At 41.6% G+C, this 57,671-nt stretch carries 44 protein-coding genes and 6 pseudogenes (1 of these 50 running past the window's edge); 18 read left to right on the top strand and 32 right to left on the bottom strand.

The window, feature by feature from the left end; genetic code table 11:
- From DXA05_RS14945 to tet(X), 3 genes and pseudogenes are all read left to right on the top strand, one after another.
- A pseudogene (locus DXA05_RS14945) lies at window positions 1–548 on the top strand (tetracycline resistance ribosomal protection protein); the annotation flags it as partial.
- Between the two features lie 293 nt (window positions 549–841).
- Window positions 842–1,822: an IS30-like element IS4351 family transposase gene (locus DXA05_RS14950; protein WP_005794072.1), complete on the top strand. Its 981-nt coding sequence runs from the start codon at window positions 842–844 to the stop codon at window positions 1,820–1,822.
- 595 nt (window positions 1,823–2,417) lie between these two features.
- Window positions 2,418–3,584 (top strand): tetracycline-inactivating monooxygenase Tet(X), encoded by a 1,167-nt coding sequence (tet(X), locus tag DXA05_RS14955; protein WP_005783159.1) that lies wholly within the window; start codon window positions 2,418–2,420, stop codon window positions 3,582–3,584.
- A gap of 212 nt (window positions 3,585–3,796) precedes the next feature.
- On the opposite strand, the gene erm(F) is transcribed toward tet(X), so the two are convergent.
- Entirely contained in the window at window positions 3,797–4,597 is an 801-nt protein-coding gene (gene erm(F) / locus DXA05_RS14960) for a 23S rRNA (adenine(2058)-N(6))-methyltransferase Erm(F) (RefSeq protein WP_002682030.1), read from the bottom strand.
- A 138-nt stretch (window positions 4,598–4,735) separates the two neighbouring features.
- On the opposite strand from erm(F), the pseudogene DXA05_RS27720 reads away from it, so the two are divergent.
- From DXA05_RS27720 to dnaG, 6 genes and pseudogenes are all read left to right on the top strand, one after another.
- Window positions 4,736–5,562: pseudogene (locus tag DXA05_RS27720) on the top strand (IS1380-like element ISBf11 family transposase); the annotation flags it as partial.
- Window positions 5,554–6,294: pseudogene (locus DXA05_RS27725) on the top strand (prephenate dehydratase domain-containing protein); the annotation flags it as partial. The pseudogenes DXA05_RS27720 and DXA05_RS27725, both read left to right, overlap by 9 nt.
- A complete protein-coding gene (locus DXA05_RS14970; protein WP_128859326.1) occupies window positions 6,269–7,447 on the top strand; it encodes an aminotransferase class I/II-fold pyridoxal phosphate-dependent enzyme in 1,179 nt (392 codons plus the stop codon). The pseudogene DXA05_RS27725 and the gene DXA05_RS14970, both read left to right, overlap by 26 nt.
- Before the next feature lie 108 nt (window positions 7,448–7,555).
- A complete protein-coding gene (locus DXA05_RS14975) occupies window positions 7,556–8,617 on the top strand; it encodes a bifunctional 3-deoxy-7-phosphoheptulonate synthase/chorismate mutase type II (protein WP_004307852.1) in 1,062 nt (353 codons plus the stop codon).
- A 130-nt stretch (window positions 8,618–8,747) separates the two neighbouring features.
- A complete protein-coding gene (locus DXA05_RS14980) occupies window positions 8,748–9,521 on the top strand; it encodes a prephenate dehydrogenase/arogenate dehydrogenase family protein (RefSeq protein ID WP_004307851.1) in 774 nt (257 codons plus the stop codon).
- Between the two features lie 122 nt (window positions 9,522–9,643).
- Complete coding sequence (gene dnaG, locus DXA05_RS14985) at window positions 9,644–11,722, top strand: DNA primase (protein ID WP_128859327.1); 2,079 nt, start codon at window positions 9,644–9,646, stop codon at window positions 11,720–11,722.
- Between the two features lie 111 nt (window positions 11,723–11,833).
- Here dnaG and folE read toward each other — a convergent pair whose 3' ends face one another.
- The 14 genes and pseudogenes from folE to DXA05_RS15055 form a co-directional block, all read right to left on the bottom strand.
- Window positions 11,834–12,424 carry a GTP cyclohydrolase I FolE gene (gene folE, locus DXA05_RS14990; protein ID WP_004324710.1) on the bottom strand — a complete coding sequence of 197 codons (591 nt, stop codon included), beginning with the start codon at window positions 12,422–12,424 and terminating at the stop codon, window positions 11,834–11,836.
- A 7-nt stretch (window positions 12,425–12,431) separates the two neighbouring features.
- Window positions 12,432–12,881: an SPOR domain-containing protein gene (locus DXA05_RS14995; RefSeq protein ID WP_004307848.1), complete on the bottom strand. Its 450-nt coding sequence runs from the start codon at window positions 12,879–12,881 to the stop codon at window positions 12,432–12,434.
- A 110-nt stretch (window positions 12,882–12,991) separates the two neighbouring features.
- Entirely contained in the window at window positions 12,992–13,750 is a 759-nt protein-coding gene (tpiA, locus tag DXA05_RS15000) for a triose-phosphate isomerase (protein WP_004307847.1), read from the bottom strand.
- Between the two features lie 106 nt (window positions 13,751–13,856).
- On the bottom strand, window positions 13,857–15,215 hold the full coding sequence (locus tag DXA05_RS15005; RefSeq protein WP_117810290.1) for a BT_3928 family protein: 1,359 nt from the start codon (window positions 15,213–15,215) through the stop codon (window positions 13,857–13,859).
- Window positions 15,205–15,747 carry a DUF1599 domain-containing protein gene (locus tag DXA05_RS15010; protein WP_004307845.1) on the bottom strand — a complete coding sequence of 181 codons (543 nt, stop codon included), beginning with the start codon at window positions 15,745–15,747 and terminating at the stop codon, window positions 15,205–15,207. Before DXA05_RS15010 ends, DXA05_RS15005 begins: the two co-directional genes overlap by 11 nt.
- A 122-nt stretch (window positions 15,748–15,869) precedes the next feature.
- Window positions 15,870–16,739, bottom strand: coding sequence for a peptidoglycan DD-metalloendopeptidase family protein (locus DXA05_RS15015; protein WP_004307844.1), 870 nt, complete (start codon window positions 16,737–16,739; stop codon window positions 15,870–15,872).
- 19 nt (window positions 16,740–16,758) lie between these two features.
- Complete coding sequence (ndk, locus tag DXA05_RS15020; RefSeq protein ID WP_015532309.1) at window positions 16,759–17,223, bottom strand: nucleoside-diphosphate kinase; 465 nt, start codon at window positions 17,221–17,223, stop codon at window positions 16,759–16,761.
- 222 nt (window positions 17,224–17,445) lie between these two features.
- Window positions 17,446–19,542, bottom strand: coding sequence for an ATP-dependent DNA helicase RecG (gene recG / locus DXA05_RS15025; RefSeq protein WP_128859328.1), 2,097 nt, complete (start codon window positions 19,540–19,542; stop codon window positions 17,446–17,448).
- A complete protein-coding gene (locus DXA05_RS15030; protein ID WP_128859329.1) occupies window positions 19,543–20,202 on the bottom strand; it encodes a 2-C-methyl-D-erythritol 4-phosphate cytidylyltransferase in 660 nt (219 codons plus the stop codon). It lies immediately after the preceding gene.
- A 7-nt stretch (window positions 20,203–20,209) separates the two neighbouring features.
- The gene (locus tag DXA05_RS15035; protein ID WP_008020485.1) at window positions 20,210–20,761 is read right to left on the bottom strand and encodes a DJ-1 family glyoxalase III; all 552 of its coding nucleotides are present in this window, start codon (window positions 20,759–20,761) and stop codon (window positions 20,210–20,212) included.
- A 27-nt stretch (window positions 20,762–20,788) separates the two neighbouring features.
- A complete protein-coding gene (locus DXA05_RS15040) occupies window positions 20,789–21,661 on the bottom strand; it encodes a TonB family protein (protein ID WP_128859330.1) in 873 nt (290 codons plus the stop codon).
- Between the two features lie 6 nt (window positions 21,662–21,667).
- Window positions 21,668–22,084: a biopolymer transporter ExbD gene (locus tag DXA05_RS15045; protein ID WP_004305499.1), complete on the bottom strand. Its 417-nt coding sequence runs from the start codon at window positions 22,082–22,084 to the stop codon at window positions 21,668–21,670.
- A 46-nt stretch (window positions 22,085–22,130) separates the two neighbouring features.
- Window positions 22,131–22,850, bottom strand: coding sequence for a MotA/TolQ/ExbB proton channel family protein (locus tag DXA05_RS15050; RefSeq protein WP_008020483.1), 720 nt, complete (start codon window positions 22,848–22,850; stop codon window positions 22,131–22,133).
- Window positions 22,847–23,562, bottom strand: a pseudogene (locus DXA05_RS15055) (pyridoxine 5'-phosphate synthase). The gene DXA05_RS15050 and the pseudogene DXA05_RS15055 overlap by 4 nt, the downstream one beginning before the upstream one ends.
- 148 nt (window positions 23,563–23,710) lie before the next feature.
- On the opposite strand from DXA05_RS15055, the gene DXA05_RS15060 reads away from it, so the two are divergent.
- Window positions 23,711–24,583: an NAD kinase gene (locus tag DXA05_RS15060; RefSeq protein ID WP_165861522.1), complete on the top strand. Its 873-nt coding sequence runs from the start codon at window positions 23,711–23,713 to the stop codon at window positions 24,581–24,583.
- A gap of 12 nt (window positions 24,584–24,595) precedes the next feature.
- Here the strand turns inward: DXA05_RS15060 and DXA05_RS15065 are convergent, their stop codons facing one another.
- The 10 genes and pseudogenes from DXA05_RS15065 to DXA05_RS15105 all read right to left on the bottom strand — a co-directional run bounded on the left by DXA05_RS15065 (window position 24,596) and on the right by DXA05_RS15105 (window position 40,315).
- Window positions 24,596–25,468, bottom strand: a complete 873-nt coding sequence (locus tag DXA05_RS15065; RefSeq protein WP_128859331.1) for a hypothetical protein — start codon at window positions 25,466–25,468, stop codon at window positions 24,596–24,598.
- 174 nt (window positions 25,469–25,642) lie between these two features.
- Window positions 25,643–27,337: a hypothetical protein gene (locus DXA05_RS15070; RefSeq protein ID WP_128859332.1), complete on the bottom strand. Its 1,695-nt coding sequence runs from the start codon at window positions 27,335–27,337 to the stop codon at window positions 25,643–25,645.
- A gap of 33 nt (window positions 27,338–27,370) precedes the next feature.
- Entirely contained in the window at window positions 27,371–29,239 is a 1,869-nt protein-coding gene (locus DXA05_RS15075; RefSeq protein WP_128859333.1) for a hypothetical protein, read from the bottom strand.
- Window positions 29,226–31,407: pseudogene (locus DXA05_RS15080) on the bottom strand (alpha-N-acetylglucosaminidase). The gene DXA05_RS15075 and the pseudogene DXA05_RS15080 overlap by 14 nt, the downstream one beginning before the upstream one ends.
- A 136-nt stretch (window positions 31,408–31,543) precedes the next feature.
- Window positions 31,544–33,004 carry a DUF3823 domain-containing protein gene (locus DXA05_RS15085; RefSeq protein WP_128859334.1) on the bottom strand — a complete coding sequence of 487 codons (1,461 nt, stop codon included), beginning with the start codon at window positions 33,002–33,004 and terminating at the stop codon, window positions 31,544–31,546.
- A gap of 20 nt (window positions 33,005–33,024) precedes the next feature.
- Entirely contained in the window at window positions 33,025–33,522 is a 498-nt protein-coding gene (locus DXA05_RS27735) for a RagB/SusD family nutrient uptake outer membrane protein (protein WP_284515575.1), read from the bottom strand.
- 17 nt (window positions 33,523–33,539) lie between these two features.
- Window positions 33,540–34,874, bottom strand: a complete 1,335-nt coding sequence (locus DXA05_RS15090) for a RagB/SusD family nutrient uptake outer membrane protein (RefSeq protein ID WP_284515576.1) — start codon at window positions 34,872–34,874, stop codon at window positions 33,540–33,542.
- A 6-nt stretch (window positions 34,875–34,880) separates the two neighbouring features.
- Complete coding sequence (locus DXA05_RS15095) at window positions 34,881–38,231, bottom strand: TonB-dependent receptor (protein WP_284515577.1); 3,351 nt, start codon at window positions 38,229–38,231, stop codon at window positions 34,881–34,883.
- 206 nt (window positions 38,232–38,437) lie between these two features.
- Entirely contained in the window at window positions 38,438–39,580 is a 1,143-nt protein-coding gene (locus DXA05_RS15100) for a FecR domain-containing protein (RefSeq protein ID WP_128859336.1), read from the bottom strand.
- Window positions 39,581–39,724: 144 nt separating this feature from the next.
- Window positions 39,725–40,315, bottom strand: a complete 591-nt coding sequence (locus DXA05_RS15105) for a sigma-70 family RNA polymerase sigma factor (RefSeq protein WP_128859337.1) — start codon at window positions 40,313–40,315, stop codon at window positions 39,725–39,727.
- 634 nt (window positions 40,316–40,949) lie between these two features.
- On the opposite strand from DXA05_RS15105, the gene mdh reads away from it, so the two are divergent.
- The 5 genes from mdh to DXA05_RS15130 all read left to right on the top strand — a co-directional run bounded on the left by mdh (window position 40,950) and on the right by DXA05_RS15130 (window position 47,159).
- Window positions 40,950–41,891 carry a malate dehydrogenase gene (gene mdh, locus DXA05_RS15110; protein ID WP_004297234.1) on the top strand — a complete coding sequence of 314 codons (942 nt, stop codon included), beginning with the start codon at window positions 40,950–40,952 and terminating at the stop codon, window positions 41,889–41,891.
- A gap of 268 nt (window positions 41,892–42,159) precedes the next feature.
- On the top strand, window positions 42,160–43,623 hold the full coding sequence (locus tag DXA05_RS15115) for a TolC family protein (protein WP_128859338.1): 1,464 nt from the start codon (window positions 42,160–42,162) through the stop codon (window positions 43,621–43,623).
- 99 nt (window positions 43,624–43,722) lie between these two features.
- Complete coding sequence (locus DXA05_RS15120; RefSeq protein ID WP_004315462.1) at window positions 43,723–44,715, top strand: efflux RND transporter periplasmic adaptor subunit; 993 nt, start codon at window positions 43,723–43,725, stop codon at window positions 44,713–44,715.
- A gap of 2 nt (window positions 44,716–44,717) precedes the next feature.
- Window positions 44,718–45,899, top strand: coding sequence for an ABC transporter permease (locus DXA05_RS15125; protein WP_004307832.1), 1,182 nt, complete (start codon window positions 44,718–44,720; stop codon window positions 45,897–45,899).
- Window positions 45,900–47,159 (top strand): ABC transporter permease, encoded by a 1,260-nt coding sequence (locus DXA05_RS15130; protein WP_008020474.1) that lies wholly within the window; start codon window positions 45,900–45,902, stop codon window positions 47,157–47,159.
- Between the two features lie 147 nt (window positions 47,160–47,306).
- Here the strand turns inward: DXA05_RS15130 and DXA05_RS15135 are convergent, their stop codons facing one another.
- Window positions 47,307–47,876, bottom strand: a complete 570-nt coding sequence (locus DXA05_RS15135; protein WP_004314733.1) for a porin family protein — start codon at window positions 47,874–47,876, stop codon at window positions 47,307–47,309.
- Between the two features lie 398 nt (window positions 47,877–48,274).
- Here DXA05_RS15135 and DXA05_RS15140 point away from each other — a divergent pair, with 398 nt between their 5' ends.
- The 3 genes from DXA05_RS15140 (at window position 48,275) to DXA05_RS15150 (ending at window position 52,580) form a co-directional block, all read left to right on the top strand.
- Window positions 48,275–48,640, top strand: a complete 366-nt coding sequence (locus tag DXA05_RS15140) for a BlaI/MecI/CopY family transcriptional regulator (protein WP_004305524.1) — start codon at window positions 48,275–48,277, stop codon at window positions 48,638–48,640.
- Window positions 48,641–48,658: 18 nt separating this feature from the next.
- A complete protein-coding gene (locus tag DXA05_RS15145) occupies window positions 48,659–50,476 on the top strand; it encodes a M56 family metallopeptidase (RefSeq protein WP_128859339.1) in 1,818 nt (605 codons plus the stop codon).
- 190 nt (window positions 50,477–50,666) lie between these two features.
- The gene (locus DXA05_RS15150; RefSeq protein WP_128859340.1) at window positions 50,667–52,580 is read left to right on the top strand and encodes a redoxin family protein; all 1,914 of its coding nucleotides are present in this window, start codon (window positions 50,667–50,669) and stop codon (window positions 52,578–52,580) included.
- 331 nt (window positions 52,581–52,911) lie between these two features.
- Here DXA05_RS15150 and DXA05_RS15155 read toward each other — a convergent pair whose 3' ends face one another.
- The 6 genes and pseudogenes from DXA05_RS15155 to xseA form a co-directional block, all read right to left on the bottom strand.
- Entirely contained in the window at window positions 52,912–54,012 is a 1,101-nt protein-coding gene (locus DXA05_RS15155) for an Mrp/NBP35 family ATP-binding protein (protein WP_004309381.1), read from the bottom strand.
- Between the two features lie 94 nt (window positions 54,013–54,106).
- Window positions 54,107–54,866, bottom strand: a pseudogene (trmB, locus tag DXA05_RS15160) (tRNA (guanosine(46)-N7)-methyltransferase TrmB).
- Window positions 54,867–54,978: 112 nt separating this feature from the next.
- Complete coding sequence (locus DXA05_RS15165) at window positions 54,979–55,596, bottom strand: DUF975 family protein (protein ID WP_004309383.1); 618 nt, start codon at window positions 55,594–55,596, stop codon at window positions 54,979–54,981.
- A gap of 45 nt (window positions 55,597–55,641) precedes the next feature.
- A complete protein-coding gene (locus DXA05_RS15170; protein WP_255344217.1) occupies window positions 55,642–56,673 on the bottom strand; it encodes a branched-chain amino acid aminotransferase in 1,032 nt (343 codons plus the stop codon).
- A 39-nt stretch (window positions 56,674–56,712) separates the two neighbouring features.
- A complete protein-coding gene (gene xseB, locus DXA05_RS15175; RefSeq protein WP_004314727.1) occupies window positions 56,713–56,922 on the bottom strand; it encodes an exodeoxyribonuclease VII small subunit in 210 nt (69 codons plus the stop codon).
- A 60-nt stretch (window positions 56,923–56,982) separates the two neighbouring features.
- Window positions 56,983–57,671, bottom strand: partial view of an exodeoxyribonuclease VII large subunit gene (xseA, locus tag DXA05_RS15180; RefSeq protein WP_008020462.1) — the 3' portion only. It continues 544 nt past the right edge of the window; the window shows 689 of its 1,233 coding nt (coding positions 545–1,233); the start codon falls outside the window, past its right edge; the stop codon is at window positions 56,983–56,985.

The following is a 57,671-nucleotide window of genomic DNA, read 5'->3' on the forward strand; positions in this document are numbered from 1 at the left end:
AAATCGAAAGTGACATCTCCTATGGTTATCTGAACCATTCTTTTCAAAATGCCGTTTTTGAAGGGATTCGTATGTCTTGCCAATCTGGTTTACATGGATGGGAAGTGACAGATCTGAAAGTAACTTTTACTCAAGCCGAGTATTATAGCCCGGTAAGTACACCTGCTGATTTCAGACAGCTGACCCCTTATGTCTTCAGGCTGGCTTTGCAACAGTCAGGTGTGGACATTCTCGAACCGATGCTCTGTTTTGAGTTGCAGATACCCCAAGTAGCGAGTTCCAAAGCTATTACAGATTTGCAAAAACTGATGTCTGAGATTGAAGACATCAGTTGTAATAATGAGTGGTGTCTTATTGAAGGGAAAGTTCCATTAAATACAAGTAAAGACTATGCCTCAGAAGTAAGTTCATACACTAAAGGCTTAGGCACTTTTATGGTTAAGCCGTGTGGGTATCAAATAACAAAAGGCGGTTATTCTGATAATACCCGTATGGAAGAAAAGGATAAACTTTTATTCATGTTTGAAAAATCAGTATCATCAAAATAATGGAACGATCCAGGAATTTCTATAAGACAATACGGTTGGGGTATATACTTATCTCCGTTCTTATCGGATGTATAGCATATAATAGCTCTATGAATGGCAGGAGATAGAAGCATTAGAACTTGACAACTTGAGTTCAACTTATAAATGCAACTTTTTGGGTGCGGATAATAAGCAATAAAAACATTTATTTTTCAGAGAGGAAAGAGAGACAATGTCCCCCTTTCTCTCACTCTGAATGGATAAAGTTTGCTATCTTTGCTTTAATTGTCCGTCCAAAGAAAAAAAAGTTGCAGATGAGCAAACATATAACCGAGGAACAAAGGTATGCAATTTCTATGATGTTGCAAATACCGATGAGCAAAAAAGCAATAGCGGAAGCTATCGGAGTAGATAAAAGCACTGTTTACAGGGAGATAAAGCGCAATTGCGACGCCCGAAGTGGTAGCTATAGCATGGAGCTTGCCCAGCGAAAAGCAGACAGGCGCAAGCAGCAAAAACATCGCAAGGAAGTGCTTACACCGGCAATGAGAAAACGGATAATAAAGCTGTTGAAGAAAGGATTCAGCCCGGAGCAGATTGTCGGCAGGAGCCGCTTGGAGGGAATTGCGATGGTATCTCACGAAACGATATATCGCTGGATTTGGGAGGATAAGCGGCGGGGTGGCAAACTGCACAAATATCTTCGCAGACAAGGTCGCAGGTATGCCAAACGTGGTTCTAAAAATGCAGGGCGAGGATTTATCCCAGGCAGGGTGGATATTGATGAGCGTCCCGAGATAGTGGAACTGAAGGAGAGATTTGGTGATTTAGAGATAGATACAATTATTGGTAAGAACCACAAAGGTGCCATTCTTACCATTAACGACAGAGCAACAAGCAGGGTCTGGATACGCAAGTTGTCGGGAAAAGAAGCCATCCCGGTAGCTAAGATTGCAGTATGGGCACTGCGGAAAGTGAAAAACTTAATACACACAATTACGGCTGACAATGGAAAGGAGTTTGCAAAGCACGAGGAAATTGCGCAAAAATTGGAAATAAAATTCTATTTTTGCAAACCATACCACTCATGGGAACGTGGTGCCAATGAAAACACCAACGGGCTTATCAGGCAGTATATCCCAAAGGGTAAGGACTTTAGTGAAGTAACCAACAAACAGATTAAGTGGATTGAAAATAAACTCAATAATCGACCTCGTAAAAGACTTGGATACCTCACGCCAAACGAAAAATTTAAACAAATTATTAATCAGAATTCTGTTGCATTTGCAAGTTGAATTCAGCCTTGAATTCAAATCACAGAGAAGTGAATAGACAGTATTACCCGACAGAGCAACTACGACAAAGCAATGCCATCAAAAAAAATGACAGCACACACAAAGCATAGACTGATTGTCTTGCCCTAAAAGATTGATTGGAATTTATTCAGGACTGCCTATCACTTAGATAGAAGTCCAAGGTCTGCTGAAATACATAATTCAAAAATTGAAATTGCTTGACTGCAAATTTAGTAACTTTGCTTGACAAATTAACGAGAAAGAAGAGAAAATGAAAGCCGACCGCATAACATCACCTATACGCAAGCAGGGGGTTCGTGCTTCGTAAGACAGGAAAGTGGTAAATTTAAAGTTCAGTTCATCGTAGGTAGCTTAGTGGTAAAAATCCCTGCCTGCGTATAGCTGCAAACCGTTGTTAGCAATCCGCTGCGCTCCTTGCTAACAATGGCTCGGCGACTTACGTCGCTTGCCGTAAGCCGCCGCTTCGCGGACTGCTTACAACAAGCGACTTGGCTAAATAGCTCCGCTTTTGTATCTTCGATACAGCTTCGCTACTTCGCCAATTCGCCGAGCCATTGTTATGGGCCATTTTTGAATGACAATGCGAATAGATACAGACAAACAAATGAATTTACTTAGTGATAAGAACGTTGCAATAATTGGTGGTGGACCCGTTGGACTGACTATGGCAAAATTATTACAGCAAAACGGCATAGACGTTTCAGTTTACGAAAGAGACAACGACCGAGAGGCAAGAATTTTTGGTGGAACCCTTGACCTACACAAAGGTTCAGGTCAGGAAGCAATGAAAAAAGCGGGATTGTTACAAACTTATTATGACTTAGCCTTACCAATGGGTGTAAATATTGCTGATAAAAAAGGCAATATTTTATCCACAAAAAATGTAAAGCCCGAAAATCGATTTGACAATCCTGAAATAAACAGAAATGACTTAAGGGCTATCTTGTTGAATAGTTTAGAAAACGACACGGTTATTTGGGATAGAAAACTTGTTATGCTTGAACCTGGTAAGAAGAAGTGGACACTAACTTTTGAGAATAAACCGAGTGAAACAGCAGATTTGGTTATTCTTGCCAATGGCGGGATGTCCAAGGTAAGAAAATTTGTTACCGACACGGAAGTTGAAGAAACAGGTACTTTCAATATACAAGCCGATATTCATCAACCAGAGATAAACTGTCCTGGATTTTTTCAGCTATGCAATGGAAACCGGCTAATGGCATCTCACCAAGGTAATTTATTATTTGCTAACCCCAATAATAATGGTGCATTGCATTTTGGAATAAGTTTTAAAACACCTGATGAATGGAAAAACCAAACGCAGGTAGATTTTCAAAACAGAAATAGTGTCGTTGATTTTCTTCTGAAAGAATTTTCCGATTGGGACGAACGCTACAAAGAATTGATTCATACGACGTTGTCATTTGTAGGATTGGCTACACGGATATTTCCTTTAGAAAAGCCTTGGAAAAGCAAGCGCCCATTACCCATAACAATGATTGGGGATGCCGCACATTTGATGCCGCCTTTTGCAGGGCAGGGAGTAAATAGTGGGTTGGTGGATGCCTTGATATTGTCTGATAATCTAGCCGATGGAAAATTTAATAGCATTGAAGAGGCTGTTAAAAATTATGAACAGCAAATGTTTATCTATGGCAAAGAAGCACAAGAAGAATCAACTCAAAACGAAATTGAAATGTTTAAACCCGACTTTACGTTTCAGCAATTGTTAAATGTATAAAATGGAATAAAACGGCACATAACAAACAAATTGGCAATAGAGCCGGTGAAGTACTTCTATTGAACTTTTGTGCAATGTTGAAGATTAGTAATTCTATTCAACATTTGTGCTAAAAGTCGGCTCCATCGCCAATTTGCCAGCCGTTATGCGGCAGCTTAAAAAAAGACGACACCAAACCAAAAAAATCATCTTGACAACCACCCGACTTTGAACTACGAAGGATGAAATTTTTCAGGGACAACTTCCAGCATTTCCAAAAAACAGTTTAACCATTGACTTGGAGACAAACAAACAATTTGAGCATTAAGGTTTAAACCGAATTTTTCCGAAATTGACCTGACCTGACTTTTCCTGAAAATCGACTTTAAAGCTGTTTTTACAGATAAATCAGGTTTCTCTAACAGACAGGAAATAAATGCTAAGTATTTGGCTTTAAACTTAAAATCAAAAAATAAGTGTTTTCTTTTAATGTTTAACAGGGCTGATTTGACAGTTGGCGGTGGCAAGAAACTTTCAGGACCTACCTCATAGACAAGTTTCAAATCAAAAAAAGTATGATAGAAAACGGTATATGGATTGTAAAGCTTCCTCGAAAATAACTTTTGTGTAGGTTCTAATTGAAGGACAATGGAACCTCCCAGAAAATTTCCAAGACTCTCAAACATCAGGATTTTGAAAATATCGGAAGTAATGCCATAAGGAATATTTGACACCACTTTGAAAGGAAATTTCGGAACTGCAAAATTCCTAAAATCACAACCGACAACTTGAACATTTCGGGCATCAGAAAATAATTTTCGTAAATGTTCAACCAAAGCTGTGTCGTTTTCAATAGCAACAACATTGTTGGCGATTTTTAATAAATGAACAGTAAGAAACCCCTTGCCTGCCCCAATATCTAAAACCGTATCCTGATTACTTATATTTGCTTGTCTTATTGCATCTTTTATTAGCACTTTATCAATAGTAAAGTGCTGACCCGTAAAACGAACGGGCAATTTCTTTTTTGTCATTACCTTAATTCCGCAACACTTTGATTTAACTTTATTTATAAGTACCTGAGCAACAAAAAGTTGCTCAGGATTTTGCCATGTCAGATTTTTCACCTATCTTAGTGTTGCAAATCAAAATATGTATCAAACCCGACAGACATGGCAAGGGTAGCAATAAAATCTGAGAAACTCTCTCCTTTTGGAGGTATTTTTCCAATAATGGAGCAATTTGATTCCAAGCTCTCATCTGTAATCGACTCAACCCTCGGTATGAGATGCAGGCTGTATGGTTATCAATACAGCGAAATCATCCGTTCGCTTATGAGCGTTTATTTCTGTGGCGGCTCATGCATCGAGGATGTCACCACTCATCTGATGTATCACCTCTCGCTTCATCCGACACTTCGCACATGCAGTGCCGACACGATTCTCAGAGCCATAAAGGAACTGACCCAGGATACATTTCCTACACATCCGACACTGGCAAGACCTACGACTTCAACACGGCAGACAAGCTGAATACACTGCTCCTCAATTGCCTATTGTCCACAGGGCAGCTGAAAGAGGGCGAGGGGTATGACGTTGACTTCGACCACCAGTTCATAGAGGCTGAGAAGTATGATGCGAAGCCTACATACAAGAAGTTCCTTGGTTATCGCCCTGGCGTGGCAGTTATTGGCGACTTGATTGTCGGCATTGAGAACAGCGACGGCAACACAAATGTCCGTTTCCACCAGAAGGACACGCTGAAGAGGTTCTTTGAAAGGTTTGAACAGAACAAGCTTATTATCAACCGTTTCAGAGCTGATTGCGGCTCGTGTTCTGAAGAGATAGTGGAAGAGATTGCTAAACACTGCAAGACCTTCTATATCCGTGCCAACCGATGCAGTTCGCTCTACAATGACATCTTTGCCCTCAGAGGTTGGAAGAAAGTGAAATTGGGCGGTATTGAGTTTGAGCTGGCCTCCATTCTCATCGAGATGTTTACTTCGATACGAAAAGACAGCCAGGTTATCGGAATGCTAGCCATCGAGAATACGATTGCGGGAAGCTTGCTGCACAACAATGAGTTGCTGCGACAAAGCGGCACACAAATCATTGGTGAATACAAACTGCGTATCTCGCACAGCTTTGTCTGTCTCCCTGATGAGAGTTGGGAAGACCTGACTGAAGTCAACTCCCACCCTATCGCCCTGATGCAATGTCGCGAATTTCTGAATCAGCACCCACAGTTGAAAGTAGTGGAAGGTGAAGATACTGCCCGCAGCGCGGAAATCATCAAGAATGAAAGTCTGAAAGGCCATGCCGCTATCTGCTCCAAAGCAGCAGCCGAACGTTACGGCATGAAAATTCTTCAGGAAGGCATTGAAACGAACAAACACAACTTCACCCGTTTTCTGGTAGTTGCCGATCCCTGGCAAGTGGACGAGCTCCGCCAACATCATGTCAACGCAACCAACAAAGCGAGTATGGTATTCACTCTTCCGCACACGGAAGGTAGTCTGTCACAGGTTTTGTCTATTCTATCGTTCTATAATATCAATCTGACAAAAATCCAATCGTTGCCAATCATCGGACGGGAATGGGAATACCAATTTTACGTAGATGTGGCTTTCAACGATTATCTAAGATACAAGCAATCTATTGCCGCAATCACTCCATTAACCAAAGAACTTAAATTATTAGGCGAATATGCAGAAGGAAAGTCAAACGTATAAAATCGCTCCTGCCGACAGATTGGCAAGTGTTAGCGAATACTACTTCTCAAAGAAACTTAAAGAGGTAGCACAGATGAATGCTGAAGGAAAAGATGTCATCAGCCTCGGTATCGGAAGCCCCGATATGCCTCCTTCGAAGGAAACCATCGAAACATTGTGCAACAATGCTCATGATCCTAACGGACACGGTTATCAACCGTATGTAGGTATCCCCGAACTGCGCAAAGGTTTCGCCAATTGGTATCAACGCTGGTACGGAGTGGAACTGAATCCGAATACGGAAATACAACCATTGATCGGTTCGAAAGAAGGAATCCTCCATGTTACGCTGGCATTTGTCAATCCGGGTGAGCAGGTGTTAGTCCCGAATCCGGGATACCCCACCTATACTTCTTTAAGTAAAATACTTGGCGCGGAAGTTATCAACTATGACCTGAAAGAAGAAGACGGTTGGATGCCCGACTTTGAGGCACTGGAAAAGATGGATCTTAGTCGTGTAAAACTGATGTGGACCAACTACCCGAATATGCCGACAGGAGCCAATGCTACTCCGGAAATCTATGAGCGCCTTGTTGATTTTGCCCACCGAAAGAATATTGTGATTGTGAACGACAATCCGTACAGCTTTATCCTGAACGATAAGCCTATCAGTATTCTAAGTGTGCCGAAAGCCAAAGACTGTTGCATCGAGTTCAACTCTATGAGCAAGAGTCACAATATGCCCGGCTGGCGTATCGGTATGTTGGCATCGAACGCAGAATTCGTGCAATGGATATTGAAAGTGAAAAGTAATATCGACAGCGGTATGTTCCGTGCCATGCAACTGGCTGCAGCAACTGCTCTTGAAGCAGAAGCAGACTGGTATGAAGGCAATAACGAAAACTATCGCAACCGTCGTCACCTCGCCGGTGAAATTATGAAAACATTGGGATGCACCTACGACGAAAAACAAGTAGGAATGTTCCTTTGGGGAAAGATTCCCGCTTCCTGCAAGGATGTAGAGGAACTGACGGAAAAGGTGCTGCATGAAGCAAGAGTGTTTATCACTCCGGGATTTATTTTCGGCAGTAACGGAGCAAGATATATTCGTATCTCTCTTTGTTGCAAAGACAATAAACTGGCGGAAGCACTGGAAAGAATAAAAAGAATATAGGTTTCTGTTGTTCTCTCTTCAAAGAAAAAGAGAAGAAAACAGCAGCATAATGAGACAGAATAATTTCAACAAAAACAAGTTATTAAAAGAATAAAAACAAATAAGAATATGGAACTCGAATCAATTTTATTACCGGGCATTGAAGCTAAAAGACCGATTGTCATTGCTGGCCCTTGTAGCGCAGAAACTGAAGAACAAGTAATGGATACAGCCAAACAACTGGCAGCAAAAGGACAGAAAATATACCGTGCCGGCATCTGGAAACCACGTACCAAACCGGGAGGTTTCGAAGGTATCGGCGTAGAAGGTCTTGCCTGGTTGAAAGAGGTAAAGAAAGAAACAGGAATGTATGTTTCTACGGAAGTAGCAACAGCCAAACATGTTTACGAATGTCTGAAAGCGGGAATCGATATTCTTTGGGTAGGCGCACGTACCACTGCCAATCCTTTCGCCGTACAGGAAATCGCTGATGCGCTGAAAGGTGTTGATATCCCTGTATTGGTTAAGAACCCGGTGAACCCGGATCTCGAATTATGGATCGGAGCACTGGAACGTATCAACAACGCTGGTTTGAAACGTCTGGGTGCTATCCATCGTGGTTTCAGCAGCTATGACAAGAAAATCTACCGTAATCTTCCCCAATGGCATATTCCTATCGAACTGCGCCGCCGTATCCCTAATCTTCCGATTTTCTGTGATCCGAGCCATATCGGTGGAAAACGTGAATTAGTAGCTCCGCTTTGCCAACAGGCGATGGACTTGAACTTCGACGGTCTGATCGTAGAAAGCCACTGTAACCCTGACTGCGCTTGGAGCGATGCTTCCCAACAAGTTACTCCGGACGTACTCGACTATATCCTCAATCTGCTGGTGATCCGTACTGAAACGCAATCTACCGAAAGTCTGGCACAACTCCGTAAACAAATTGACGAATGTGACGACAATATCATTCAGGAACTATCAAAAAGAATGCGCGTAGCCCGCGAAATCGGTACTTACAAAAAAGAGCATGGAATCACCGTTCTTCAAGCCGGACGTTACAATGAAATCTTGGAAAAACGTGGCGCGCAGGGCGAACAGTGTGGTATGGACAGCGAGTTTATGAAGAAAATTTTCGAAGCCATCCACGAAGAATCGGTTCGTCAACAGATGGAAATTATTAATAAATAAAAAGCAGTCTCTCCACTAACCCTCTTCCAAAGAGAGGAAAGAAAGTAACCTCCTGTTCATATTGATAAGAGTAACTTTCAGTCTGTTCTCCTTGGGAGAGGGTTAGGGAAAGGATTTTTAAATAAACATTATGAGAATATTAATCCTTGGAGCCGGCAAAATGGGCTCTTTCTTTACTGATATATTAAGCTTTCAACATGAGACGGCCGTGTTCGACGTCAACCCGCACCAGTTGCGTTTTGTCTATAACACGTATCGTTTCACCACATTGGAGGAGATTAAGGACTTTGAACCGGAACTGGTTATTAACGCCGTTACAGTGAAGTACACGCTGGATGCCTTTCATAAAGTATTGCCTGTGTTACCGAAAGACTGTATCATTAGTGACATTGCCTCTGTAAAAACAGGACTGAAGAAGTTTTATGAAGAAAGCGGTTTCCGTTATGTCTCCAGCCACCCGATGTTTGGCCCTACTTTTGCTAGTCTTAGTAATCTAAGCAGCGAGAATGCCATCATCATCAGTGAAGGAGACCATCTGGGAAAAATATTCTTCAAAGATCTCTATCAGACATTGCGTTTGAACATCTTCGAATATACGTTCGACGAACACGACGAAACAGTAGCTTACTCGCTTTCTATTCCGTTCGTATCGACTTTTGTATTTGCTGCCGTAATGAAACATCAGGAAGCTCCGGGAACTACGTTCAAGAAGCACATGGCAATTGCCAAAGGCCTATTAAGCGAAGACGACTATCTGCTTCAGGAAATCCTGTTCAACCCACGCACTCCGGGACAGGTAGCCAATATCCGCACGGAGTTGAAGAATCTTCTCGAAATTATCGAGAACAAAGATGCGGAAGGAATGAAAAAGTATCTGACTAAGATTCGGGAGAAGATTAAATAATCCATTATCTATTATATAGAGAGGGAGGCAATATTTAACGATCCTCTGCATACTTTTTTGTTTGCAGGGGATTTTTTTATGTGTACCTTTGTATCCGCAAAAACGGATTCACAGGAGAAAGAATGATAGATCAAGTTACCATAGACCGGATATTGGACGCGGCACAAATTATGGATGTCGTTTCGGATTTTGTCACCCTGCGCAAACGTGGTGTCAATTACGTCGGTTTGTGTCCGTTCCACAGTGATAAAACTCCTTCTTTTTATGTCTCTCCCGCCAAAGGATTATGCAAATGTTTTGCTTGTGGAAAAGGTGGAAACGCAGTGCATTTCATTATGGAGCACGAGCAGATGTCATATCCGGAAGCGCTGAAGTACCTTGCCAAGAAATACAATATTGAAATCAAAGAGCGGGAATTAAGTGATGAAGAGAAGTTTGTGCAAAGCGAACGTGAAAGTCTGTTTATCGTCAATAACTTTGCGCGCGATTATTTCCAAAACATACTAAAAAATCATATAGACGGGCGTAGCATCGGTATGGCTTATTTCCGCAACCGTGGCTTTCGCGACGACATTATTGAGAAATTCCAATTAGGCTACTGTACTGAAAGTCACGATGCATTCGCCAAAGAGGCAATCCAAAAAGGATATAAGAAGGAGTATCTGGTAAAGACCGGACTTTGCTACGAAACGGATGACCACCGATTGCGGGATCGTTTTTGGGGACGTGTGATTTTCCCTGTCCATACGCTTTCCGGTAAAGTGGTGGCTTTTGGCGGACGTGTACTTGCCAGTGCAACGAAAGGGGTTAAAGTTAAATATGTCAATTCGCCCGAATCGGAAATCTATCATAAAAGTAACGAGTTATACGGTATATATTTTGCCAAACAGGCTATTGTAAAACAAGACCGTTGTTTTTTGGTTGAAGGTTACACGGATGTAATCTCCATGCATCAATCCGGTATAGAGAATGTGGTTGCTTCTTCGGGAACAGCCCTTACACCGGGACAAATCCGTATGATTCACCGGTTCACCAACAATATGACTGTGCTTTACGATGGTGACGCAGCGGGTATCAAGGCCTCTATCCGGGGAATTGACATGTTATTGGAGGAAGGTATGAATATCAAAGTCTGTCTTCTTCCCGATGGGGACGACCCGGACTCCTTTGCCCGCAAACATAACTCAACGGAATTCCAGGCTTTCATCTCTGAACATGAAACGGACTTTATCCGCTTCAAAACAAACTTACTGCTGGAGGATGCAGGAAAAGATCCCATCAAACGTGCGGAACTGATTGGTAACCTGGTGCAAAGTATTTCTGTTATCCCGGAAGCGATTGTTAGAGATGTCTATATCAAAGAATGTGCACAGCTACTTCATGTAGAAGATAAGCTGTTGGTATCGGAAGTTGCCAAAAGACGAGAAACTCAAGCAGAGAAACGAGCTGAACAGACGGAACGGGAACGCCGGATGGCTGAAAGAACAGCTACAATGTCTCAAGGGACACCGCCTGAAAATGCTCCGATGCCCAACGGAGATATTCCGTTGCCCCCTGAAATAGATAACGGATATACAGAGGTTCCTCCCGCTCTGCAGGAAGACAACTATGCATCTTTTATCCCCCAGGAAGGAAAGGAAGGACAAGAATTCTACAAATTCGAACGGCTGATATTACAGGCAGTAGTTCGTTATGGAGAAAAAATCATGTGTAACCTGACTGATGAAGAAGGAAACGAGATTCCGGTAACCGTTATAGAATATGTGATTAATGATTTGAAAGAAGATGAGTTAGCTTTTCATAATCCGTTGCACCGCCAAATGTTATCGGAAGCTGCTGCGCACATGCATGATTCCAATTTCATTGCTGAACGTTATTTTCTGGCACATCCTGATCCGGTAATCAGTAAATTGAGTGTGGATTTGATTAATGTGCGGTATCAGCTTAGTAAATACCACTCTAAATCCCAAAAGATCGTAACGGATGAAGAGCGTCTCTATGAAATGGTTCCGATGTTAATGATTAACTTCAAATATGCAATCGTAACGGAGGAATTGAAGCACATGCTTTATGCCCTGCAAGATCCTGCTCTTGCCCATGATAATGAAAAATGTGACTCGCTTATGAAACGCTTTAATGAGTTGAAGACCGTACAAAGCATCATGGCAAAACGATTGGGTGACAGGGTTGTTCTGCGATGATTCCTCATCAGTGCCGAGAGATGTCTTCATCGGTGCCCCCCCCTCTTCATCGGTACCGAAGCCTGCCTTCCCCGATACCGAAACCCAATAGCGTTTCTTACCAGCTTTTCTCTACAAAGTCCCGTGTTGAATCAGATTCATAAACTCTTCACGAGTTTTTGCCTGATTGAAAGCCCCGGTAAAATCCGAAGTAGTAGTAATAGAGTTTTGTTTTTCTACACCACGCATCTGCATACACATGTGTTTGGCTTCCACTACCACCATTACACCCAATGGATTCAGTGTTTCCTGAATACACTCTTTGATTTGCAGTGTCATGCGTTCCTGCACTTGCAGGCGATGAGAGAATATATCGACTACACGGGCTATCTTGCTCAACCCGGTGATATAGCCGTTAGGAATATAAGCCACGTGTGCCTTCCCGTAGAACGGCAACATGTGATGTTCGCAAAGGGAGAAGAAATCGATATCTTTCACAATCACCATCTGACTGTATTCTTCCTGGAATTTAGCAGAGCGAAGCACTTCATGAGGATCCATGTGATACCCTTTCGTCAAGCTTAACATTGCTTTAGCCACCCGTTCCGGAGTTTTCAGCAACCCTTCCCGTTCGGCATCTTCACCCAACAAAGTTATAATACTACGATAATGACTCTTCAACTCCTCCAGATTCGGAGAAACAATTTCTTCTTTTTCTAACATGATACAATTATAAAGGAATATTGATCTGGTCTCTTACAATAGAAACCTCTTTGAACACACCGGTAGACTTCAACCGACGCATCATTGCGTCCGCCTCTTCAATGCTCCGGAAATCACCTACACGACAAAGCCAACGAGGTGGATTGAACGAAGTATATACTGTCAATTCAGGGAAATACTCTTTAACGCGTGATGCTACATGATAAGCATCATTCTTAGCCTGACGAGTATTATTACCGGCATACGCCTGTATTCTGAATCCGGAAGTCTTTATTACTTTCTGTTCACCTGTTGCAGGACGTTCCATCCCTATCAGAGCCTCAATACGGGGATCTTGATGAATAGTCACCTTTCCTTGTCCCGGAACGTTACGTTCCAGACTTTTGACAATGCCCTGTGCCTGTACACCGACAACTGCCAATACCAACAACAAAGTAAGTAAAGCTAGTTTTCTCATTCTATAAATAATATTTAGGCACGGATTACGCGGGTTACACAGTTTTCGAAATCTCTTGGACTAAACTATACCGTGTAATCCGTGAAATCCGTGCCTGAAAGAAGTTTTAATTATGCGTTAAAAGCATCAATGATACCTTTGAAATCAGATACTTTCAGAGCAGCACCACCAATCAAACCACCATCAACGTCCGGGTTAGCGAACAATTCTTTAGCGTTAGAAGGTTTGCAGCTACCACCGTAAAGGATAGAAGTATTGTCTGCGATTTCTTTGCCATACTTGTCAGCTACGATAGAACGGATGAAAGCATGGATTTCCTGTGCTTGTTCAGGAGAAGCAGTTTTACCTGTACCGATAGCCCAAACCGGTTCGTAAGCCAATACAATCTTAGAGAAGTCTTCAGCCGACAGAGAGAATACAGATTCCATTTGTGCAGCTACCACTTCGTTCTGCTTGTTAGCTTCGCGTTCTTCCAACACTTCACCGATACAGAAAATCGGAGTCAGACCGTTAGCCAAAGCCAATTTTACTTTTTCTTCAAGGATAGCAACTGTTTCACCGTAGTATGCACGACGTTCAGAGTGTCCCAGAATTACATATTTTGCACCAGTAGAAGCAACCATTTCAGCAGAAACTTCACCTGTATAAGCACCTGATGCTTTGTCTGCACAGTTTTCAGCACCTACACCAATCTTAGCAGCGTCTACCAACGGAGTAACAGAAGCCAAGTGGATGAACGGAGTACAGATGATTACATCACAGTTAGGCTTTTCGTTAGCCAATGCTTCGTTCAGTTCTTTAGCCAAAGCGATACCCTCTTGAAGGGTTTTGTTCATTTTCCAGTTTCCTGCAACAATGTTCTTTCTCATTTTGTTTTTTTATTTTAAAGGGTTAATAAATTTACGATTGGACGATTGACGATTGAACGATTCAGGTTAGTGTTCGTTACAGAGGGTCGCTCGTTATCATTTTTTCTTATTCTTGTTCTTCTATTCCTTGATTCTTTGTTTCCGGTTCTTTGCTTTTTATCTCTTCTTCTTGTTGCTTCCGCTTCGCGGTTTTCCGTTCCCGGCGGCGAACGACCAACACATCCACCCCAAGCACTAACAACAATGGAATAACAAACCACAGAAAAACATATCCTACCGTATGAGCGTCACTGCTCACTTTCTGCTTTCCTAGCGGCAGATTCTCCAGCTTGTCCGTCAGTACGTATTCATCCGGTATATCCTCATCGCTCCATTTATTCAGAATGGTTCCGTTCTTAATCAACATCAACCCCGGGTTGGAACGAACCATCGTCTTCAAAGTAATATCATCCATTTGGCAGAAAGGATATTCGGCTCCTGTCTTGTCCTTCCACAATTCTATCTGTTCCTCCGGTGAAGAAGTGAGGCAATAGAATTTGTAGCCATGCTCCACCGAATAGTCATATATCTCATTAATCAAATCAATGTTACTATCATCCGCCTCTTCAATGCGATGGGCAACCAATAGGAAAGTATATCCTATATCTGTCAATACATCGTCTGTTATATCTTCCCCCGTATTCAGATCTATCATAGAAAAATCATGAATAGCCGGTTCATATCCTTTTTCCTTAAGGATGGTACGCGTATCGACAAATGTCCAGGTACTATCCGGATAGTTATCCAACGTAAATTCTTTCTGCTCTCCGTTCTTCTCCAGGATAAAGATGCTTTCATATACGCTTGGTTTGGCTCCTTCGGGCATTGTCATTCCTTCCAGGATATTCTTTCCGATCTTGTAAGGGCGAAAGTCTAAAACAGGCAAACGGTCCAGGCAATAGAACGATAAAGTAAACACAAAAAACAGCGTATAGAGAGAAACCAGCCACTCCATCTTCACACTGATAAAACGAATCAGCATCCTCCTGTGACGGAAAGCCATTATTGCCGCAAACAGCAGAATGATATTCTTTCCAAATGTTTCCCAATTCGTCAATACCCAGGCATCACCAAAACAACCGCAGTCTGAAACCGGATCAAAGATGGCAAGATACAAGGTCAGTGGCGTCATGAAAATCATCAGCATCAAAGCCAATGAAGTAGCCAATGTTCTTCTTGTTGCAAAGAACAAAGAGATGCCTATAAAAAACTCAACGGCGGATAAAACGATACCTCCCAATAAAGGGAAGAATGAAGGGAACCAGGAAGCCATTCCGAATGCAGTCAGATAATCCTGTATCTTATACTGGAAACCCAGCGGATCAACTGCCTTTACAAATCCGGAAAAGATGAACGATGCCGCCAAAAGAAAGCGACACATATTCGCCACTACCTCCTGAATGATATGTAAGTTCTTATCCTTCAAATTCTATCTTAATCAGTCCGAAAACAGAGTAATTAATCATATCCATATAATTGGCATCAATACCTTCTGACACCAATGTATTGCCGGCCAGGCTCTCAATCTGCTTGGTACGGTAAATTTTCATCAGGATCAAGTCCGTGTAAGAGCTGACACGCATGCTCCGCCAGGCTTCATCATAATCATGATTCTTGGCAAGCATCAGTTCTAATGCCTCTTTTGCATACTTATCGTACAAAGCCATCGCTTCTTCATTGCTGATGTCGGCAGACTCGGCATACCCCAGTTCCAACTGGATAAGTCCGATGATGCCATAATTGACAATCGCAATAAACTCGGCACGGATTCCCTCGTCAATCAGGGTTACTCCTTTGGTTTCAATACTTCGAATCCGATTGGCTTTAATAAAAATCTGGTCAGTCACCGAAGCCGGACGCAGGATACGCCATGCAGGTCCGTAATCGTGCAGCTTCTTGGAAAATAAGTCACGGCACAAAGCGATGACATGTTCAAATTGTTGCTTGGTATCTTTCATCTTCTTCCAAATAGTGCGCAAAGGTAACAATAATTAAGTAAAAACAGAAAGAGGGCACTCTAAATTATATTAAAGTGCCCTCTTCTAAAGATATTGTATTACTGTTTTATAAGCTATATTTTTTATGAACAACGCAAAACCTGTCCGATACGCAAAGTAGTAGTCGGTTTGATACGGTTCAGTTTGCAAAGTGTACTGACTGATACGCCACGCAATTTAGCAATGCGGGACAATGTATCGCCACTCTTCACCTTGTGATAACGGATGGTACCGTCAGCCACTTGAGTATCATGAGAACCAGCACGCTTCACACCTTTTGCTTTGCGGAACGTATAAGTATCGGCAACGATATCTTGTTTCGGGAAGTCGAACATATAAATCGGATTAATTGCAATCCCCAGGAAGCGGGTTTCGAAATGAAGATGCGAACCAGTAGAACGTCCGGTGTTACCACCCAAACCGATTACTTCTCCGGCTTTCACTAATTGGTTTTCTTCAACCAATTGTTTTGATAAATGGCCATACACAGTTTCCAATCCATTATCATGACGGATAACGACATATTTTCCATATCCTCTACGCTCATATTTTACGATACGTACTTTACCGTCAAAAGCTGCTACAATAGTATCACCTATGTTCACTTTCAAGTCCAACCCATTATGCATTCTTCTCCAACGAGGACCGAAAGGCGAAGTAATTTTTGTACTTGGAGTTGGCATATGGAAACCTGTCAGGTCGATTGTATACGTATCAGGGATAATAGCATTTCCGTAAGCATGTACATACTGGTTGTTCCAGTTTGGATAAAGACTTAGGGCGGGATATTCGGACTGTTCGGCACGGATTTGCTTCTGCAAGGCCAAAGAGTCTACTGATTTTAATTTCTTGTCTATCGGTGCTTGGCGGGCAATCAGGTCTTGTGAGAAAGAGCTCAGACTGACCATAGCCGCAACAGCGACCAATCCTGTTTTAATAATGCTAAAATTCATTCCTTCTTTGTCAATTCAATTAATATTCGTCGTTTGCGTACAGGTAATCGAATGTAGCCTGCTTGTAATCGAATATTTCTTCCGGTTTAAAAAATCTCGTTAATTCAATAGCTGCAGTCTCCGGAGAATCGGATGTATGAACGATATTCTCTTGAAAGCTCATACTGTAATCCCCGCGAATGGTGCCTGGGGCAGCTAAACGTCCATTAGTTGGTCCCGCCAACGTACGGACTGTTTGAATAGCATCCACACCTTCGAAACAACAAACAATGACAGGAGTTGCCATCATCGAATCTTTCACACGCTGAAAGAAAGGTTTGCCGCTAAGGTGGGCATAATGTTCGCTTAACAATTCATCAGTCAGTTGCATCATCTTCATGCCGGCCAACCGTAATCCTTTACGTTCAAAAAGATGAGTAATCTCACCAACCAATCCCCGTTGAAGGGTACATGGTTTTAAAATGACCAGCGTTTTTTCAAGCATAATACTCGACTTTGCAAATGGTTAAACAATACATTTACTAAAAAAATTCCCCCAAAGGTAGTATTTTCCTATGAAAAGGCAAGAGAGTTATTAACTATTTTTCAGATGCTTAGTACAAAAAGAGGGAACAATTGAGCCGTTAAACTCCTATAAATAGGGAGGATAGGGACAAAATATGTTTTGCAACACATTTACGCAAATAACTGCATGTTTAACCGTTTTTCAACTTATGGCAGCCCAGTTAACATTCGTTTTCCGCAAGGCTTTAAGTTGCCGCCACAAGATTTCATTCTCGGGATTCTGTGCCGCAGGGTCTTGTTCCACAATACTTTCAGCTATGGCACGAACGTATTGCAACAGTTGCCCGTCGCGTACAATATCCGCAATCTTCAAATCGAAAGCGATGCCGCTTTGCTGTGTACCTTCAAGATCACCGGGGCCACGCAATTTCAAATCGGCCTCGGCTATTTCGAAACCATCATTAGTGCGTACCATGATTTCCAATCGTTTCCGGGTGTCCTCCGTCAACTTATAATTCGTCACCAGAATACAATAAGACTGTTCCGCTCCACGTCCTACCCGGCCACGCAACTGATGCAACTGCGAAAGCCCGAAACGTTCTGCATTTTCAATAATCATCACCGAAGCATTCGGGACGTTCACTCCGACTTCAATAACGGTAGTAGCCACCATGATCTGCGCTTTGCCCGAAACAAAAAGCTGCATTTGCTCATCCTTCTCGGCTGGTTTCATTTTGCCATGCACTTTACAAACCGTACATTTGGGAAACTCTTCCAGAACATGTTGATATCCTTCTTCAAGGTTCTTCAAATCAATCTTTTCGCTTTCTTTAATCAGCGGATAGACAATGTAGACCTGACGTCCTTCTTCAATTTGTTTGCGCACCGAACGGTACATACTTTCCCGACGGTTATCAAATTGGTGAATGGTAGTAATCGGTTTTCTCCCGGGTGGAAGCTCGTCGATAATAGACACGTCCAAATCACCATACAATGTCATTGCCAAAGTGCGTGGGATCGGGGTAGCAGTCATCACGAGCACATGTGGAGGTTGAACATTCTTACTCCAAAGGCGGGCGCGTTGCGCCACACCAAAGCGATGCTGTTCGTCAATAACAACGAAACCTAAAGAAGAGAAATTGACAGTATCTTCAATAACGGCATGCGTTCCTATTAATATCTTCACATCTCCGGTCAGCAATCCGGTCAGAATCGCTTCCCGCCTTTTGCCTTTAATAGAGCCTGTCAGCAGTTCGACACGGATATCCATGCCAAAGAGCAGTTCTTTGATCGTTTCATAATGCTGGTTCGCCAAAATTTCGGTGGGCGCCATCATGCAAGCCTGATAACCGTTATCCAACGCCAACAACATACTCATCAAGGCAACCAGTGTTTTCCCGCTTCCTACATCTCCCTGCAAGAGGCGGTTCATCTGCCTGCCACTGCCGACATCGTTCCGTATTTCCTTCAATACCCGCTTCTGTGCACCTGTCAGTTGAAAAGGAAGATTCTTTGTATAAAATGTATTGAACACATCTCCCACTTTCTCAAAGATATATCCACGATATCTTTTTTGTCTGTCTTTGGCGTAGCGGAGGATATTCAGTTGAACATAAAACAGTTCTTCGAACTTAAGGCGATATTGCGCCCTGCGAAGCACATCGGGATTGGTCGGGAAGTGGATATTCCGGAGAGCTTCCGTCAAAGGCATCAGATGATGTTCCGCCAGCAATTTGGAAGAAAGTGTTTCAGGCAGAGGCTCCTGTATTTGTTGAATCACCGTTGCCATCATCTTCTCAATCGCGTGAGAGTTGAGGAAACTGCGCTTCATCTTCTCCGTCGTATTATAATAAGGTTGCAGTCCCACCGAAGAAAGTTTCAAATCTTCCGGCTTGTCTACATCGGGATGCGCCACATTGATACGTCCGTTGAAAACAGTCGGTTTGCCGAAGATGATATATTCCTCGTGCAGTTTATACTTACCTAAGATATACTTAATGCCTTGAAACCACACCAGATCCACGACTCCCGTACCATCCGAGAAATGCGCCGTCAAACGACGTTGACGTCCTTCGCCAATGGTTTCGAAACCGAGAATTTCTCCTTTCAACTGGATATACGGCATATTGCCATCTATTTCGTGAATGTAATAGATGCGGCTCCGGTCAATATATTTATAAGGGAAATAATAAATTAAATCGTGCAAGGAGTAGATTTCCAACTCCTTATTTAATACAGCGGCTTTTTGAGGGCCTACACCGGAGATAAATTTTATGTCGCGTGTGGCTAAATCGAACATTTATAAAAGAGCACTCCCTACTTTTAAATCGAAAGGAGTCGTTATTTTTATATTTTCACGGTTACCTTCCGCCAGATACACAGGTATTCCCATTGCTTCGACAACGGAAGCGTCATCTGTAAAGAAGGGAGTAAATTCTTGTGTATATGCTTGTTTCAACAACTCTACATCGAAAACCTGCGGTGTTTGCACCAGCTTGTAATCATTCCGGCTGACCGTTTCACTTCCGGCATCTGTCAGATGGCGAAGTGTCTCTACCACATCCACCACAGGAATCACTGCTTTCTGCACTTTTGCCAAGTCATAACAACGGCGAATCACTTCTACCGACACAAACGGACGTACTCCATCATGCACCCCTACCAGTCCCGGCCCTTGCACCAGTGCCAGACCATTCTTTACAGAGTGAAAACGTGTTTCGCCTCCATCGGCAAGGATGTGTTCCACCGCAAAGCTGTGTTTTTGGCAAAGTTGCTTCCAAAAGTCCTGCTGTTCCCGTGGAAGCACTACTATGATTTGAAGTGTTTCGTCATATCTCCTGAATACTTCCAGGGTATGCATCAACACAGGTTTATCACCCATGGGAAGGAATTGTTTCGGGAGGTCACTTCCCATTCGCAAGCCCTTTCCACCGGCGACAATGATTACATATTTCTTCATGGACGGTTTAGCGTTTAACACACATCGCTTCTACCAGTTCGTCTACTTTTTCTTTACCTACCAACAGGTCAACGATTGTCAAAGCAAATTCCATGGCAGCACCCGGTCCCATACCGGTAATGATGTTTCCATCACGTACGACAGGTTCATTTACACATTCTGCACCATCCAGATATTGTTCAAAACTCGGATAACAGGTAGCCTTCTTTCCTTTCAGCAGTCCCAGCTTACCCAACACCATCGGAGCAGCACAAATGGCCGCAATAGGTTTACCTTTTGCGGCAAAATCAAGAATCAATTTACGCAACCCTTCGTGCTTGTCAAGTGTGGCAGCTCCCGGCATTCCTCCCGGCAACAGCAGCAGTTCTGCATCGAAGAAATCGCAATTCTCGAAGTTGATATCGCAAAGGACAGATACGTCATGTGCTCCCACTACAATTTCATCCGGTGTAACGGATACGATTTCTACATTAAGTCCGGCACGTCTCAACGTGTCAATAGCAGTAAAGGCTTCAATTTCTTCAAAACCATCTGCAAAAAAAGCGTATACAGTTCCCATAATCCTTTATATATTTGGTTAATGATACTATCTCAAGTTAAAATAATAGGTGATTGTCCCTGTCTGGTTATTCACCCCATCTATCGTATTAAAACGGGCTTTCTTCGCTGCATCCTCCGCTGCCTTACGCAAAGCGGAATTTACCGTATTCGTTTGAGGGCTAATACTGGTCGATATCACTTGCCCTGCAGGATTCACGGTGATATTCACCACTACACGTCCTTCTTCCTGCACATTATATACAGGCTTCGGCAAACTGCCCGTACCTAAAGAACGTCCGCCAAGGTCAAATGTTCCGTAACCTCCGGTTCCGGTCTTCGCTCCGGTAGAAGAGTTTCCCTCCTTGCTACCTTCGGTTCCCGTGCCACTAGCCGCTGTTCCTTTATTTCCTGTCATTTGCGCTCCCTTTCCAAACGCACCGGACACCCTCTTTCTGGCAGCTTCTTCGGCAGCCTTACGTTCACGTTCCGCTTTTTCTTCTGCCAGTCGTTTCGCTTCCGCAGCTTTTTCGGCTTCCGTTTTTTCGGGCTTCTTCACCGGTTCTTTCGGCTTGACCACCTCTTTAGGTTTCACCGTTTCTTTTTTCGGTTCTTCCGTCTTAGGTTTCAGGGTTACTGTTTCCTCTTCAGCCTGCGTCAATAAATCCTGTTCCGAAGGAAGTTCCGGTGCTGTTTCCGCGGGTGCTGCCGCATCTTCATCCATGATATCCACGTCTACCAGAGAGGGATCATCGAAGCCACTTGCTGCGTCTACATTTCCCATCATTACAGGCACTCCGCCTGCATCTTCATCCGGTTGAGGGACAGTAAAACTCACCAGAATCAAAAGAGCAATCACTGCCACATGCACCAACAGTGCACCCAGCGCTCCTATGTATTCACCCTTTTTTCTTCTGTCCATTGTTTCTTATTTGTTTTCAGGCGGGCGTGTAGCCAGCACCATCTTAAAATGATTCTCGTTTGCAATGTTCAATACCCTTACGATCTCACGGTAAGGTACCGATTCATCCGCATACAATGCCACGTACATTTCCGGCTCCTTCTCTGCGCAACTCTGCAAGAATGAAGTCAGGTCGTTCAGCGCCACCGGCTGCTCTTTTTCATTGCCGAAAGCGGCATAGAAATTCAAGTCTTTATCGATAACCACTCTTGTCAGCGGTTTGGCCGAAGTCTGCTGCTTGCCTTGCGGCAACAGGACTTTGATGGCATTGGGCGACACCACCGTAGAGGTTATCATAAAGAATATCAGCAACAGGAAGATGACGTCCGTCATGGAAGCCATGCTGAAATTGGGCGATACTCTATTTCTTCTTTTTAATCCCACTTTGTTAGTGATTAAGGGTTAGTGATTAATAGGTTGGCATATCGATTCACTTTCCAGCCGGCTCGTTCAGCAAGTCCATGAACTCCATTGTACGAGATTCCATTTTATTTACCACACGGTCTACCAGCATCACCAGATAATTGTAGGCAAACATAGCAATGATACCGACAATCAGACCACCGACCGTAGTAATCATAGCTTCATAGATACCACCGGAAAGCAAAGTGATATCAATGTTCCCACTTCCGGCATTTGCCATTTCGTAAAATGCACGTACCATACCGGTCACCGTACCGAGGAATCCGAGCATCGGAGCACCTCCGGAAATAGTTGCCATTACAGTCAATCCTTTTTCCAGCTTCGCCACTTCAATATTACCTACATTCTCAATAGCTACCTGCACATCGTTAATAGGACGTCCCAAACGGCTGATCCCTTTTTCTATCATACGTGCCGAAGGGGTGTTTATCGTACGGCAATAGTTAATAGCCGCTTTGATCTCACCGCTATGAATATAGTCTTTAATCCGCTCCATAAACATCGGGTCCTCTTTTCCTGCCTTACGAATCATGTAGTTACGTTCAAACAGGATATAAAAACAGACAACCGACAATACACCCAGCACAATCATAATCCATCCACCCTTGATAGCCATATCAAGCATGTTCATTTCAGGAGCGTTCACCTCCGTCAATACGGGGTTGGCAGTAGCCAGCGAATCGGCCATATTCATAGCCCCTTGGGCTAACAAGATCATTGCATTCATGAGCGTAGACAGTTTTTATATTCCTGAATGGTACGTTCGAGTCCCAGATACAATGCATCGCTAATCAACGCATGTCCGATGGAGACTTCATCCACCCAAGGAATGTTTTTATAGAAATAATTTAAATTAACCAGACTCAAGTCGTGTCCGGCGTTCAATCCGATACCCAGTTTACGGGCAGTCTTCGCGGCTTCGATAAAAGGAGCGATGGCAGCTTCCGGATTCTTCGGATAGTTCGTTGCGTATGGTTCGGTATACAGTTCGACACGATCCGCTCCCGCTTTTGCTGCATATTCCACCATTTCAGGATCGGCTGCCACAAAAACGGAAGTACGAATACCGGCGCTGTTAAACTGATCGAGCACTTCAGTCAGGAATTCCAGATTTGCTTTGGTGTCCCAACCGGAATTAGAAGTAATCTGTGAAGGATCGTCGGGGACCAAAGTTACTTGATGAGGTTTGACTTTCAACACCAGGTCAATAAATTCCGGAGCGGGATAACCTCGATATTAAATTCCGTGCGCAACAAAGGGCGCAAATCATATACATCTGAACGACGAATGTGGCGTTCATCGGGACGAGGATGAACAGTGATACCGTCTGCACCAAAAGATTCACAATCAAGCGCTACCTTTACTACATCGGGAACATTTCCTCCGCGAGCATTCCTTAGCGTAGCAATCTTGTTTATGTTTACACTTAATTTAGTCATAGTTCTACGTTATATTTGCCGCAAAAATACAAATATTATTATTAGTTGCCTAATAATACGAAACGCATTATGGGTTCTTTTTTGGTTATTTAAAGTAGAAATCCAAGAAAAAATGCCAAATTTGCATCCTGAACTAATGATGTTGCTTATGAAATTTGCCATTTTCGGAAATACTTATCAGGCTAAAAAGTCCTCTCATGCGCTAAGGTTGTTCCAACTATTGAGAAGGCAGAAAGCAGAAATTTGTATGTGCAGGGACTTTTATCAATTCCTGACTACAGAGCTCAAAATGGATATTCATGCCGATCACTTGTTTGACGGAGATGATTTTGATGCCGATATGGTAATCAGTATCGGAGGCGACGGCACATTCCTGAAAGCTGCCCGTCGCGTAGGAAGAAAAGGAATTCCTATTTTGGGAATTAACACAGGCCGTTTGGGCTTTCTGGCAGATATTTCTCCCGAGGAGATGGAAGAAACGTTCGATGAAATCCAAGCCGGAAGATATAGTGTGGAGGAACGAAGCGTGCTTCAACTCATCTGTGATGAAAAACGTCTTCAGGATTCTCCTTATGCTCTCAATGAAATTGCAATTCTTAAACGGGACAGTTCGTCAATGATTAGTATCCGAACAGCAATCAATGGAGCCTATCTGAATACTTATCAGGCTGACGGACTGGTCATTGCAACTCCTACCGGCTCTACCGCTTATTCATTAAGCGTAGGCGGTCCGATTATGGTTCCCCATTCCAGCACGGTTGTCATCACTCCGGTAGCTCCACATAGCCTCAACGTCCGTCCTATCGTTATCCGTGACGACTGGGAAGTCACATTGGATGTGGAAAGCCGGAGCCATAATTTCCTCGTTGCTATTGACGGGAGGAGCGAGACTTGCAAAGAAACAACTCAACTCAAGATCCGCCGGGCAGATTATAGCGTAAAAGTAGTCAAACGCTTCAATCATATCTTTTTCGATACACTCCGCAGCAAAATGATGTGGGGAGCGGATGGAAGACGATAGATAGATGGAAAACTAATCTAACATAAACGTCTGCGAACCAATCAGATTGCCACCTTCGAAGATATCAACGCGATAGTTTCCGGCATATAAGAATTCCTCTACATCCCAGAATACATTCACGTTCTGTTCTTCTCCGTTATATTCAATATACTTCTTAATTGAATAAACCAATGTACGGTTTTCATAAGGGAAAGTATTGGATGCACTCTTGGTCAGTACATCATTATCGGGTTTGGTTATACGTACATAGATGGTACGTTCCCCGTTTTCAGCAGTTATATTCTTCACGATTGTGAAACTGATAGCCAATTTCACCACATCTTTCACCTTCTTCGCCACTTTACCGCGTTTATTGCGTGGTTCGATACGAATATTAGTTGCATCGAGTTGTGCGGCTAACGTCACCTTCTTATCCAGATTTTTCTTTTCTTCGGAAAGGTTACTGATTTGTTGTGAAGCCTGATTATATTTTTGGGTTACTTCTGCAATGACCTGTTTCTGCTGTTTATTAATCCTATCTAATGAATCAATCTGATTGACATAGCCTACTAATACTTTACGCAAAGTAGCCAACTCTTTCTTCAAACGACGAATTTCTGTCGCATTCGAGCTCTTTACCGTGCGGAGCTCTTCCAAAAGACGCTGTGTCTTCAATTGTTCTTGTTCCAGTAATTGTGATAAAGAGTCATTAGTAACTGTAAACTTCAACTCATCATACCTTTGCATAAACTGACTATATTCGTTTTCCAGTTCTTCCTTGTCTAATTGGAATTCCTGCACTAACTCCCGGTTAGCTTGTTTCTCGGTAAATAATAAATAAGTAATACCAATAATAGCTATCACCAAGATAGCCACGGCCGCAATAAGAAGGCTTTTTTTACTCATAGTTTCAGTTGTGAATTGATAACGTGCGCAAAAGTAATCATTTCGCAACAGAAGTCAAGCAGAAAAGCAGAGAGTTTTTTTATCCCCCTCTGCTAATCCATACAATTTTAACTTATTTGCTTGCTAACTTATTCAGTTCAGCAGGTGTTACTACTGTAACCAATAAACATCTTGCTACTTTTTCTTAAAAGAATGAAAGACAAGTCCCGGAATATTATTCGTTACTAGTTTAAGATCACCCATATTTAAATACAATGCATTCTTACATTGAGTCTGATATTGTTTTACCCCAATCTGTTCCACTATATTCTGTACAACCTCTTCACAAGGAGAATTTATTCCATCGGATAGGTCCCACAATTCTTCCACATTATCGTTGCGTTTAGTAACCGAACAGAATCCTCTTTTTTTCAATTCCTGTACCAACTCATCTTTCCCGACACGTGCATTCACGTGTACGGTTTTATTTTCCAAAAGAGCACCTTTTTCATAAACATCCACCACTTTCTGTATATCACGTTTTATCCTGTCAATCGTTGATACAGGAGGGACAAACTGCCAAAACAATAATGGAATATATCCTTGAGTCAACTCATACAAAGGTTGTGATATTAAATATTCATTTAAATAAGTCCCCTGTACGGAAACCTTTGTTTGCTCCCGATTCTTATACATAAAATACATACCCATATTTGCACCGAGATTATACATATCCATCATATCATGAGTAGCAATCAAAGAATAAACTTGTGCCGGAGTATGTTCACAAATACCTTTTGATATATTATCGATCTGCCTGTTGACAACACCGCTCTCCCAATCGGCCAAGTCCTTACCTTTTTCAAGAGATAACGTATCATAGTCCACGACATTTCTTGATATCGTTTTGATGTCATGCTCTGAACCGGATTGGGTATATAAAATATAAAGAGAGCCGTCTGCATACTCCTGACCATCCACTCCGGTTTTACTAAGTTTCCGACAATAAGATTCACTTTTCACGTCTTCCCCTATGCCTGCGATAATTACATTTTCTACTTCATGTTCTATTATAAACTTCCGATATTCATCAGGCAAAGCCAATAATTTTATCCAGGCAACTCCGACATCATCCATGGAAGCATCATATCCCAATGTCGCATAACAGGGTACTCCAGCTTGCGAGGAATATTCTAATATAGAAGAAACTTCTTTGGTAGAATTGACAGAAACCAAAAAATGTAATGGCAATACGGGAGCCTCCATAGCTGCAGAAAGATAAGGTACCGCCGGTACTCCCGTAGCTATTATCACAGTTTTAAGTTTCTTCGACTTACCCAAATACTCATTATATAAATCTACTGTATGCTGAACGGATTGTTGAAGGAAATCAGGTGTCCCCCATACCGGTTTGGGACCTCCTCCCGGACCAATCCGCCATGTATGGCTCACACCTGCCGTCAGATTAGCTAAAGATTTTTGGACAGCATATTCCGCACTCATCCCACCATCAAGCATAAACACATTCAAACCTTTATATTCCTCTTTAGCAATCTGATAGGTAGTCAACATTCCGGGAGTTACCACCCTAAAATAAGAAGAATATGTCAACTGTCCCTCCTCTTTTTGATAAACACCTACGGCTGCAGGCGTAAATTCTGAAGGAACTTCCCAAACAAATGGTTCTCCGCCAATCTCCGCAAGAACCGGTTCTCCTTTCTTGGAGAGATATTTCAGTATAATCGTTTTACCTTCTGACTTCCCATCAAAAGTAAACACAACCTTCTCCCCTTGTGAATAAACGAATTTATCCGTCAGCACACGAGCTCCAATCTCTCCTCCTGCCAATAGTGCAATGAAGAAAGTTACCATCAATTGTTTTATATTCATTTCGTTAGTTTAAATCTTAAATCCGATGTTATATCAATGTTCTACTAATCTCATATTTCCAACCTGTGCACAAATAGTACGAAGCTCCTCCAATGTCAGGTACTCCATCGACTTAACCGTATTCCGATACTTCTGCACTCCAATACGTTCAATTATATCATAAGCAAATTCTTCAGCCGAACCTATTTTATGATTAATGCGTCCCAAATACTCTTCCGTTTCTCCATCATCTTCCGGATTCCATTTATCTACACTCTGCCTAATTCTAATATTCTCCGAAGTGACACCTCTTGCTGTCAGCTCGTCATAAAACTCATAGCGTCTCATATTAGAATTCAGATAGAAAGATCCCTCATACAGATGATCGACAACATCAGGAAAATACCCGGCAATAGCTGGCTTCAGATAACCATCAATACGTTCTACTGTAGAAGCCGCCGAATTAAATTGCCAATATAATAAAGGTACATATCCAACAAACGCTTCATATTGAGGGTGATTCGTAAGATACTCGTTAAAAATAACTCCATTCACAAAAGGTGCCTGCAACTTGCTTTGATTCTTTTTTATATATTGAAGCGTCAGGAAAGAAGATATATTGTACAAAGCCATCATATCATCAGTCTCAATCGTATAAGCTTTCACATTTGCCATCGCTTGCGCAGAGCCAGATATATTGGTTATCTGATCATCAACAATTCCGCTTTCCCAATCAGATATATACTGTCCTTCACCCAATTTTAACTGATTATAGTCATACAACCGATGTTTCAGTGCGTCAATGTCAGCATCCGAACCAAAGTTAGTATACAATATATATAAAGAACCAGGTGCATATTCATCGGTAATTGTATTCTGCGTCAAAACCCTTCGAGAATAAGACTCTCCATGTCCTTCCTGACCTACTCCATAAATATAGACTTCTTCTACCTGATGATCTTTTATAAATTGCTTATATTCTTCCGGCAAATCCAATAATTTTATCCAGGCAACTCCCACTCCGGGCATAGAACCGTCATAACCCAATGTGGCATAAGAGGCATATCCATTTTGATTGGAATAATCGAGTATAGCTTGTACTTCGGAAGCAGAATTAGCCGATACCAGATAATGAATAGGTAAATAGGCTGCCCCCATCATTGTTGCAAAGTAAGAAACAGATGCGATCCCCGTTCCAATCACCACTCTCTTTATCTTTGTGGCAGCTCCGATCTCCGAATTGTAAAGCTCAACAGTTTTGCGAACGGAACGTTGCAAAAACTCCGGAGTAGGCACAACCGGATAAGTACCACCCTGCGGAGCCTCCTCCATGGTGGCAGCTATTCCCTGATCGAAAGCAACTATCGTTTTTAATACACCGAACCCGGCACTCATATCTCCTATCTGACGATAAACAGGAAGTCCCTGATAATCTAACTTTTGAATATCGTAAGTCAACAGCGACTGCTCGTTGACAGCTCTGAAATATGTTCCGTCAATTGTAGTGGTTATCCCATCTTCAAAATCTAACAGGAACTTGACAGCACAGAAGGAAGAAGGCTTTAATGCAGCTGGAAGGGTATACAGTGTCCCGGCATCCACAGGAACAGATTGTCCCGGTTCTATTTGAATATGGGAAGCAACAGACTTTTCTGTCAATACACACCCTCCATCATCCAAGTTCTGAATCACCACTTTTACTTCACGAATATCCATCGGATAGTTCGTTTCATTTTTCAAGGTAAAAGAGCAATTTACAGGATCTCCCGGCCAATAGGCAACTTTATTTAATTTCACATCAGAGGCTTTAGCCATTGTTGTACGAAAGCCATCATCAACAACTTCCGAATCTTTGCATCCGCTCATGATAGCCAATGCAGAAAAAGCGATGATTATACTTGAAATATAACTAATTATTCTCATTGTGTTTTTCTTTTAAAATTGAATCCTTGTATTTATTCATCAATAAAGTAGCAATCTCAACAACATTACCAACCGGTTCGGAAGGATAACGTTCATGTGACTTGACCCAGTCAATTTCAAACTGCGTCACTCTTTGATGAAAAGCATCAGCATTAAACGGCTGCTTGTTAGAAACAGAGCGAATAACTTCATCTATAAACATTTCCCAACGAGGCGCATAATATCCCGATACTAAACCTCCCCAAGTACGATTTGCGTAATCGTTTAAACTCTGATCTTTATCTCCCCAGGTTGAAACGATAGTACGGGCATTTTCTTCGTAATAGTTTTTAGAGGCTTCGTCTGTACCTAATGAACGGGCATCTTCAATCCATTTTCCCAGTAAAAAAGAAGATTGTGTACTTAATAAAGTATCAACATCACGCAGTAGTTGTTTCATTTCAGCTCCTTTTTGTTTTAATAGCGGTAATTGCTTCCGGGAATAAGCTCCGCAAATTCATCGCGAAGCTTCCCGAAATAATTCCCCAGCACTTGCCTTCCTATATTAACAACATCATATTCATAAGCAGAATGTCGATGTTCTCCGGCTTTCAACAACATCTCCCATACCTCAAACAAAGTTTCATTGGAATACGCTACCGTAGGCGTAGTCGTCCAATTGCCATTTCCTTTTAAACAAGGACGCGCATTCATCAATGTCCCCTGTCCCAAAGCAGCTGGTACTGTATAAATACTGTCATAAAGCAATTTCCATGCCCGACGCATTTGTTGGTTTTTCAAGCCAATTCGCCTGTCTGCCAGTTGTTCTATCCATACAGAGTCCGGCAGATTACAATCCCATGCTTTACTGAAAACATATTCATACATGAAAGGATTTACATCAAACCCCTCCAAAGTAGAACCCAGTCCCGAAAAGTTTTCTCCACCATTGGTATATACATTTTCGATTCGTTTCCCCACTTCTTTGGTGTTTCCGGCAAGCATTGTATTTCCTCCGAAATTTCCTAAATAGCACCATAAATATGGTTGCCCGAAATACCGATCTGTCTGCTTCCAGACTTCAGTATTCTCACAATAATAGTCCAGTAGCAACAGTTTATCTTGAGGGACTGCTTTCAAGAAAGCTTCTACCCGTTCGTTTGTCCATAAATGTCGGTCAATATAGAATAACCATGTCATTTGTAACCAAGTAGCATCCGGATCGACATGCGTCATCGATTGATAAATATGCTTCGAGCAATTGGCTAAAAATTCCGGTTCCCAACTTGGAGGGGCTACTTCATTAAAAGGATCTGCCCCATAAATATGGTCTGTTCCGAACAACTTAGTTTGCTCTTCCAAAAACTCTTTCTGTATGGTTGCAAACAATGGATCAAGCGGATCCAGAAAGTGGCTTCTGTATTTATCCTCGAAACCTCCCCAAGAGCTCATCCGGCTAATCTTAGCTTCCGGATAGATTCTTTTAAGTTCCGACGGTACATGTCCGGCAAATGCAGGAAGTATGGGGCGCATATTAAATTGACGTTCACGGGCTACGATTTGTTTCTGCAATGCTTCTTGTGTATCCAGCCATTCTTTAGGCAGAGGCCCCTGCCAATAATCCAGGTTAGACATACGATGCCAAGGCAAGTGAGCAGGCCCTGTGAAATAGTTCCGTATTTCCTCATCCGTCAATCCTAATTTCGTCCATACGCGATACCAGACAGATTCTTGTCCGGTGATTGCCAAAGGCATATTGATTCCATTTAAAGCCATCCAGTCTATCAACCGTTCCCAATCCTTCCATGTCCACCATGGCATTGTATAACCGAGGTACAGTAATTAAGAAAGAATCGGTTCTTGCAACGGGCAGTCGAAGTTATTTTTGCCGGTGGCATGGGTAATACTTCCGGCATCTCCACCGTATCGTTCACATACCAGGAAACAGAGGTAAGGCAGTAATGATTCAGATAATAGTTCAGCCCTACAGCCATCGAATTTGCGTTATTTCCCCGTATTCGTACTATTCCTCCTTGCGCTTCTATTTCATACCAATCTTTATCAATCTTTTCTGATTGTTCAAAACTAAATTGGGAAGCATACTCCGGAAATAAACGTTCCACCATCTGTTGCATCGCTTTTTCATCTTCTGTACTTTCTTTGCAGGAAGAACACAATACGATCAACATCAGTAGAAATAAACATTTAATCTTATTACACATACTATTTATATTTTCATTTATATATTTCTTTTAAAAAACGAATGTATCCGATGTTACCCACTAGACACATTCGCTTGTCAAAGGGAGTAGTGTGATTACCGACCTAGTTGGTAATCGTCAGATGTGTAAGTCCCGCATCATCAAAATTCTTTTTAGTAAGCGGCACATCCGGTCCTATAATAACTGTGTTAAGTTTCTTCAGTTTCTTCAGAACTGTCAGGTCAACTTTCGGATTAATCGTTTTATCCACCGAGAAACCTTTACCCTTTATGATAGAAAGTGTTTCCAGATTAACAAAAGGTAAAATATCAACCAATGTTTGTATTTCTCCCTGAATCGTCAGTGATTTAAAGTTCTCTATATCCTGGCAAGCAGGCATACGGTCGGCAAATCCTATCAACCATGTGTCCCACCAATCGAAATATTCAAAACGTAAATCGGTAGTGGACCAGTCTTCGCCGATTGTAGGACCATATATCAATGCCCATTCACCGGATAATGATTTTTTAAATTCCGAATCATTGTAGAAAGGAACATTTTCCGGACGGGTGTTTGAGGCAGGTACATATTTATCCATCAAAGATTTAGTCTGTACTTCAATCGTTTGTTCCGGACCGGAAACTCCTTTCGCCAGAAGTTGTACTTTGATTGTACTCTTTTTATTATGAGGCAAATTGGCAACGTATGAATAATCCGTAGGTTTAAATTTATCCATCACCTCTTCACCATCCCGATCCGTATAAGAAACCTTTATCTCGTCAACAACGGGAGGAAATGCCCACTGCAAAACAGCGGAAGTGGCACTACTTACTCCGACAGCGGCTTCAATCGGTAAGGAAGACAAATCAATATCTGTCGTATTAATCACAGTCTGTTCTGAATAATTCCAGTAATCTCCTGCTGATTCCGTACGTCCCAAAGCTCTTAGATAATATGTGCTGTTAGGGTTTAAGAACAGAGTCTCCGTAAATTCTCCCGACAATTCTGTCAAATTCTTCTTTATTCGTTTGTAAGTATGTGAACCGCTTTCGCTTTCATTCATAGCCGTACGTTGTCCGGGATATTGCTCTTTGCCATATACCAATCCTATTTCCTGATTCTTGGAGCGTTCGTCATTTACCTGATAAGTAAAAGTGACGTTCGCTGTAATGCCGTACAACACTTCCACCTTCTTGATTTTCAATGTTACATTAGGGGTAACAATCAAGTCCATTTTCTTCAAACTACGAATATCACCATAAATGGTATCCAACTCAAAGAACGGTCCGTTCGCCCATACTTTATAACGGGAAGGATATACTTTGGTATTGCGATATGTTCCTTCAGGAAGTGTGTTATACTCCAAGGGAACCGCAACATTTCCATACTCCAGATCAAGTAACTTTAATTTAGCTCCATAATATTCGGTAGCCACCTTTTCACCGGTCAGCCTGTCAATAAAAGCGCCTTCGTAGCCACCGGTCAAATCGTCCACACGTTCGTCAAGTTCACACCCTGACAGATTCAGTGTTAACACTGCTAAAAGTAACAGTTTGATATTTATATATAATCTAGCTCTATTCATATTCTTTTCTTTTAGGGTTATCAATTCCAACCGTCATTCTGCACGATACCCGGGCTTTTGCTTAAAGGAAGCGGACAATAATAGTCTCTTTCCTCGAACCATTTCACTCTCGTAGCCAAATCCGGTGCTTCTACTTTCTCCAACGTATAATAAACGGAGACAGGAGAAGTTGTTTCATCGATATGAAGAATGGGATAGAGAGCCTTCAACGTTTTATTGTGCATCTTTTCTTCCCCAATGCGCCAACGCTTCAAGTCCCAATAACGGAATCCTTCATACATCAAGTCTATCCGGCGTTCATGCCGTACAACCTCCAAGTCCATCGTTTTGGCAGGCAATCCTCCATGTATACTACGCAATTGGTCAAAAGCGACTTGGGCAACCGCTAAATAGTCATTCACTCCATAGGTCGAAAGCTCAACGGCAGCTTCAGCCAAATTTAAAATAACCTCGCCATACCGAATAACGACTGCATCCTGATCGTTTTCTTGTATAAGATAATCATCCAGCCTCTTCACTCCATAAAGTGTTTTTTTCAGAAAAATCCCCAGTTAGTAGTTCCTGCGGCAGAAAGGTTCAAGAAGATACCATCTGCTCCACTTTTCATGTATTTTTCGTGACCGGGCACTTTCCCCGCTCCCATCCAATCTTCAGATTTTTCATAAGAATATTCTTCAGTAGTTCCATCTGTCCTTTTCACAAGTGTTTTCCGGTAAATAGAGAAACGTTCTCCCAAAAACTCTCCCCCCGGATAAATAACAGTGGCATCCAGACGTTTATCACGGTTTGCAAAAAAATCTTCGGGATTATTCTTTGAAGCGGCATAATCCAATGGCTGAATCTTGCCGTCTAATGTTTCAAATTGTTCGACAACATCTAAAGGAGGAACCATAAAGGCACAATAACTAGACCGTTTGATACGATAAGATTGGTACCAGTAATCTTCATATACAGCTACTCCTGTCTTGGCAACGTTAGCAAAACGGAAAATTATCTCATTATTATTTTCATCTTTTCCATTAAACAAATCGCCAAATTCAGTAGAGAGCGCATACTTACCATCATCAACGATTTCCTTTGCTGCTTTTGCCGCTTCCAATAAATATGTTTTCGCCATTTCTTTGCGGATTCCCTGGAAACTATTATTTGAAACTTTTCCATACTTAGCAATAGTCCCCGCATACAACATAGCCCTCGACTTCAACGCCAAAGCTGTATACCGATTGGCACGGTCACGATCTTCTGATGCAATACGCTGTACTTTCGGAAGCAATACAAGAGCCGAGTCCAAGTTATCTTTTATATAACCCCAGGATTTTTCCTCTGTAGAACGATTGTTGATGGAACTTACATCATCCAACGGACTTGAATACAAAGGCACGCCCCCATATCGTTTCACCATCTCAAAATACAGATAAGCACGAATAAAATAAGCCTCACCGACTGTACTCAACACCCCTTCATTATCCGAATTCTTATAAGTGGCGATAAACTTATTAACAATATTGATTGTCTTATAATTCCATACCGCCTCAAATATTTCACCTTTGCTTTGAGAAAAGACTCCTCCAAAAACAGTACCCGGAGTGTTATTTCTCATGACCCCATTCTCGTAGGTAATATTGCTCGCTCCATCATCGGTAAAAGCATCCAGATGATGTTGCCTGTACGACATTGCTCCGTCACCGATACAATGGATTGATTTACGTAATTCCGCATAATTGGATAAGAACTGTGCTTCTGCCAGTTCGGGATATTTGGCAATGTCCTCTTCACTAAGAATGGTTTTCGAATCGACAGTAAGCCAATCGCTACATCCACAGCACAAGCTCAATGCCAATACCATATATATGATAGATTTTACTTTCATAACCTGTTAGAATTTAAGATTTATACCTACATTAAATGACATGATTTGCGGATAGCTGGCAAACGAATACTGACTTTCAAGCTGTTCCGGATCAAAGAATTTCTGTGAGGAGAAGGTCAGGCAGTTATAAAGATTCGCATAAATCCTCAACTGTTTGATATTAGCCTTCTGGGTAATTCGTTGTGGCAAAGTATATCCCAATTCCACATTTTTCAGACGAATGTAACTTCCATTCCACATCCAAAAATTAGAACTTAGACGATTGATCGTTACTGATGTAAAATCCCGGACCGCAGGAAAATACCCGGGTATCCATTCTGAATTCGGATCAGTATAATCGGCACGATGCCAACGATCGCCGAAATATTCCCAAGTGTTCAAGTTAGTAGCTCCTTCCTGGAAAGCATCCATATCGAAAGCACCGATCTGGAAGTCCGACAATGCTCCTCCCTGCCAGAACATGGAGAAATCAACTCCCTTCCAGGAAAGTCCCAGGTTAATACCATATACTAACTCCGGATAAGCATTTCTTCCGATAGGACGTTGGTCATAATCATCAATATAGCCATCGCCATTCCAGTCTTCATACTTTAAGTCACCCGGCAATATGGCACTGTTATTATTCGAATTATTATGCATGGGCGCATTAACTATTTCTCCATACGACTGATAACGTCCAATACAGTTATATCCCCAACGTACGTTATTCCAATGTCCTTCAGTGTTCCATTTCCATTCGTCATAACCGCTTGTAAATCTTCCGTGCTCAATGTTCCCTTTCCGAGTCCTGGACCACGACATATTTCCTCCGACAAAATAGTTGACTTCTCCTATTTTATGCTGATGATTTAATGAAAATTCAAAACCACGGGTGTTGTCATGGTCTAAGTTATACCAAGTGGCTAATGCTCCTGCATTATCATTGGCCTTTTGTGCCGGAAGTCCCTTACGCTGACGATAGAACACATCTGCCGATCCGCTAAGTAAGCCATTCCACAACTTAAAATCAACACCTGCATTTATCATTGATGATGTAGCCCATGTAAAATCCGGATTAGGATTCAAAGTGGGGTTCAATCCATAGATGATGCGGTCGCCAAAATTCATCGGAGTACCCGGGTATTGATAGCCGCTTTGAAAATAGTATTGCTCATTATTGGCATAATATTGACTGGCAGCCGACAAGTCACCCAATTCTCCCCAGGAGGCACGAATTTTAAACTCATTCAAGACTTTCTTCAACGGGTTCATAAACTCTTCATTTGTCAGCATCCATCCTACAGAGGCAGAGGGAAAGAAGCCCCACTTATCGGCAAAATACTGGGCACCATCATATCGGAAGTTGAAATCGACAAAATACTTGGAACGGTAATCATAAGAGAAACGACCGATGAAAGAAGCCGTCCTGTATTTACGGAAAACTTCACTATTTGTCACTTGTTTATTGGCAATTCCACCCGCCATCATATCCAACACAGTAGAAGGAAATTCTCCACGAGACGTAACAGTAGAACGGTTTTCCGCATCCGAAAATTCAAAGACCAGTCCGCTGTTTATATTATGATTCCCGAACGAACGGATATAATTGATAAAACCTTGTCCGGTTATATTATAGGAAAAACCATCTTCCAAACTCAAACTTGCTTTATTGGCATTAGAGGCAGAAGCACTCTCATAATATTCCTGCGCATCTTCCCGATAACCCATATAAACGATATTCATATTCCAGTTCTTATTCCACGAATCAGATTGCGTATATCCCATCGTAGCCTTCAAAGAGAGCCCCTCTACAAAGGGAACCTTATACTCCAAAGAAAAATCCACATTCAGATTCTTGGCTATTTTCTTGGAATATCCGGATGCCTCTTTATCCGCCAATGCCATCGGATTCACCGTGCCTTCCCCACCAAAAGCATAATAGTCGTCATGCCCCGGCCACTTTACCGGAATATTCGGAGCCATATCTTTCATTTTGCGGGCTATCTCATACGAAGCGGATCTCGGATAATTCAGACTGTTAATGACAGCTCCCACTCCGACAGATAACTTCAAGTTTTTCAGTATATCCGCATCCAAATTACTACGGAAATTGAAACGATTCTTATCAGTAGAATTTGTTGACCAAATACCTCCCTGATATAAATAGCCGGCTGAAATAAAATAACTGACTTTATCTGTGCCTCCCGAAATATTGATATTGGACTGGGTGATGGGAGCGTTCTTTATCATTTCCTCATACCAATTGGTATTATAAGCATAGTCACGTGTAGCCATATCAGCGGGAGTAATCACCGCGTTCTTATCATTAATCAATTTCATATTAGCATAATATTCACCGACTAATGTCTGCCACAGCGGGGTTGATGCGGGCTGTGGATAGTTATGCGGCATTTGCAATCCAAAGCGTGTATTGATATCCAATGTCGTCGGTTTGTTTTTTCCTCCTCTTTTGGTCGTTACAAGAATAACTCCATTTGCTCCCTGCATCCCATAAACAGCGGCAGCCGATGCATCTTTCAATACGGAAACGGATTCTATTTCGGAAGGATCGATGTCACTATAGTTTCTTCCCGGAATACCGTCCACTACCACCAAAGCAGAACCAAAACCGCGAATCTTCAAATCGGCACCATCCGAACCCGGTTCGGCACTGGTCTGACGGGAAAAGACTCCGGACACACGCCCTGTCAACGCATTCTCCAGATTGGGGACTGTGGACTTAACTAATTCCTGATTGTTTATAGTCGAGACGGAACTGATTAATTTCTCACGTGTACGGGTCGTATATCCCACCACAACCACTTCATCAATTGTTTTTGTATCTTCAACCAACATTACTTCCGCCAGCTTATTCATTTCTTTTGCCGAATAAGTCATAGGAGCAAAACCGATATAGGAGAAAATAATCTGCGAATCATCCGAAGGCACATGGATGGAATAAGCACCATTAAGATCACTGACGGTCCCGATATTAGTACCTTGCACTACAATACTAACTCCAGGCAACGGTTCACGAGACTGGTCGAATACCACTCCTTTTACAATAGAGCTTTGACCTTCTTTCTTCGTTTTTTCCTGCAATACTTTCTTTTTAATAGTTATCTGTTTTTTATTAATGCTATAGGTAAGCTCCATGTTAGCAAAAACTTTATCCAGAATTTGCTCTACTGTCATGTTTTTGAAACGTGCAGGAACCTTCACATCCTTATCTATCAATACGTCATAGTAGAAAAAGACATAATCACTCTTTTCTTCTATCTTCTTAAAAAGTTCCATTAGTCCCAACTCTTTATAGTCCAAAGTAATTGTTTTCTTCTGGGCATACAATTCAGTAGGAAAAGCGGATAGCAGAAACACACCCAATGCTAGAAAAAAGCATATAAAGGGCCTTCTCACACTTAAGCAAGTGTGATTCTTTTTTTGATGTTTTTCATTCATCTGTTTAAGAATTAAAATTATACTTCAATATTTTAAGGCTATTCTATTACGAATAAAACTGGCTGGTATCCTTTTTCTCTCAAAAGGATAAATTAGAGTATGGTTTTTCACATATTAATCATAGGCTATTTTTTCTTTATTGTTACTTTATAAACATTGTTTTCCTTACTTATTACCACAGGAGCCGTTTCTGTGATAGTATTCAATATCTGTTCGATCGTATCGTCCAAATTCAGTTTTCCGCTACAAGTGATTTGTTGTTGTTTATCATAATCAATCCTTACGTTATAGTATCTGGACAGTTGTTTGAGTATTCCGCCAAGCTCTGTGTTTTTAAACGATAATCGTCCCTCCTTCCACGACACATAATCCTCCACATTCACTTTATCTACCACATATTTATCAGTGGATTGCCTGAACCGGTCATTGGGTAAAATACGTACAGATTCTCCATTAGATGCTGTTACCTCCACTTTACCTGTAACCAGCACAACACTTTTCTCTACATCTTCCCGATAAGCCGAAACATTGAAAGAAGTTCCCAACACTTTTACTCCCATATCCGACGTCTTAATAATAAAAGGTTTCTCCGGATTAGGAGTCACGTCAATATATATTTCTCCATCTACATATATTTCACGCTTCTTATCTTCAAAATGTGTTGGATATAGAAGCACCGTTCCTGCATTCGCCCATATTTTCGTACCATCGCAAAGAGTGACACGGGCACGTTTGCCATACGAAACAACTAATTTATTAAATTCCCCTTCACCAGCATCTGTCGCCATTTGATCGTAAGCTAAATCCGGATTACCTTCAAAAGTTTCTTTCAACTGATCGTCAACAAAAAGCTGCGTTTTACCACTCATAAACACAGAGTCATTCACTTGCAACAAAGCTAGATAATCAATTGCCGGAGCACTTTTCCAAATAACCTCTACCGAAACAAACAGGATAAGAATAGCTGCCGCAACTGAAGCGCTCCACCATCTCATCTTATACAATCGATGTTTACGTTGAGACATTTTCCGATTTTGAATGGCTTGTTCCAGTTTCAAACAAGCATTATCCACTTCTTTTGGGGGTAAAACCGGCTTTTCCCACTTCAACGCCGCCAGTCTCTCCATCGCTTCTTTTAAATACGGCTCACGATCGGGACAATCGGCAATGATTTTTCGATAATAATCTCCTTCTCCGGAATAATACCAGAAAAGAAATAAATCATCGTTCAAAAAATCAGCTGTAGTATATGATGAATATTCTTTCATTATTTATTTCAATTAAAGACCTGTTTACTATATATACGAGATTCGTATGCCTTTCATCTCCTTTTTTCCTCAAAAAAATAAATAAAAAAGCAGAGAGGTATAGTTTTACGCTCCCCGCCTTCCGTATACAACATTCATTTTCAATCATTTGAAGGTAGAAACGCCATGCAGATATAAAATGAGAAAAAACAGAAAATAATCTTTTGAATCCAGTTTCCTTAGTTTCTCCATTGCTTTAAAGACTTGTCCACGCACTGTTTGAATTTTCATATTCAGCATTACCGCAATCTCTTCATAAGGCATTTCTTCTATAAAATGTAAATAGACTATTTCCCGCTGATGATCTGTCAGCAAATCAAGAATTCGATTCACTCTCTTTTTCAGTAATAAGTCATCTTCATCAGCAATAAGGCTTTCTTCAACTGATACAGATAATTTAAAGCTCCTTTCCTCTTCCTCTATAGAAGACGTATCTTTCTTTGTACGCTCCCAATCAATCAGCTGATTCCTAACCGAACGCAACAAATAAAACTTTATTTTCTTCTCATCAATGCACAGGTGCTCATTAAAATACAACTTTAGATATACTTCCTGAATTGCATCCTTCACATCTTCGGCATTGAACCCCAGGCTCACTCCATAAGCATACAAATCCTGATAGTAGAATTTGTAAAGTGCAATAAATTGCATATCCCCTTCCTGAACAGATTGATGATTTGATTCCCAAAACTTCATTTCGATATTTTCAATATTTTCAGCAGTTCATTAAACTTTCAATTAACAGATTGGCACAAAGATAATAAGCTTTCGGACTTTATTCGTTCATTATTTAAAAAACTTGCCAGGTTCCCTGCCACTTTAACTGGTATCTTCTTTTTCCATACAAAAATGAATCAGGTAATTGATGTAACGCATCGCCAAAAGTTCTCCATCAAGATGCTATCTTTATTTCTTTCACTGCCTAATATAATTAATCTCACTGCCTATTTTTACTTCGTTTGACTATAGTTACCCTTACGTATGACTATAGTTATACGCAAGGGAGACTATAGTTATTCTTGCGTATAACTATAGTGAAACGAAGTAATAGTAACGAACGAAGTAAATCCGAATAGGCAAGCAATTATAAAAAAATGGCTGAATGAACAATTCTCCATAGCAGTACATTCTCACCATGGCTACATTCGGTTTATAGCCGTACCCCAAAGCAGCTTCCCCTACCCAAACTTTTCATATACCTATATATTATTGGGAACTTTGACCTTTAACTAAAATTATTACGGAAAAATTTCTTTAATCAGGATTATCGTTGTAATTTTGTCGCGCTAAAAGATAAAACAAATTATCAACTTTTTAAATATATAGTATTATGTCAAAAGTAACCGTAGTAGGCGCAGGTAACGTAGGTGCTACATGTGCAAATGTACTTGCTTTTAATGAAGTAGCAGACGAAGTAGTAATGCTGGACGTTAAAGAAGGCGTTTCAGAAGGTAAAGCAATGGATATGATGCAGACAGCTCAATTACTGGGTTTCGACACTACATTGGTAGGCTGCACTAACGACTATGCTCAAACTGCTAACTCTGACGTTGTTGTGATTACTTCAGGTATTCCTCGTAAACCGGGTATGACTCGTGAAGAACTGATTGGTGTGAACGCTGGTATCGTTAAATCGGTAGCAGAAAACCTGTTGAAATATTCTCCTAACGCTATCATCGTTGTTATCTCTAACCCGATGGATACAATGACTTATTTGGCATTGAAAGCTTTGGGCTTGCCGAAAAACCGTGTAATCGGTATGGGTGGTGCTTTGGATAGCTCTCGTTTCAAATATTTCTTGTCTCAAGCTATCGGTTGCAACGCTAACGAAGTAGAAGGTATGGTTATCGGTGGTCACGGTGATACTACTATGATTCCTTTGACTCGTTTCGCTACTTACAAAGGTATGCCTGTAGCTAATTTCATCTCTGCAGAAAAGCTGGAAGAAGTTGCTGCTGCTACTATGGTAGGTGGTGCTACGCTGACTAAATTGCTGGGTACTTCTGCATGGTATGCACCGGGGGCAGCAGGAGCATTCGTAGTTGAATCGATCCTTCACGACCAAAAGAAGATGGTTCCTTGTTCTGTATTATTGGAAGGTGAATACGGCGAATCAGATCTTTGCATCGGCGTTCCTGTAATCCTTGGCAAGAACGGTATCGAAAAGATCGTTGAGCTGAACCTGAACGAAGACGAAAAAGCTAAGTTCGCAGCTAGCGCAAAAGCTGTTCACGGAACGAACGCTGCTTTGAAAGAAGTAGGTGCTCTGTAATTAATCCCCTTACTTTATATATCAAGAAAGGCTGTTCTTCACTACGAGGAACAGCCTTCTTTCTTTTCTACAAATCCTACCCCACTATATTTTAAAAAAAGCTAATTCATTTTGCACTTTCAAGTAAAGCTCATACATTTGCATCGTTGTTTATGCAATTATTGTTTAAGTAAACAAGTTCAAAAAAACAGACTACTTCAATAAACAAATTACATAAGAACCGGGTTATTAAATATAGAAGTATCACCTTATTAATATGCAAGATGCGATGAAAAAAGTATTTCTTCTGACAATTCTGCTAAGCCTCACTTTCATAGGAAAAGCGCAGAACTTTCTAAGTCTGGATAGTTGCCGCGCATTAGCTCTTGCCAACAACAAAGATTTGTTGATAAGCAATGAGAAAATAAATGCTGCGCATTATCAACGGAAAGCTGCATTTACAAATTATTTGCCTAATTTCTCGGCAACGGGAGCTTACATGAGAAACCAGAAAGAGTTTTCATTATTAAACAATGACCAGAAAGCTGCGCTTTCAGGACTAGGAACTAATCTGGCAGGTCCTATCCAACAAGCCGCAACCGAGATTGCAACAGCACATCCTGACTTGGCACCACTAATTTCTTCCTTAAGCGGAAAATTAGGAGCAGTGCTGCCTGCTCTCGATCAGGCGGGAAACTCTTTAGTGGATGCACTCCGCACAGACACTAGGAATGTCTATGCAGGTGCTCTTACATTGACACAGCCTTTATATATGGGTGGAAAAATCCGGGCGTACAACAAAATAACAAAGTATGCCGAAGAGTTGGCGCAAGAACAACATCACGGCGGTATGCAAGAAGTGATTATGAGTACAGACCAAGCTTATTGGCAAGTCGTTTCGCTGGTTAACAAAAAGAAGCTGGCGGAAGGTTATCTAAAGCTTCTGCAACAGCTGGACAGCGATGTAGAGAAAATGATTAATGAAGGAGTAGCCACCAAAGCGGATGGTCTGTCTGTACGCGTCAAGGTGAATGAAGCAGAAATGACACTCACTAAAGTGGAAGACGGATTAAGCCTTGCCCGAATGTTGCTGTGTCAACTATGTGGCATTGATCTTAGCTCTCCCATCACGCTGGCAGATGAAAATATGGAAGATATTCCATTACTGACAACAGACCCTCATTTCGATTTATCTACCGCCTATGAGAATCGTCCGGAAATACGTAGTCTCGAATTAGCTACACAGATTTATAAACAGAAAGTAAACGTAACCCGTGCCGAACATCTTCCTTCTATCGCATTGATGGGGAATTATATGGTAACCAATCCTTCTGTCTTCAATAGCTTTGAAAACAAATTCAAAGGCATGTGGAATGTAGGAGTGATGGTACAGATACCTATATGGCACTGGGGAGAAGGTATTTATAAAACGAGAGCGGCAAAAGCCGAAGCCCGCATTGCACAATACCAGCTTCAGGACGCACGCGAAAAAATAGAGTTGCAAGTCAATCAAGCCGCTTTCAAGGTAAAGGAAGCAGGTAAGAAACTGGTTATGTCTTCCAAAAACATGGAAAAAGCGGAAGAGAATCTGCGCTATGCAACGCTTGGTTTTAAAGAGGGAGTGATTGCCACCAGTAATGTTCTTGAAGCACAAACGGCATGGCTGTCCGCTCATTCAGAAAAGATTGACGCACAAATAGATATGAAGTTAACAGAAATCTATCTGAAGAAATCTCTGGGAACACTGAAATAAATAAAAAGCAGAAAAATAAAGTAAAGAACCCAATCAGAAACAACCCAATCCCTAACCAACTCACAATCCATAAAACATAAATCATAATTCATAAATCATATGGCACCTATAAAATCACAAAACAGCAATATGCTGCTTGCATTCCTTACTCTACTGGGAGTTATTGCAATCGTTGCAGTCGTTGGCTTCTTCATGCTTCGCAAAGGTCCTGAAATCATACAGGGACAGGCTGAAGTTACCGAGTATCGCGTTTCGAGCAAAGTTCCGGGACGTATATTGGAATTTCGCGTGAAAGAAGGACAAAGTGTCAATGCCGGAGATACGCTGGCCATTTTGGAAGCCCCTGACGTGGTGGCAAAAATGGAACAGGCACGTGCTGCCGAAGCTGCCGCACAAGCACAAAACGCAAAAGCAATCAAAGGCGCGCGTGAGGAACAAATCCAGGCGGCATACGAAATGTGGCAAAAAGCCCAAGCAGGCGTCACCATTGCCGAAAAATCATATCAACGTGTAAAGAACCTCTATGAGCAGGGAGTAATGCCTGCACAGAAATTGGATGAAGTCACTGCGCAACGGGATGCAAGTATTGCTACGGAGAAAGCAGCCAAAGCACAATATACCATGGCAAAGAACGGAGCGGAACGTGAAGACAAGATGGCCGCGGAAGCTTTGGTAAACCGGGCTAAAGGTGCTGTTGCCGAAGTAGAATCGTACATAAAGGAGACTTATCTCATAGCTCCGGCTGCCGGAGAAGTTTCAGAGATTTTCCCGAAGGTAGGCGAATTGGTAGGTACTGGTGCCCCCATCATGAATATCGCCGAACTCAACGATATGTGGGTAACATTCAACGTACGCGAGGATCTGCTCAAGAACCTGACGATGGGTTCGGAATTCGAAGCAGTCATTCCTGCTCTGGATAATAAAAAGATCAAACTCAAAGTATATTATCTGAAAGACTTAGGGACTTATGCCGCTTGGAAAGCAACCAAAACAACCGGACAGTTCGACCTGAAAACATTCGAAGTGAAAGCTTCTCCGATAGAGAAAGTGGAAAACCTCCGTCCGGGTATGTCTGTCATCATTGACAAGTAATCATGAGAGAGAGAAAAAAGAAATATATAGCCCTGTGGCAGGTCATGCAAAGAGAGTGCCGGCGGTTGATTTCACGCCCGCTCTACCTCTTCTGTATGGTCATTGCCCCACTGTTTTGCTATATATTCTTCACCACCTTAATGGATTCGGGACTTCCCAAGGATCTTCCTGCGGGAGTAGTAGATATGGATGATTCGTCTACTTCCCGTAATATTGTCCGCAACCTGGATGCTTTTTCACAGACAGGGGTTGTAGCTCATTACAGTAATGTGACAGATGCACGCATTGCCATGCAAGAAGGAAAAATCTATGGATTCTTTTACCTTCCCAAAGGTTTATCGGCAGAGGCACAGAGCCAACGACAACCGACAATCTCCTTCTACACCAATTACTCCTATCTGATCGCAGGTTCTCTATTGTTCAGAGACATGAAAATGATGGGAGAACTCACTTCAGGAGCCGCTGCAAGGACCATGTTATATGCCAAAGGTGCAACAGAGGATCAGGCTATGGCATATCTGCAACCGATTGTTATCGATACACACCCACTGAATAATCCGTGGCTAAACTATTCGGTATACTTATGCAATACACTGATACCGGGAGTACTCATGCTATTAATATTTATGGTAACTGTCTATTCAATCGGTGTAGAAATCAAAGATCGTACGGCTCGCGAATGGTTACGAATGAGTAACAACTCCATTTATATTGCATTGGCCGGGAAGTTGCTTCCCCACACTGTAGTCTTTTTCATTATGGGTATATTCTATAATGTATACCTGTATGGATTCCTGCATTTTCCTTGCAACAGCGGTATATTTCCGATGATATTTGCCACGCTTTGTCTTGTACTGGCATCCCAATGTTGTGGTATTGTCATGATAGGAACCCTGCCGACTCTACGACTCGGATTAAGTTTTGCTTCCCTGTGGGGAGTCATATCGTTCTCCATTTCCGGTTTTTCATTCCCGGTCATGGCTATGCATCCTGTTTTACAGGCTTTGAGCAATCTATTTCCTTTGCGGCACTATTTCCTTATTTACGTGGATCAGGCGCTCAACGGATATAGTATGGCTTACTCATGGACCAACTATATGGCACTATTAATATTTATGATGCTCCCCTTCTTCGTGGTTCACCGCCTGAAGGAAGCATTGGTTTACTATAAATATATACCCTAAATGAAAGATATAAAATTAAAAGATAAGATAGCTCAAGGCATCAATGACCTGTTTTATATCTGGAAACGGGAGTTTCAGACAACTTTCCGCGACCAGGGGGTACTGATATTCTTTATACTCGTCCCGTTAGGTTATCCGTTGCTATATAGTTTCATCTATGATAACGAAGTAGTGCGTGAAGTTCCTGCTGTTGTTGTAGATGATTCACATTCATCTCTTAGCCGCGAATATCTCCGCAAGGTAGATGCTACGCCCGATATTCAAATCGTCTCCTACTGTGCCGATATGGAAGAAGCTAAACAAATGCTGAAAAACCGGCGTGCATACGGCATCATTTATATCCCTTCGGATTTTAGTGACAATATTGCCAAAGGAAAACAGACACAAGTGAGCATCTATTGCGACATGAGCGGATTGTTGTATTATAAATCGATGCTTCTTGCCAACACAGCGGTTTCTCTGAATATGAATAAGGACATCAAGATTGCACGCAGTGGAAATACAACCGACCGGCAGGATGAAATCACCGCTTATCCGATCGAATATGAAGAGATCTCTATCTTCAACCCGACTGCCGGATTCGCCGCTTTCCTAATTCCTGCAGTATTGGTATTGATTATCCAACAAACATTATTACTCGGTATCGGTCTCGCTGCAGGAACAGCTCGTGAAAATAACAGGTTTAAGGATCTCGTGCCTATTAACCGCCATTACAACGGAACGCTGCGAATTGTATTAGGAAAAGGCTTGAGTTATTTCTTGGTTTATATATTAGTAGCTTTCTATGTACTTTATGTGGTTCCAAGATTGTTCAGCCTCAACCAGATCGGACAACCCAGTTCATTAGTATTATTTGTTGTCCCCTACCTTGCGGCTTGTATCTTCTTTGCCATGACAGCTTCCATTGCTATCCGCAACCGGGAGACGTGTATGCTGATTTTTGTATTCACGTCAGTCCCCTTGTTATTTATTTCCGGAATCTCTTGGCCGGGAGCAGCTATTCCCCCGTTTTGGAAGTATGTATCTTACATCTTCCCCTCTACCTTTGGAATTAACGGCTTTGTAAAAATCAATAATATGGGAGCTACTCTTAGTGAAGTAGCTTTTGAATATAAAGCTTTATGGTTGCAAGCCGGCATTTATTTCCTTACCACTTGTTGGGTATACCGCTGGCAAATACTAATGAGCCGCAAACATGCAATAGAGCGATACAAAGAATTAAAAGAGAAAGAAAACTTATCCAAGCAGATAAGTGATTAATGAGTAAGAATTACAAGAGAGAGAATTAACGGTGTATCCTTTCAATGGGATATGCCGTTTTTTTCAAATAAGAACATGAAAATCCCCCGTTCCAAGAGAGTATAGAACGAGGGATTTTAGAGATATTATAAAGAGAGTATAATAAGTTTAGAACTTGTAACCTACACCGATAGAGAAGTTCATGTTCTTCGGTGCACCGTCACCATCAGCCAATTTAGCCAAACCAAATTCTCCTGATAAGTCAATAAAGAATTTATTAATTTCATAAGCAACGCCTACACCGAGACCTGCATCAAATCTTTTTGCTCCAAATTGATCATCACCGTCACCAAAGAAATCAATTTTTTCATCACCAATTTTACACTTACCAGCAATACCAAATGCAAAATAAGGACCAGCTTTCACTACAATATTCTGGTTATCAGCAATTGCAAATCTTGCAGCAGCCAATACCGGAATCTCCAAATACATTGGATTCATTTTCACTTCATCCTGTTTAGCACCTTTTTGAGTGAACATCAACGAAGGTTGAATAGACCACATATCAGAGAACTGATATTCCATGCCAACGCCTACATTGAATCCAATCCTCATGTCAGTATCCATATCCCCAGTAAAGTTACTCATGTTCATACCAACTTTGGCATTCCAAGAAATCTGAGAATAAGAAACGATAGAAACAAGTGCAAATAGCACAAAAATCAAACCTTTTTTCATATCATTCATTTTTTAGTTTGCCTTCCTCTTCCCTTTGGTTGGCATTGTTAGTTAATAGTTCTGTTTGAAGTGTGGGGAATTATTCGCAACCGGTTAAAGTATTGAAACACACCCTTCCGTATTTAACGTATGTTTTGTAGCCGCAAATATATTTCATTTATTTTATATAAAAAAATCCTTGATAGTCTATTTTTTGCATAAAGGTTATTAAAGAGTGACTATATAGAAAAAAATAATGTTCATCCGGTCTTTTTTTATGCTTAAATAATTTCCGAATAACAATGCAATTAAAATATTCTTGCAAGATTTATACATTTACAATTATTAACCGACTAGCTATTGCTCATTTACGAAATATTCGTAGATTTGCGAAGTATTCGTAATTAAACAACATCTCCATGGAAAAGTTAACTATACAAGAAGAAGAAGTAATGATCTACATTTGGGAGTTACAATGCTGTTTCGTAAAAGACATTGTTGCAAAGTATACGCAACCGGCACCTCCTTATACCACAGTAGCATCTATCGTAAAGAACCTCGAGCGGAAAGGATATGTCACACCGAAACGTGTGGGTAATACCTACCAATATACTCCTGCCATTCGCGAAAATGAATATAAACGCCATTTTATGAGTGGCGTAGTTCGTAACTACTTTGAGAACTCTTACAAAGAAATGGTTTCTTTCTTTGCCAAAGACCAGAAAATTTCGACCGATGATCTCAAAGATATTATCGAACTCATTGAAAAAGGAAAAGAAAATTAATAGAAAACATTCATCACCATGACTCCGGAACTAGCTTATTTTCTAAAGATAAATGTAGCGATAGCTCTGTTCTATGCATTCTATCGGTTGTTTTTCCATAAAGACACCTTCTTCCATTGGCGTAGGATGGCTTTGCTATGTTTCTTTGCCATCTCCATGCTTTATCCTTTACTGAATATTCAGGGATGGATAAAAGCTCACGAACCAATGGTGGCAATGGCAGATCTTTATGCAACCATCCTGCTTCCGGAGCAAGTTGTGACTCCTACACAAGCGACTGTCATAAATTGGCAAGAGGTTATCACGCAGTTCGCTAAAATTATTTATTGGAGCGGAATGTTATTACTTACCGCACGTTTCTTCGTACAACTGGGTAGCATCATCCGATTGCATTTCCAATGCTCAAAAAGCAATATACAAGGAGTACGCGTACATCTATTAAAAAAAGAAACAGGTCCTTTTTCTTTCTTCCACTGGATATTCATACACCCGCAATCACATACGGAATCTGAAATCAGTGAAATCATTACGCATGAAGAGACCCATGCCCGACAATACCACTCGGTGGATGTGCTTTTCAGCGAAATAATGTGTATATTCTGCTGGTTCAACCCATTTATCTGGTTAATGAAACGGGAGGTCAGAGGAAACCTCGAATACATGGCAGACCATCGTGTATTAGAAACGGGACATGATAGTAAATCATACCAGTACCACTTATTGGGACTGGCACATCACAAGGCTGCAGCAAATTTATCAAATAGTTTCAATGTTTTACCACTCAAAAATCGTATTAAAATGATGAATAAACGAAGAACGAAAGAAATAGGAAGAACAAAATATCTGATGTTTCTTCCCTTGGCCGCCATCTTGATGATTGTCAGTAACATCGAAATGGTAGCACGTACTACTGAAAAATTTGCAAAAGAAATGATGGGACAAGTAACGGAAGAAGTTGCCATGCAAGCTGAAACCACAAATATTCCCGAACTTTCTACAAGAGAAATTCAAGAAATCAGCCTTCCGCAAGGTACAAAAGGAAAGGAAGTAACGGAAACACAAATCAAGAGTGTACCGGATTCAGTTGTCTTTCAGGTTGTAGAAGAAATGCCGGATTTTCCGGGAGGGATGAAGGCATTGATGGATTACTTGTCTAAAAATGTCAAATATCCGGCTGAAGCACATGCAATCGGTGCACAAGGACGTGTAATTGTAAGCTTTACTATTAAAAAGGACGGAAGTATAGCTGACACAAAAGTAGAACGAAGTGTCAATCCGTATCTCGACAAAGAAGCCATGCGTGTCATTGCTGCCATGCCTAAATGGCAACCTGGCAAACAAAGAGGAGAAGCAGTAAATGTAAGATTTACAGTTCCCGTTGCTTTCAGACTATCCGATCCAGAACTACCCAAGGCGGAAGAGATCAAACAGTCTGATCTGGACGAAGTAGTTGTAGTGGGATACGGTCCACAGGAAGATTCAACTCCCGGTGCAGTAGGTGTGAAAGGAGAAAACGCAGATCAGGCTTTCACTGTAGTAGAAACAATGCCCAAATTCCCGGAGGGACAAGCCGGGTTGATGCGTTATCTTGCTAGAAGTATCAAATATCCTGTCATTGCTCAAAAAAACAAAGAACAAGGCAGGGTAATCATACAAATGATTATCGGAACAGACGGTAGTTTGTCAAACGTAAAAGTATTACGCAGCGTATCTCCGTCACTGGATGCAGAAGCCATCCGTGTAGTGGGAAACATGCCTAAATGGGAACCGGGAATGCAAAAAGGACAGGCTGTCCCTGTTAAGTATACCCTCCCTATCACGTTCCGGTTACAATAAATAACTTCCCCGATACCGCTCCCTTTCCTCATCGGTGAGGAACGGGGCGTTCATCGGTGGGGAACTCTCTCCTCCCGGTGCCGGACGTATCTTTCCCCGGTGCTGAAAAAAGTCATTTCTTTTTCAGCTTTTCGCAAGGATAGTTATAAAAAGATCCTTATATTTGTTCGTGTAATAAAACATTATTCACATGAAAAGATTCGCATGGATTATCGGTTTAATATTCTGCACAATCTGCACCATACAAGCCAAAGACAGAGTTATCGAGCGGCCTCCTTTTCTAGCATGGAGCTCCAATAGTATTGAGATTGATAAAATTGTCATGAGTGATACCGTGACAACAGTGTATATAAAGGCTTTTTATCGTCCGAAATACTGGATTAAAATAGCAACGGGCAGTTTTCTGAAAGATAATAACGGAATGCTTTATCCTATCCGAAAGGGAGTTGGAATCACATTGGATAAGGAATTCTGGATGCCGGAATCAGGAGAAGCGGAGTTTCAACTCTTATTTCCCCCAATACCTGAAAATGTAACCAGTCTGGATTTCTCGGAAGGGGACTTCGACGGGGCCTATAAGATATGGGGAATACAATTAGACAAAGAGACATTCTATAAACAAAAACTTCCCAAAGAAGCAGTCGTACACAAAATAAACAAGAAAGCGATATTGCCTACTCCAAAGTTGGTTTATGGGACTGCTACACTCAAAGGGAAAATACTGGACTATCAAAAAGAGATGATGCAACAAATGAAGATGCATATAGAAAGTCCTGCATTGAATGTCCACAACGAACAGAATATCATAAAGATCAAAGAAGACGGCACTTTTCAGGCGGAGGTCAAAGTAGCGTCCGTTACAAGTGTAGCATTAGAACTTCCTTTTGGCTGGATCGAGTGTCTGATAGCTCCCAACGAAGAGACATCGCTCATCATCAATACAAAGGAACTATGCCGTAGACAGGCGCATCTGCAAAAAAAGGATAAAACGTATGGAGAACCTGTATACTTTAATGGTTATCTGGCTAGTCTGCAACAAGAATTAGCTTCCGTAGATATAGATATTGTATTGAAAAGCGTTTATTACATGGATATGTACAACGACATTGCCGGGAAAAGCGCAGATGAATACAAGGCTTATGTATTGGAGCGTCTTCCATCCATTCGAAAAGAAATTGCACAATCCCCATACAGCAATGCGTGTAAAGAGCTATTAAATATTCAGGTAGATCTGGCAGCGACTGGTAAAATCGCCATGACGGAGAGAGAACTAAAATCAGCATATATCACTGTTAATAAACTGAATAAAGAACAGACCGACGACTATTTCTACAATACCCGCATTGATATTCCTACAGGATACTATGACATATTGAAAGAGTTCACTTCTATCAACACTCTGAAAGCGCTATACGGTAAATATTACGCATCAACAATATACTTGATAAGTTTTCTGCCAAATTCTTTAGATGTACTTAAAGAGACACTGGGAACGGGACAGGGACCCTTATTCGATAACATTAAATTTAATAAGCTGTATCAATCCATAAAGGATTTTACCCCGTTAACAACAGAGCAGAATGCCGAACTAAAAACTTTTTCTTCCCCGGCATACGCAGAGATGCTTACCCAAACGAACAAAGAAATAATAAAGAAAATAGAATTAAACAAAAGAAAGACAGGCTTCACTGTAAACGAGACGGGACAAGTCTCCAATGAGGACTTATTCCCATCCATTATCTCTAAATTCCGTGGACACACGTTGTTAGTCGATTTTTGGGCAACTTGGTGTGGCCCTTGTCGCACAGCCAATAAAGCCATTACTCCAATGAAAGAGGAATTAAAAGACAAGGATATTATCTACCTCTACATCACAGGCGAAACTTCACCCAAAGGCACTTGGGAAAATATGATTACCGACATTCATGGTGAGCATTTCCGTGTGACAAATGAACAATGGAGTTTTCTGATGTCCAGCTTCAATATCCGGGGAGTTCCCACTTATTTTGTTGTTGATCCGGAGGGTAATATCACCTTCAAACAAACTGGATTTCCCGGAGTAGACACCATGAAAAAAGAGCTTATGAAAGCTTTGAATAAGTAATTCGAACGTTAAAAAGATAGTGACGGTATATGCTTAGGATAGTGACGGTATATGATAATGATACCGTCACTATTTCTATCGGATAGCGTCACTATCTTGTAGAGGAAAATCCGCCAACAACAATTGCTATATAAGTATGTCATCATAATTAGTTTATATAATATATTTAGGCACGGATTACGCGGATTATAATATAAGATTATTTTGCAAGAATACGTAATCCTAAAAATCAATAAATAAACGAGCCTCCATAGTCTTTGAAAAGACTACAGAGGCTCGTTTTATATCCTATGGATAACTTACTGCAAAGCTATCCAACTCCAGATTCCACTTATTTATGCATTTCCACGATTTGAGTCGGCGCCATCTCTACATTCCGTCGATCTACTTGGCGAACGACACTGGCAGCCAGGGATAAGAAAGCACGTCCGGTTACGGAATCTTCATCCAACGCAACAGGTGTACCATTATCTCCCCCTTCGCAAATGCTTTGTACGATAGGTATCTGTCCCAACAAAGGAACATTCATCTCTTCAGCCAGTTTCTTTGCGCCTTCTTTTCCGAAGATATAGTATTTATTTTCGGGAAGTTCGGCAGGAGTAAACCAAGCCATATTTTCAACCAAACCAAGGATAGGTACATTTACCTTATCATTGGTAAACATATTGATTCCCTTACGGGCATCTGCCAAAGCCACTGCCTGCGGAGTGCTGACAACAATCGCCCCTGTCATGGCCAGCGTTTGAACAACTGTCAAATGAATATCACTGGTTCCGGGAGGAAGGTCTATCAGAAAATAATCCAACTCTCCCCAAGCTGCATCAGCAATCAACTGTTTCAACGCATTACTAGCCATTCCACCACGCCACAAAGTTGCCTGATCCGGATCGACAAAGAAACCGATAGATAATAATTTCACTCCATATTTTTCTACCGGAATAATCATGTCACGACCGTCGATACGTTCAGCATAAGGGCGTGCATCTTCCACCTGAAACATCTTCGGCATAGAAGGACCAAAAATATCAGCATCAAGCAAACCTACTTTATAACCTAATTTAGCCAAAGCAACAGCCAGATTCGCAGACACCGTAGACTTGCCTACTCCACCTTTACCGGAAGATATGCCGACTATATTCTTCACCTGCGGAAGGAGCTTGCCAACTTCCGGGCGGGCAGCTTGTTTACTTTCCGCTGTGATCGTTACCTGCACATCAGGAGAAACATACGTATGAATAGCTGTTTCCGCAGCCTTCAACATTGATTTCATAAACGGATCAGTCGGTTTCTCAAAGATCAATGAGAAGCTGACAGTCATGCCATCAATACGGAGATTATCGGCAACCATCTCCGCTTCCACCAGATTCTTTCCCGTACCGGGATAACGCACCGTTGCCAATGCATCTAATATCAATTTAGGATAGAGAGTCATTTTATTTACTATTTGACGATTTACTATTTACAATTTAAAATCACCATTCGATTAAGTGTCAGTTCACTTTAAGGGCGATTGTTACTGCACAAAACTATTTACTTGTACTTAATCCGCTACGTTTGCTACGATTGTAACTACGATAAGGATCAAGTTCTATTTCTACATCCGGTTCTTGCAATTGACCTTCCTGCGGAAGCCGGAATTTGATATACTTAATAGCTAAACCACGATCGAGCCATTGTTGTTCATAATAAGTCTTGATACCGAGAATATCATCTACCAAATCGGAATGATATAAATCTTCGGTCATAAACTCAACGGGAAGACGGTTCGCTTCAATCATGTATTTTGTATAGGTAAACATGAAGTTGCTGTCCGTTTTCAGGTGGATAATGCCATTCGGCTGCAAGAATTTACGGTACCGTTCCATAAAATAGGTGGAAGTCAATCGCTTGGTTGCTTTCTTCATTTGCGGATCAGAGAAGGTAAGCCATATTTCACTTACTTCGCCTTCGGCAAAAAAAACGTTCAATGATTTCAATATTGGTACGCAGGAAAGCGACATTCTTCATTCCGGCCTGTAATGATTCCGTTGCTCCCGTCCACATACGGGCACCTTTTATATCAACTGCTATAAAGTTCTTTTCGGGAAACATTTTACCCAAGCCGACGGTGTACTCACCACGTCCGCAGCCTAGTTCGAGCACAATCGGATGATCGTTTTTAAAAAACTCCTTATGCCATTTCCCCTTCATGTCAAAAGGCACGTTATCTACTGCCGAATAAGGATATTCGAACACGTGTGGATAACTCGCCATATCGGCAAACTTTTCTAATTTATTCTTTCCCATATCAATCCTGATTAGGTCGCAAAGGTACTGATTTTGACGCAACCGACAAAAAGAAATGGAGCACAGATTTCTCTATGCTCCATTCTTCTATAATATTGAATGATTCGTGTTATTAAATCTCAACATTCACCTCAACGTTTACTTCTACATTTCCACCTTGTTGTGCTTTCAAATCTTCATAGAAAGCAGCATGAGAAGCCTGCATATAAGGTTGCAAGAAGAAAAATCCGATACCGAAAGTAAAGAGGCAAAGGATAGCCCAACCGATGAAACTCAAATCAAGCATGAACAACTTCATCTTATTGCCATCCATCATAACCATGCTCTTTTCGATAGCTGCATTGTTTTTCATTTCGGGTTCTTCCTTCAGAATATACGGTGTCATCGCATACGAATAGTGTTTAATGATGCCCGGAATAATTAGTAGCAACGACCACAAGAAAGTATAAATAAACACTAAAACTACGGTTCCCATGATTCGGCTGTAGTCTTTGAATCCTTCAAACAAGATTCCCAAGTCAATGTCTTTTGCTCCTTTTATCACGCTAAACATGAGAATCGTGAATCCGTATGCCACCGGCAATCCTACAAGCAATGTTCCTACCAAAGGTAAATAACTTGTTGCACTGACAATAGCCGAATAAATCAAGGCAGCTACAGCCGCCATCACCCAATTTCCTTGAAGTGCCTCACGCGCCTGAGCACGCAGTTCTGAGTTTAGTTTTAACATAGTGAATAATATTAATTGATAAATGTGTTATTTCATAATATATCGTTATTCTACAATCGTCACCCAGCCATGTGTATCCGGCTCGTCGCCATACTGAATTCCACGCAGCTTATTGTACAATTTTGTACAGATAGGTCCCGGCTTACCGTCTTTAGAGATAACGTATGATTTTCCGTTTTCCAAATCATCGATACGCTGAATCGGGCTGATTACTGCGGCAGTACCACAAGCACCTGCTTCTTCAAATGTTTCCAGTTCTTCTTCCGGTATCGGACGGCGTTCCACCTTGATACCCATGTCTTCTGCCAACTGCATCAAACTTTTATTGGTAATAGAAGGCAGAATAGAAGTTGATTTCGGAGTGATATAAGTATTATCTTTAATACCGAAGAAATTGGCAGCACCACATTCATCAATATATTTCTTTTCTTTCGCATCAAGATAGAACTCGCAGGAATACCCCAGATCGTGTGCTTTCTTGTTAGCACGAAGACTGGCTGCATAGTTGCCACCTACTTTATAAATACCTGTTCCATGAGGAGCGGCACGATCGAACTCACGAATGATAACGTACGGATTGGTAGAGAAACCACCTTTGAAATATGGACCTACCGGAGTTACGAACACTACAAACATATACTCTTCAGCAGGATGTACACCTACTTGGGCACTTGTTCCGATCAACAGCGGACGAATGTAAAGAGAAGCACCGGTTTCATAAGGAGGTATAAAACGTTCATTCAGTTTTACGACTTTCAAAATTGCTTCTTTAAACCGTTCTGTCGGAAGTTCTGCCATCAGAATTCCCTGGCAAGTAGATTGCAGACGGGCAGCGTTTTCTTCCAAACGGAAAATACGTACTTTACCATCCTTTCCACGGAATGCTTTCAGCCCTTCAAAGGCTTCCTGACCATAGTGTAAACAGGTTGCCGCCATGTGCAAATTAAGGTGTTCGTCACTACTAACCTCTAATTCTCCCCATGCACCATTACGGAAGTTGATTCTCACATTGTAATCTGTCTTCATGTATCCGAATGACAGATTCGCCCAGTCTATTTCTTTCATATTGTTATGTATTAGTTTATTTTCTATTGCATTGAAACGCAAAAATAACTTTTATTCTTCAGATAGCCTCTTTTCTTGCAATAATTTTTCGACTTCCCGGTCGGCTTTTGTCAGTTTATCCTTGCAAAAGGCAATAATCTCATTGGCTTCTTTTATTTTCTCACTCAAAATGTCGATATCCAGTTCGTTATTATCTATCTGGCGAACGATCTTTTCGAGACGTTCCATTGCTTGGGAATATGTTTCTTTTTTTGCTGCCACGATGATTGATATTTAATGGTTAATGATGAATGTTCTTACAAATACACAGTCGACGGATAGTTACTTTTCCACCACAGATTGCACTTCTCCTTTCAGCAACCGGGTTGTCAAGCGATCTCCCGGTTTCAGCGAAGATGCGTCCGTCACCGCTTTCCCGTCTTTGATTGTAATACTGTATCCCCGGCTCAAGAGTTTATCCGGAGAGGCGTCTGCTATCCGCTGTTGCAAAAGTTCCAACCGGTGAGACTGACGGGCCAACAATGCTTTCGCCACTTGTGATAAATCCTTCTTTGCTGCCAGCAAAGAAAAACGAGCATCCTCAAGTTTGCGGTGAACAAGATTGGGAATACGGATTTGGAGCGCCTCCAACCTTCGTTGTTCCTGCTCAAGAAGCATATAAGCTCCCTGTTGAAGACGTACAGATAATTCTTCCAGATGCTCTGCTACTTCCGTTACCTGATGAATCAGAAGCTCGGCAGCAGCCGTAGGAGTCTTTACCCGGGTATGAGCCACAGAGTCAAGCACTGTATCATCGCGTTCATGACCAATACCGGTAATGATAGGTAATGGAAATTGCGCACATGCAGCTGCTAGTAAATAAGTATCAAAACCGGATAAATCGGAAGTAGCCCCACCGCCACGAATAATGACCACTACGTCAAATTCATTGATGCGGGCATTGATACGGTCTAAAGCCACCAATACAGACTCTTCAACTTGATTGCCTTGCATTAAAGCCGGAAAAAGTT

The sequence above is a fragment of the Bacteroides sp. AM54-2NS genome, from assembly GCF_003602935.1.
GTDB classification, from domain to species: domain Bacteria; phylum Bacteroidota; class Bacteroidia; order Bacteroidales; family Bacteroidaceae; genus Bacteroides; species Bacteroides xylanisolvens.

Bases quoted from the DNA above. Each gene is read 5' to 3' on its own strand.
- DXA05_RS14950 (WP_005794072.1), top strand. From the start codon at position 842: ATGAGCAAACATATAACCGAGGAACAAAGGTATGCAATTTCTATGATG.
- DXA05_RS14970 (WP_128859326.1), top strand. From the start codon at position 6,269: ATGCAGAAGGAAAGTCAAACGTATAAAATCGCTCCTGCCGACAGATTG.
- DXA05_RS14975 (WP_004307852.1), top strand. From the start codon at position 7,556: ATGGAACTCGAATCAATTTTATTACCGGGCATTGAAGCTAAAAGACCG.
- DXA05_RS14980 (WP_004307851.1), top strand. From the start codon at position 8,748: ATGAGAATATTAATCCTTGGAGCCGGCAAAATGGGCTCTTTCTTTACT.
- dnaG (WP_128859327.1), top strand. From the start codon at position 9,644: ATGATAGATCAAGTTACCATAGACCGGATATTGGACGCGGCACAAATT.
- folE (WP_004324710.1), bottom strand. From the start codon at position 12,424: ATGTTAGAAAAAGAAGAAATTGTTTCTCCGAATCTGGAGGAGTTGAAG.
- DXA05_RS14995 (WP_004307848.1), bottom strand. From the start codon at position 12,881: ATGAGAAAACTAGCTTTACTTACTTTGTTGTTGGTATTGGCAGTTGTC.
- tpiA (WP_004307847.1), bottom strand. From the start codon at position 13,750: ATGAGAAAGAACATTGTTGCAGGAAACTGGAAAATGAACAAAACCCTT.
- DXA05_RS15010 (WP_004307845.1), bottom strand. From the start codon at position 15,747: ATGAAAGATACCAAGCAACAATTTGAACATGTCATCGCTTTGTGCCGT.
- DXA05_RS15015 (WP_004307844.1), bottom strand. From the start codon at position 16,739: ATGAATTTTAGCATTATTAAAACAGGATTGGTCGCTGTTGCGGCTATG.
- ndk (WP_015532309.1), bottom strand. From the start codon at position 17,223: ATGCTTGAAAAAACGCTGGTCATTTTAAAACCATGTACCCTTCAACGG.
- recG (WP_128859328.1), bottom strand. From the start codon at position 19,542: ATGTTCGATTTAGCCACACGCGACATAAAATTTATCTCCGGTGTAGGC.
- DXA05_RS15030 (WP_128859329.1), bottom strand. From the start codon at position 20,202: ATGAAGAAATATGTAATCATTGTCGCCGGTGGAAAGGGCTTGCGAATG.
- DXA05_RS15035 (WP_008020485.1), bottom strand. From the start codon at position 20,761: ATGGGAACTGTATACGCTTTTTTTGCAGATGGTTTTGAAGAAATTGAA.
- DXA05_RS15040 (WP_128859330.1), bottom strand. From the start codon at position 21,661: ATGGACAGAAGAAAAAAGGGTGAATACATAGGAGCGCTGGGTGCACTG.
- DXA05_RS15050 (WP_008020483.1), bottom strand. From the start codon at position 22,850: ATGAATGCAATGATCTTGTTAGCCCAAGGGGCTATGAATATGGCCGAT.
- DXA05_RS15060 (WP_165861522.1), top strand. From the start codon at position 23,711: ATGAAATTTGCCATTTTCGGAAATACTTATCAGGCTAAAAAGTCCTCT.
- DXA05_RS15065 (WP_128859331.1), bottom strand. From the start codon at position 25,468: ATGAGTAAAAAAAGCCTTCTTATTGCGGCCGTGGCTATCTTGGTGATA.
- DXA05_RS15070 (WP_128859332.1), bottom strand. From the start codon at position 27,337: ATGAATATAAAACAATTGATGGTAACTTTCTTCATTGCACTATTGGCA.
- DXA05_RS15075 (WP_128859333.1), bottom strand. From the start codon at position 29,239: ATGAGAATAATTAGTTATATTTCAAGTATAATCATCGCTTTTTCTGCA.
- DXA05_RS15085 (WP_128859334.1), bottom strand. From the start codon at position 33,004: ATGAATAGAGCTAGATTATATATAAATATCAAACTGTTACTTTTAGCA.
- DXA05_RS15090 (WP_284515576.1), bottom strand. From the start codon at position 34,874: ATGAAAGTAAAATCTATCATATATATGGTATTGGCATTGAGCTTGTGC.
- DXA05_RS15100 (WP_128859336.1), bottom strand. From the start codon at position 39,580: ATGAAAGAATATTCATCATATACTACAGCTGATTTTTTGAACGATGAT.
- DXA05_RS15105 (WP_128859337.1), bottom strand. From the start codon at position 40,315: ATGAAGTTTTGGGAATCAAATCATCAATCTGTTCAGGAAGGGGATATG.
- mdh (WP_004297234.1), top strand. From the start codon at position 40,950: ATGTCAAAAGTAACCGTAGTAGGCGCAGGTAACGTAGGTGCTACATGT.
- DXA05_RS15115 (WP_128859338.1), top strand. From the start codon at position 42,160: ATGAAAAAAGTATTTCTTCTGACAATTCTGCTAAGCCTCACTTTCATA.
- DXA05_RS15120 (WP_004315462.1), top strand. From the start codon at position 43,723: ATGGCACCTATAAAATCACAAAACAGCAATATGCTGCTTGCATTCCTT.
- DXA05_RS15125 (WP_004307832.1), top strand. From the start codon at position 44,718: ATGAGAGAGAGAAAAAAGAAATATATAGCCCTGTGGCAGGTCATGCAA.
- DXA05_RS15130 (WP_008020474.1), top strand. From the start codon at position 45,900: ATGAAAGATATAAAATTAAAAGATAAGATAGCTCAAGGCATCAATGAC.
- DXA05_RS15135 (WP_004314733.1), bottom strand. From the start codon at position 47,876: ATGAAAAAAGGTTTGATTTTTGTGCTATTTGCACTTGTTTCTATCGTT.
- DXA05_RS15140 (WP_004305524.1), top strand. From the start codon at position 48,275: ATGGAAAAGTTAACTATACAAGAAGAAGAAGTAATGATCTACATTTGG.
- DXA05_RS15145 (WP_128859339.1), top strand. From the start codon at position 48,659: ATGACTCCGGAACTAGCTTATTTTCTAAAGATAAATGTAGCGATAGCT.
- DXA05_RS15150 (WP_128859340.1), top strand. From the start codon at position 50,667: ATGAAAAGATTCGCATGGATTATCGGTTTAATATTCTGCACAATCTGC.
- DXA05_RS15155 (WP_004309381.1), bottom strand. From the start codon at position 54,012: ATGACTCTCTATCCTAAATTGATATTAGATGCATTGGCAACGGTGCGT.
- DXA05_RS15165 (WP_004309383.1), bottom strand. From the start codon at position 55,596: ATGTTAAAACTAAACTCAGAACTGCGTGCTCAGGCGCGTGAGGCACTT.